The following is a 57,671-nucleotide window of genomic DNA, read 5'->3' as shown; positions in this document are numbered from 1 at the left end:
CGAGAGATTGAAGTGTGCTCGCAAGAGAACCGGAACACAGGTGCTGCATGGCTGTCGTCAGCTCGTGTCGTGAGATGTTGGGTTAAGTCCCGCAACGAGCGCAACCCTTGTCATTAGTTGCTACGAAAGGGCACTCTAATGAGACTGCCGGTGACAAACCGGAGGAAGGTGGGGATGACGTCAAGTCCTCATGGCCCTTATGGGTAGGGCTTCACACGTCATACAATGGTCGGGACAGAGGGTCGCCAACCCGCAAGGGGGAGCCAATCCCAGAAACCCGATCGTAGTCCGGATTGGAGTCTGCAACTCGACTCCATGAAGTCGGAATCGCTAGTAATCGCGGATCAGCATGTCGCGGTGAATACGTTCCCGGGTCTTGTACACACCGCCCGTCACACCATGGGAGTGGGTTTTACCAGAAGTAGTTAGCCTAACCGCAAGGAGGGCGATTACCACGGTAGGATTCATGACTGGGGTGAAGTCGTAACAAGGTAGCCGTATCGGAAGGTGCGGCTGGATCACCTCCTTTCAGAGCGACGCGCACGAAGCGAAAGCGTCCACACTTATTGGCTGTTGAATGTAGAAAGAGTAAGCCACGACAAGGTTACGCCGGTTGGCCCGTTACAGGGGCGGCCAGCGCATACTGGGTCAGTAGCTCAGTCGGTTAGAGCACCGTCTTGATAAGGCGGGGGTCGTTGGTTCGATTCCAACTTGACCCACCAGTACGATTTATCGGTGCGGGGGATTAGCTCAGCTGGGAGAGCACCTGCTTTGCAAGCAGGGGGTCGTCGGTTCGATCCCGTCATCCTCCACCACACACAAATAAAGCGTGTGGACGATCGTTGATATCGCGTGAGGGTGGTGGCGCAGGCTGGCAAGGCGAAGGGGTTAACGAAGAGGGTTTGGTTCTGTGGTATCGGGTCCAAGCACTGCTCGTTAAGTCTTTACAGGCTTGATGGTTTTACTCGTTCTTTAACAATCTGGAAGAAGCACAACGAAGTAATTATGGTGTGGATCATTGTCTGTATGGAAATGATCCCACGTAAGTACGGGTTGTGATTGCATTAAAACAATTTTGTTCAAATAGTTCTCAAAAATACTTGTTCGAAAGGGCAAGGCCTTTGAAAATGATGAACGGCACAAACACGCATACTCAAGTGTTTCTATAACCTGTAAAGTTATAGGATCAAGCGACTAAGTGCACATGGTGGATGCCTTGGCGATCACAGGCGATGAAGGACGTGGTAGCCTGCGAAAAGCTGCGGGGAGTCGGCAAACAGACTTTGATCCGCAGATGTCCGAATGGGGAAACCCACTGCAGCAATGCAGTATTCCTGGCTGAATACATAGGCCAGTGAAAGCGAACCGGGTGAACTGAAACATCTCAGTAACTCGAGGAAAAGAAATCAACCGAGATTCCGAAAGTAGCGGCGAGCGAAATCGGAGCAGCCTTGACGTTTTAGCATATTGAATAGTCGAACGGAATGGAAAGTCCGGCCGTAGCAGGTGATAGCCCTGTAGACGAAATTCAGTGTGTGGAACTAGGCGTCAGACAAGTAGGGCGGGACACGTGAAATCCTGTCTGAAGATGGGGGGACCATCCTCCAAGGCTAAATACTCGTGATCGACCGATAGTGAACCAGTACCGTGAGGGAAAGGCGAAAAGAACCCCGGAAGGGGAGTGAAATAGATCCTGAAACCGTGTGCATACAAACAGTAGGAGCCTCCTTGTGGGGTGACTGCGTACCTTTTGTATAATGGGTCAGCGACTTACATTCAGTGGCAAGCTTAACCGAATAGGGAAGGCGTAGCGAAAGCGAGTCCGAATAGGGCGATTTTAGTCGCTGGGTGTAGACCCGAAACCAGGCGATCTATCCATGGCCAGGTTGAAGGCACGGTAACACGTGCTGGAGGACCGAACCCACTAATGTTGAAAAATTAGGGGATGAGCTGTGGATAGGGGTGAAAGGCTAAACAAGCCTGGAAATAGCTGGTTCTCTCCGAAAACTATTTAGGTAGTGCCTCACGTATTACTGCCGGGGGTAGAGCACTGTTATAGCTAGGGGGTCATGGCGACTTACCAACCTATGGCAAACTCCGAATACCGGCAAGTAGCAGCGTGGGAGACAGAGCACCGGGTGCTAACGTCCGGACTCAAGAGGGAAACAACCCAGACCGCCAGCTAAGGTCCCTAACTATGGCTAAGTGGGAAACGAAGTGGGAAGGCATAGACAGTCAGGAGGTTGGCTTAGAAGCAGCCATCCTTTAAAGAAAGCGTAATAGCTCACTGATCGAGTCGTCCTGCGCGGAAGATGTAACGGGGCTAAGCCATAGACCGAAGCTGCGGGTGTATATCTTAGATATACGCGGTAGGAGAGCGTTCTGTAAGCCTGTGAAGGTGTCTGGTGACGGATGCTGGAGGTATCAGAAGTGCGAATGCTGACATGAGTAGCGATAAAGGGGGTGAAAAGCCCCCTCGCCGTAAGTCCAAGGTTTCCTGCGCAACGTTCATCGGCGCAGGGTGAGTCGGCCCCTAAGGCGAGGCAGAGATGCGTAGCTGATGGGAAGCTGGTTAATATTCCAGCACCGTCGTGAAATGCGATGGGGGGACGGATTGCTGTAAAGTCATCGGGGTGTTGGATGTCCCCGTTGCTGCACTATAGAAGGCGCTTCAGGCAAATCCGGGCGCGTAATTCAAGGGTGTGGCTGAATAGGACCTCGGTCCTAAACTGATTGGAAGCAGTTCCAAGAAAAGCCTCTAAGCTTCAGTTTCACGAGACCGTACCGCAAACCGACACAGGTGGACGGGATGAATATTCCAAGGCGCTTGAGAGAACTCAGGAGAAGGAACTCGGCAAATTGATACCGTAACTTCGGGAGAAGGTATACCCTGGTAGTGTGATGGGCCTGCGCCCAGAGCATGAAGGGGTCACAGAGAATCGGTGGCTGCGACTGTTTATTAAAAACACAGCACTCTGCTAAGACGAAAGTCGACGTATAGGGTGTGACGCCTGCCCGGTGCCGGAAGGTTAAGTGATGGGGTGCAAGCTCTTGATCGAAGCCCCGGTAAACGGCGGCCGTAACTATAACGGTCCTAAGGTAGCGAAATTCCTTGTCGGGTAAGTTCCGACCTGCACGAATGGCGTAACGATGGCCACACTGTCTCCTCCTGAGACTCAGCGAAGTTGAAGTGTTTGTGATGATGCAATCTACCCGCGGCTAGACGGAAAGACCCCATGAACCTTTACTGTAGCTTTGCATTGGACTGTGAACCGGCCTGTGTAGGATAGGTGGGAGGCGTTGAACTCGAGTCGCCAGATTCGAGGGAGCCATCCTTGAAATACCACCCTGGTTTGTTTGCGGTTCTAACCTTGGCCCGTTATCCGGGTTGGGGACAGTGCATGGTGGGCAGTTTGACTGGGGCGGTCTCCTCCTAAAGTGTAACGGAGGAGTTCGAAGGTACGCTAGGTACGGTCGGAAATCGTGCTGATAGTGCAATGGCATAAGCGTGCTTGACTGTGAGACTGACAAGTCGAACAGGTGCGAAAGCAGGACATAGTGATCCGGTGGTTCTGAATGGAAGGGCCATCGCTCAACGGATAAAAGGTACTCTGGGGATAACAGGCTGATACCACCCAAGAGTTCATATCGACGGTGGTGTTTGGCACCTCGATGTCGGCTCATCTCATCCTGGGGCTGTAGCCGGTCCCAAGGGTATGGCTGTTCGCCATTTAAAGAGGTACGTGAGCTGGGTTTAAAACGTCGTGAGACAGTTTGGTCCCTATCTGCCGTGGGCGTTGGATACTTGACGGAGCCTGCTCCTAGTACGAGAGGACCGGAGTGGACGTACCGCTGGTGTATCGGTTGTCATGCCAATGGCATTGCCGAGTAGCTATGTACGGAAGAGATAACCGCTGAAGGCATCTAAGCGGGAAACTCGTCTGAAGATTAGGTATCCCGGGGGCTAGACCCCCCTAAAGGGTCGTTCGAGACCAGGACGTTGATAGGCTGGGTGTGGAAGCGCAGTAATGCGTGCAGCTAACCAGTACTAATTGCCCGTGCGGCTTGATCCTATAACCTTGCAGGTTGTACGTGTTCAAGTGCCGTTCAAACAAAACGAAAAGCCGCACTGTGAGTTGGCCAGTGCGCACAACAAGGCCAGGCGCTGCTTATTCTGAATAGATAAGCGCGCCCGGTACCCATCGCGGCCCGTACGCCACGAGACCAACACCATGATTACACCCCTGCGCCGGTGACAAGGCCAGGCGCGGTGCTTCTTCCCAGATTGGCTGTGTGCAGTCCCGTTTATCTCGGGCCTGGGCGCGGCAACCGGTTACGCTTGACGACCATAGCAAGGTGGTCCCACTCCTTCCCATCCCGAACAGGACCGTGAAACGCCTTTGCGCCGATGATAGTGGACGTACGTCTGTGAAAGTAGGTCATCGTCAGGCTCTTATTCAGTAAGAAAACCCCCCATCCCCAAACAGGATGGGGGGTTTTTGTTTGGGCGCCGCATAACGTGCAGCAGCAACCCCGCGCGCCGCACAACGCTCAGCGCAGCAACGCCTGCGCCGCCTGCCTGTCTTGACCCGCAAGCCGCCTGCTTGCCTTGCGCGGCTCCGCCGGAGGTGCCGCGCAAGTTAATCAGTACGCAACGCGTCGCCTGACCACCGAACAAGGCGGATCATAAGTCGAGTAAAATAACGGACATAACGGCTTTTAATCCCCACGCACTTTTTACGATTGTTTTTCGGAGGCTATCAATGACCCAGGCATACCCGCCAGAAGACGGCAAGGGCTTGTCGATGCGTAACCTGACGCATCTTATCTATGGTCTTTTTGCATTGGGCTTGCTCAGCGCCGGCTTTTTCGGTGTTGCAACCATTGCGGCCATTATATTGGCGTATTTGAAGCGCGGAGACGCCGCGGGGACGGTATATGCCAATCATTTCGACTGGGTCATCAAGACGTTTTGGTGGGGTCTGCTGTGGATCGTGCTTAGCGCGCTGGCGACCTTTATTTTCATCGGCTGGCTGACCGGGTTGATCGCCCTGGTCTGGATCGTGTACCGGGTTATCAAGGGCTGGCTTGCCTTGTTTTCAGGCCAGGCGCCTGTCGCCGAATTTTGAACCAGGATTTACCCGGTCTTATTGCGATATATTGATAAAAAAGCGCTGCCCAGGTCATTCTGGGCAGCGCTTTTTATTGTCTGATTCACCTTGAGGTGTGCCTGGCAATGTCGGGATAAGCCCGAACGCCATGACTGTGGAGCAGGCCGATGCCCGCCCGTTTGAAGGCGAAGGGCTTATTTCAGGTGGCCGCTGACGAGTTTGGTGAGTTCAAACATCGAGACCTGGTCTTTGCCGAACAAGGGGCGCAGTTTGTCGTCGGCATTGATGTTACGGCGATTCTTGGGGTCTTGCAGGTCGTGCTTCTTGATGTAGTCCCAGATTTTCTTGGTAACTTCGGTGCGTGGGACTGCCTCGGGACCGATAACGGCAGCTAAGGTAGCGCTAGGGGTAAGTGGCTTCATGAACGCCGCATTAGGCTTACGGGCGGGTTTCTCGGTTGTTGCCATAGAATAGGGCTCCTAACTGATGGTTGAAAAAGTCGATTCTACTGCAGCATAACGTGAGACTCCGGGAAAGACCAAGCAATTTGTGCATGCCGCCCTGCTGCCAGGCCATTTCCAGCGCCATAAACACGGCTGTTGTCCTGCCTGGGCAGTATAAATAGGGCGTTTGCCCTGGGGCGCGGACCTCCACAATATCGTCGCCCGCCGCGGCGTCGTCACAGGGCGGATCGTTGTCCGCATTGCCCGCTGCGCGGCTTATGATAATGTGGCATATTGTGCTGCAGATTTTATTTATCGTCCCGCCAGGAGCGCTTGCCCGATGTACGCCAGGAATGTGTTCGAAGCCATCAGTCTCTTTCATGACGAGTTGACGGCCTTGCGGCGCGATATCCATGCCCATCCCGAACTGGGGTTCCAGGAACAGCGCACCTCGGATCTCGTGGCCAATGCGCTGACCGCGCTGGGGTACACGGTGCATCGCGATATTGGCCGGACGGGTGTGGTGGGCGTGCTGGACGGCCGGAGCAATGCCAGCGGGCATACGATCGGGCTGCGTGCCGATATGGATGCGCTGCCCATACTGGAGCAAGGCAAGGTAGCGCATGCGTCCACTCGTGCGGGCGTCATGCATGCCTGCGGCCATGACGGGCATACGGCCATATTGCTGGGCGCGGCGCGCTATCTTGCGGAAACCCGCCGCTTCGACGGCCGGGTCGTCCTGATTTTCCAGCCGGCCGAAGAGGGGCTGGGCGGCGCCAAGGCCATGCTCGACGATGGTTTGTTCGATCGTTTTCCCTGTGATGCCATTTACGGCCTGCACAACTGGCCGGGCCTGCCGCCCGGCGTGATCGGGGTGAATCCCGGCCCCATGATGGCTGCCGCGGATCATTTCGATATTCATATTCAGGGGCGCGGGGGCCACGGGGCCCATGCTTATCAGACCAACGATCCGGTGGTGATCGCTGCTCAACTGATTACCGCCTTGCAGACGATTGTGTCCAGGAATGTGCCCGCGCCCGAGGCCGCCGTGATCACGGTGGCCGCTGTCAATGCGGGCAGCCTGCAGGCCATGAATGTGATTCCCCGCGATGCCTATATGACGGGTACCGTTCGTACATTCAGTCCCGTCGTGCAGGCGCAGATTGTGCAGCGCATGGAAGAAGTCGTCGCCGGCATTGCCGCCGCCTTCAAGGCCCATATCGAACTCAAATACCATCGTTTGTTTCCGGCCACGGTCAATACGCCGGAGCACGCCCATTTTGTGGCAGAGGTCGCCACAGAATTGTTCGGCGCCGACATGGTCGTTCCCAATCTGGTGCCATCCATGGGCTCCGAAGACTTTTCCTTTATGCTACAGCAGCGGCCCGGCGCCTACTTCCGCCTGGGTCAGGGCGGCGCCGAGTCGGGCTGCGTGCTGCATAGCGCCATGTTCGACTTCAATGATGCGGTCATCCCGGCGGGCAGTGCCATGTTCTGCCGCCTGGTCGAGCGCAGCATGCCGCTGGATGCCGATCTTTAACCTGTTTATAAGAAGACTTTTCAACATGACTGCTTCAACCGAGAGCCTGACCCTTATCCGCCCCGACGACTGGCATTTGCACCTGCGCGACGGCGCCGTCCTGGATTCTGTGGTCGCGGATACGGCAAGGCAATTTGCGCGCGCCATCATCATGCCCAACCTGAAGCCGCCGGTGACCACGACATCGCTGGCGCTGGCCTATCGCGAGCGTATCGTTGCGGCCCTGGGCCGGGCGGGCGTCGCCCCAGACAGCTTCACGCCGCTCATGACGCTTTACCTGACCAACAATACCAGCGCCGATGAAGTCCTGCGGGCCAGCGAGTCGGGCGTGGTGCACGGCATCAAGCTTTACCCGGCTGGCGCAACGACCAATTCCGATGCGGGCGTGACCGACCTGCTGAAATGCTGTGCGCCGGCGCTCGAGGCGATGCAGCGCGCCGGCATGCCCTTGCTGGTGCATGGCGAAGTCACCGACCCCGAGGTGGATCTATTCGATCGCGAAGCGGTGTTCATCGAGCGCGTGATGCAGCCTTTGCGTCGTGCTTTTCCCGAGCTCAAGGTGGTGTTCGAGCACCTGACCACGCGCGATGGGGTCGAGTATGTGCGGCAGGCGGATGGCCCGGTGGCGGCCACGATCACCGCCCATCATCTGCTGTACAACCGCAATGCGCTGTTCCTGGGCGGGATACGCCCGCACTGGTATTGCCTGCCCGTGCTGAAGCGCGAAAAACACAGGCTGGCGCTGCTGGACGCCGCCACGAGCGGTTCGGGGCGTTTCTTTCTGGGCACCGACAGCGCGCCGCATCCCAAGGGGCTGAAAGAGCATGCCTGCGGATGTGCCGGGTGCTATACCGCCTTGCACGCAATGGAGCTGTATGCGACGGCCTTCGATTCCGTCGGCAAGCTTGACCAACTGGAGGCATTCGCCAGCCTGAATGGCCCCGCCTTTTATGGCTTGCCGGTCAACCAGGGCAAGCTGGTGCTGCAGCGCACCGATTACCTGATCCCAGAGGAACTGCCCATGGCCGATTCAACGGTGGTGCCGCTTGCCGCGGGCGAGGCGCTGGGCTGGAAAGCGTCGGCGGGCTGAGCCAGGCCGCCCGGCGCGCCGGTCCAGGCAGCGGAGCGCCGGGAATCAGCGCGGGACGGCGCCGCGGTCTGTACGCTTAGCTGGCGTTTTTCTTTTCTTCCAGCGTTTCCCATCGCGTAAACAGTTCGGCCAGCTTTTCTTCTATGCCATGCAGTTGCGCATTGACGGCATCGACCTCGTCCGGGGCGTCGCGGTACAGGCTGCCGTCGGCCAGCCTGGCAGCCAGCGCCGACTGCTCCGCTTCCAGTTCGGCAATCGCGTCGGGAATGCCTTCCAGTTCGGTCAGTTCCCACGCCGTAATACGGGTTTTCCTGGCGGGTTTCGGACGCTCGGGGGCCGGCGCTTCCTTTCTTTTGGGTTTGTTGTCGGGGGCATCGGGCTGTTCGGGCCGCTGCGCCAGCCATTCATCGTAGCCGCCCACGTATTCCTGCCAATGGCCGTCGCCTTCCGCCGCAATGGTCTGGGTGACCACATTGTTCAGGAACTCGCGGTCGTGGCTGACCAGCAAGACGGTGCCGGGATAGCTCTGCAGAAGTTCTTCCAGCAGCTCCAGGGTTTCGATATCCAGGTCATTGGTGGGTTCGTCCAGCACCAGCACATTGGTGGGGCGGGCGAACATCCGCGCCAGCACGAGGCGGGCGCGCTCGCCGCCCGACAGGCTGTGGACGGGCGAGTGCGCGCGGGCGGGCGGGAAGAGGAAGTCTTCCAGATAGCTCATGACGTGCTTGCGCTGGTCGCCGATCTCGACCCACTCGCTGCCGGGGTTGATGGTGTCGGCCAGCGTGGCCTGTTCGTCAAGTTGCGAGCGCATCTGGTCGAAGTAGCCAACGGTCAGGTTGACCCCCAGCCGTACGCTGCCGGCGCTGGGTTGCAGTTTGCCCAGAATGATCTTGAGCAATGTCGTTTTACCCGCGCCGTTGGGGCCGATCAGGCCGATGCGGTCTTTGCGCAGGATGATGGTGGATAGGTCGCGGATAATGGTTTTGTCGCTATAGCGGTGGGTCACTTGCTCGAGTTCGGCCACCAGCTTGCCCGAGCGCTGTCCTTCGGCCACCGCCAGGTTGACGTTGCCCTGGCGCTCGCGCCGGGATGCGCGCTCGCGGCGCAGCTGCTCCAAGCGCCGCACCCGCCCTTCGTTTCGGGTGCGGCGCGCTTCAACGCCCTTGCGTATCCAGACTTCTTCCTGGGCGAGCACCTTGTCGAACTTGGCATTTTGCTGCTTCTCGGCCTCGAGCCACTCTGCCTTGCGCTGTTGCCAGGTCGAGAAATTGCCGGGGAAGCTGAACAGCTTGCCGCGGTCCAGTTCCACAATGCGCGTTGCCACGGCATCCAGGAAACGGCGGTCGTGGGTAATGATCACCACGCTGCACGAAGCGTTCAGCAGCAGGCTTTCGAGCCATGCAATGCCAATGAAGTCCAGGTGGTTGGTCGGTTCGTCGAGCAGCAGCAGATCGGGCTCGTCGGCCAGCGCGCGCGCCAGGGCGACGCGCTTGCGCGTGCCGCCCGACAGGCCGGCGATACCATCGTCCGGATTTAGCCCCAGTTGTTCGATCAGGGCGCTGACCCGTGAAGGGCGCATCCAGTCTTCGCTTTCGGTGGTGTCCCCGCACACAGTATCGTAGATGGTCAGGCTGTCGTCCAGGTCGGGTTCCTGTTCGACGGTGGCGGTTTTCAGTCCGCCCAGGCGCATGATGTCTCCGTCGTCAAGTACGGTGCGGCCGTCCAGAACCTTGAGCAGGGACGACTTGCCCGCGCCGTTGCGGCCGATCAGGCCAATGCGTTCGCCAGGCTGGATGGCGAAGTCGGCGTGATCGAGCAGTGGGTGGTGTCCATAAGCAAGCTGGGCGTTGCTCAGGGTAATCAGCGTATTCGCGGCCATAACAGAAAAGCTCGTGTTTCAAGATCAGGAAAACCTCTATTGTCGCAGGTTACAATGCAGGGGTGAGGCAGGTTGGGCAATCGCGGTGCCGTCAGGCATCGAGGAAGGTCCGGACTCCATAGGGCAGGGTAGCGGCTAACGGCCGTCCGGCAAAGCCATGCACACGTGCATGGACAAGCCGAGGAACAGGGCCACAGAGACGAGTCTGCCACGCGGGCATGCCTTGGCATGCACTGACACGGCCATCTCCGTGTTGCGCAGCCGGTTCGCCGGCGGCGGCGTGGCAGGGTGAAACGCGGCAACCTCTACCCGGAGCAACATCAAATAGGCATGCGCAGGCTTCGTGCCCGAAGGGCGGCTCGTCCAAGCATGCGGGTAGATGGCTAGAGTGCGGCAGCAATGCCGCAACCAGAGGAATGATTGCCCGCCAGGCTTGCCTGGCGTACAAAATCCGGCCTACAGACCTGTCTCACCTCTTCTTCATGCCGCTTGCCTTGGCCGCCGGGGCAAGTTGTCAACAAATGCAAAGCTGCGCGCCCGATTTCTGCCCGTCTTCTTACAAAGGACATGCAGATGCTTCTCCAATTTCTTGATTTATCTACATATTTTTTTCTCCTTAGCTCTCTAAAACCTCGCTAAGTGCTTGTTGTAATTGAAAAAATTGCAACTTTGCGCTTGACCTGCCGCTTTCCATACCGTAGAGTGGGGAAAAGTAGGTTTTTGTGCAACAAAGTGGGGAAAAATAGTGTTCCAGGGCAGCAGCGCACTCACATTAGATGCTAAGGGGAGGATATCCATTCCGACCCGGCATCGTGACGCGCTCGTTTCGCAGGTCGAGGGGCGCTTGACCCTGACGCGGCACCCTGATGGCTGTCTGTTGGTCTATCCCCGTCCGGTCTGGGAAAAAAGGCGCGAGCAGATTGCCGCCTTCCCCATGCAGGCCCGTCCGCTGCAGCGCTTGTTGCTGGGCAGCGCACAAGATGTCGACATGGATGGCTCCGGCCGGATACTGGTTGCCCCCGAATTGCGTACGGCAGCCGGCTTGACGCGTGAAGTCATGCTGCTGGGCATGGCCAGTCATTTCGAGCTGTGGGATGCCGCCGAGTGGGCGCGCCGCGAAGCCGAGGACCTTGCCAAAGGCATGCCTGACGTTCTGAACAGTTTTTCTTTTTGAACCCGACTATGGAGTTTTCGCACCGATCCGTGCTTCTGGAGCCTACGGTCAACGCTCTCGTTGAACCTGATTTTGGCGCCAAGGGCAAACAGAAGCAGGCGCACAGCGATGCGCAGGGTCTGGCCGGCGGGGTGTTTGTAGACGGTACGTTTGGCCGCGGTGGGCACAGCCGCTTATTGCTGTCGCGGCTGTCGCGCGATGCCAGGCTGGTGGTGTTTGACAAGGACCCCGAAGCCATTGCCGTGGCGCATGCCCTGCAGCGCGAAGATGAACGGGTCGTGGTGGTGCATAGCGGTTTTGCAGAGATGCCGGACCAGTTGCGCAAGCTGGGTGTGGAAAAGGTCAATGGTGTGATGCTTGATCTGGGCATTTCATCGCCCCAGATCGATGATGCCAGCCGGGGGTTTTCCTTCATGCGCGAAGGCCCGCTGGATATGCGTATGGATACCAGCAGCGGATTGACCGCTGCGCAATGGCTGGCTCAGGTCAGTGTCGAAGAATTAAAGGAGGTCATAGCTAAATATGGCGAAGAACGGTTTGCTTTCCAGATTGCAAAGGCGGTTATTGCTCGCCGCGAATCCAGGCCGCTGCGCACAACGCTCGACCTCGCCGAGCTCGTCGCCAGTGTCGTCCGTACGCGCGAAAAGGGTCAACACCCGGCCACTCGCACCTTTCAGGCTATACGGATTTACCTCAATCAAGAACTCGAGGAGCTCGCGCTCGCCCTCGCGGCAATTCTAAGGGTCCTGGCGCCGGGAGGGCGTTTAGCGGTGATCAGTTTCCATTCTCTTGAAGACCGTATGGTCAAGCAGTGCATCGCAGCGGCGGCCCGGCCTGCCGCTGTGCACGCCCGCCTGCCCATTCTCGAGAAAGACATGCCCCAGCCCATACTGAAATCCCTGGGCCGCATCCTTCCGACGGAACAAGAGTCAAAAGAGAATGTGCGGGCCCGGTCCGCGGTGCTGCGGGTGGCCGAGCGCACCGCCACGCCCTTGCCGGCCGATCAGGGCGCGTCTTTTGTGACGGCAATGAGCCTGGTCGCCAGGCCGTCCGAGCGCCATGGCGGAAGGGGGCGCAAATAATGGGCCGCCTGATCATCTTTTTTGCGGTTCTGCTGATGGTCTCGGCGCTGTCTCTGGTGACGGCGCGTTTTCAATCGCGCCAATTGTTTGTCCAAGCCGACCGGCTTGAGGACAAAGCGCGCGAGCTCGATACCGATTGGCGCCGGCTGCAGCTCGAGCGTGCAGAGCTGGCCCGCAATGCGCGTATCGACGGCGTGGCCCGCAAGGATCTGAAAATGGCCTCGACCTCGCCCGACAGAACGATTTACATCAAGGGCGCCGCCAGCGGCACGCCGCAGCGCAGCGGGGAGGGCCGCCCATGAAACGCGTACGGTTCTTCGACAGTCCGGTCCTGAGCGTGCAAATGCCCTTGTGGCGCTCGCGCCTGGTGCTGATCCTGCTGATGCTCGGCTTCATCGCCTTGGGGGTCAAGGCCTTGTACTTGCAGGGTTTGTCGACGGAATTCCTGCAGCAGCAAGGTGAGCGCCGCTACGAGCGCAATTTGGTGCTGCCCGCCACGCGCGGCAAGATATTTGATCGCAGCGGGTCGGTGGTGCTGGCGTCCAGCGTTCCGGTGCGTGCGATCTGGGCGATTCCGGAAGACACCCGCAACGCGTCGGATGCGCAACTGGCCCAACTGGGCAAGCTGCTGAATATGTCCGTCAAGGATATCAAGGGCCGGCTGGTCGACGAAGAAAAGAACTTTGTCTACATCAAGCGCCAGGTGTCCATCGATATTGCCAATCAGATCAAGGACATGAAAGTGCCCGGCTTTCATCAGCAGGCCGAGATGCGCCGTTTTTATCCCGAAGGCGATATGGCGGCGCACGTGATCGGCTTCACCAATATCGAAGACAAGGGCATCGAGGGTGTCGAACTGGCCTTCAATGATGCCCTGTCGGGCCGGCCGGGCTCGCGCCGCGTGATCAAGGATCGCCTGGGGCGGGTGGTGGAAGACGTGCAGGCCATTGTGCCGCCCGTCAATGGCCAGGACTTGATGCTGTCCATAGACAGCGGCTTGCAGTTCGACGCCTACTCCGCGCTGAAGAAGGCGCTGGCCGAGCATAACGCCAAGGCGGGCGCGGGCGTGGTCATTGACGTGCGCACGGGCGAGATCCTGGCGATGGTGAATCTGCCTACCTACGATCCCAACGACCGCGACGACCGCAAGGGGCCGGTGCTGCGCAATCGGGCGCTGACCGATACGTTCGAGCCCGGCTCGATCATGAAGCCGTTCACCGCCGCTTTGGCGCTGGATATCAACCGCATCACGACGGCGACGATGTTCGACACAGGCAATGGCCAGTACCGCTACCAGGGCTCGACGATTTCCGATGTCAGCCGCAACGGCATGCTGGATGTGGCGGGCATATTAAGGCGTTCCAGCAACATCGGGATGACCATGATTTCCGAAAAGCTCACGTCGCAGGAAATGTGGACCAAGTTTACCGAGCTGGGTTTCGGCCGTCCTCCCCAGGCCAATTTCCCCGGTGTGGCATCGGGCAAGCTGCGGCCATGGGAACGCTGGCGTCCCATAGAGCGCGCTACGATGGCTTACGGCTACGGCCTGTCGGTGTCTTTGCTTCAGATCGCGCATGCCTACACGGCCTTTGCCCGCGATGGCGACATGGTGTCGCTGACTTTGCTCAAGCGTTCAGGCAAGCCGACCAGCGTGCAGGTCTATAGCCAGAAGGTGGCCGGCCAGGTGCGCGCCATGCTTGAAGCGGCGGCGGGTCCCGATGGCGCCAAGCTGGCGCAGGTGCAGGGCTACCGGGTCGCCGGCAAGAGCGGCACCGCCCGCAAGATTGTGAACGGCAAGTACAGCACATCGCTGTATCGCGGTTCTTTCGTGGGCTTTGCCCCCGTCTCGAATCCGCGCATTGTGGTTGCCGTCACGATAGACGAACCGCATTCCAATGGTTATTACGGCGGCCGCGTGGCCGCGCCGGTCTTTGCCGATATTGTGGCCAGCAGCCTGCGCCGCCTGGGTGTGCAGCCCGATGCGCCGATCGAGTCGCTGGTGGCCACCAACGTGAATGGGGAGAGGGTGCAATGAGCGCGCACGACATCCTTTCCTGGCTGCGCCAGCACGCCGCGCCGACAGCGCATCTGTGCCTGGACACCCGCCAGCTTGTTGCTGGCGATGTGTTTTTTGCTTGCGAAGGACGCGTCAGCGACGGGCGCGACTATATAGATCAGGCAATCGAGGCCGGCGCCGCGGCGATTGTCATGCATGGCGATCAGCAGGATGGCACATCGCCAGTCAAGGGCGTTCCCGTGATGGTGGTTCCGGGCTTGTCGCAGCAGCTAGGCTTGATCGCGCACCTGTGGTACGGCAAGCCGTCGGCCCAGATGTCGGTGATTGCGGTCACGGGCACCAATGGCAAGACCAGCTGCGTGCAATGGCTGGCTGCCGCCCTGAATGCGGAAGGAATTCCTTGCGGGACGATAGGCACGCTGGGCGTGTCCTTGCCTGACGGCGCCAATCTGGGCGGCGCGCTGACCACCCCCGACGTACTGACCATGCACCGCAGCCTGGCGGCGATGCATCAGGCCGGCGCGCAAGTGGTTGCGCTTGAAGCGTCCTCGATCGGCCTGGATCAAGGCCGGCTGGAGCAGGTATGCATAGACATTGCCGCCTTTACCAATCTGACGCACGATCATCTTGATTACCACCAGACGTTTGAGCACTATCGGCGGGCGAAGTTTGCCCTGTTCGATTGGCCGGGCTTGCGCAGCGCCGTCGTCAATGCCGACGATCCGGCCGGGGCGGAATTGATCGGGACGCTTGCGCCGGCCACGACGCTGGCCTATTCGACACGCGGCAAGGAAACCGCCGCCGTCCAGGCCCAGGATATTCATGCCGGCCGCTACGGCCTGGTGTTCAACCTGGTCACGCGCGACGGGGCGGCGCAACTGCTGACCCGCCTGGTGGGCGAACATAATATTGCCAACCTGCTGCTGGTGGCGGGTGTCCTGCAGCAACTGGGCTGGGACCTGTCTCGGATCGCCCGCGTCCTGGGTACATTGCGTTCGGTCGAGGGCCGTCTGCAAGTGGTCGAGCCGCTAGACGGCGCCGGCCAGGCCCAGCCGCTGGTGATTGTCGATTACGCCCATACGCCCGATGCGCTGGAGCGCGCGCTGCTGGCGCTGCGCGATGTCGCCCGGACACGCGGCGGCAGGCTGGTGTGCGTATTTGGCTGCGGCGGCAGCCGGGATCGCGGGAAACGGCCCATGATGGGCCGAATCGCCTCTGACCGGGCGGACGAAGCCGTGCTGACCAACGATAATCCCCGCCTCGAGGACCCGCTCGAGATCATCGGGCAGATTGCGGCGGGGATGCCGCGCGCGCCGCGTATCGAGCCCGACCGCGCCCAGGCGATCTTGTCGACGGTGTGGGCCGCTGAGCCCAATGACGTTGTATTGCTGGCCGGCAAAGGCCATGAAACGTATCAAGAGTCGCAGGGGCGGCGCACGCCCTTCGACGACCGCGAGTGGGCGCGTTTTGCGCTGTCCTGGCAGAAAGGCCTGAGCATCTCGACCGACACGCGCAGCATTGGTCCCGGGCAGTTGTTTGTTGCGTTGAAGGGCGATGCCTTCGACGGGCATGCCTATCTGGAAACGGCCAGGGCGGCCGGGGCCTGCGCCGCGGTGGTCGAACAGAAAGACAGCACGGTCGATATGCCCCAGTTCGCGCTGGGCGATACGCGCCAGGCCCTGATACGCATCGGCAGAATCTGGCGCCGGCAGCATGAGCTGCCGGTCATTGCCGTCACCGGCAGCAATGGCAAGACCACCACCAAGGAAATGATCGCCGCCATTCTCCGGCAGTGGCCGGGCGAAGACGCCAGCCTGGCGACGCGCGGCAACCTGAACAACGATATCGGCCTGCCGCTGACGGTGCTGCGCTTGAATCGCCAGCACCGCGCCGCCGTGCTCGAGCTAGGCATGAACCATCCCGGAGAAATCTCCCTGCTGGCGGGTGTGGCCCAGGCCACGATCGCGCTGGTGAACAACGCCCAGCGCGAACACCAGGAATTCATGCTGACAGTCGAAGCCGTGGCGCGTGAGAACGGCGCCGTCATCGAAGCCTTGCCGGACGACGGTATCGCGGTATTTCCCGGCGACGATGCCTATTCCGGCTTGTGGAGCACGCTGGCCGGCAAACGGCGCATCGTGCGTTTCGGTTTCGATTCGGATTTCGACGTCTACGCCGATCAGATTCATGCGCAGCCCACCCATACGGGTTGCCGCTTGCACACGCCCGCGGGCAGCGCCAGCCTGACGCTGGCGGCGCCCGGCGTCCACAATCTGCGCAATGCGCTGGCTGCGGCGGCCTGCGCTTGCAGTGCGGGCGTGCCGCTGGCGAGCATCGTGCAAGGCCTGGAATCATTCAATCCGGTGGCCGGCCGCATGCAGCCGCATGCGCTGGCGGACGGCTATCAATTGATTGACGATACCTATAACGCCAACCCGGATTCAGTCCGCGCGGCGATCGATGTGCTGGCCCGGCTAAGCGGCAAGCGCGTGCTGGTGCTGGGCGATATGGGCGAAGTGGGGGCGAACGGCAATGCCATGCACGCGGAAGTGGGCGCGTATGCGCACGAGTGCGGCATCGATGTGCTGCTGGCATTCGGCCCGGCCTGCGCCCATGCGGCCCAGGCTTTCGGCGCCGGTGCGCAAGCTTTCGACTCCATCGACGCGCTGAACAGCCAGTTGCTGGCGGAGTTGCCTGCGCACATTCTGGTCAAGGGGTCCCGCAGTACACGCATGGAACGGGTTGTCCACGCGCTTGAAAAACAATTAATAAACCACGAAGAAGGGGCTCGCCATGCTACTTGAACTGGCGCGTTGGCTATCGGATTCGCATATACGCGCATTTGGTGTCGTTGAATACATTACGTTCCGTGCCGTGCTGGCTTGCGGCACCGCGCTGTTGATCGGCCTGTGTGCCGGACCCTGGGTGATTCGCAAACTCACCGAGCTCAAGATCGGCCAGGCCGTGCGCGCCTATGGCCCCGAATCGCACTTGCAGAAAACCGGTACGCCGACCATGGGCGGGGCCTTGATCCTGATCTCCGTCGGCGTCAGCACCCTGATGTGGGCCGACTGGACCAACCGTTTCGTCTGGGTGGTGCTCATGGTCACTTTCGGTTTTGGCTGGATAGGCTGGGCCGATGACTACAAGAAAGTGGTCAATCGCGATCCGGAAGGCATGTCTTCGCGCCGCAAGTTTTTCTGGCAGGCGCTGATCGGGATCGTGGCGGCGGTCTATCTGAGCTTTGCGGTGTCGGCGCCCGCCAACGCGGACCTCTGGCCGCTGTTCCGCGACTGGGTCTTGAGCGGCTTCACCATGCCCTTGCCCACCCGCGCCGACTTGATCGTGCCTTTCTTCAAGAGCGTGAGCTATCCGCTGGGCGTCTTTGGTTTCGTCGCGCTGACCTGGCTGGTGATTGTCGGCTCGAGCAACGCTGTCAACCTGACTGACGGCCTGGACGGGCTGGCCATCATGCCGACGGTCATGGTGGGCAGCGCCCTGGGTATTTTTGCCTACGTGGTGGGGCGTGTCGATTACTCCAAGTATCTGCTCTTTCCCTATATACCGGGTGCCTCCGAGCTGATGGTGCTGTGCGCCGCGATTGCCGGGGCGGGGCTGGCCTTTTTGTGGTTCAACGCCTATCCGGCCCAGGTGTTCATGGGCGACGTCGGCGCGCTGGCCCTGGGCGGTGCATTGGGCACGATTGCGGTCATTGTGCGCCAGGAAATCGTCCTGTTCATCATGGGCGGCGTGTTCGTGGTGGAAACGCTGTCGGTGATGCTGCAGGTGGCCTGGTTCAAATACACCAAAAGACGCTATGGCGAAGGCAGGCGAATATTCCGCATGGCGCCGCTGCACCACCATTTCGAGGTGACCGGCTGGAAGGAAACACAGGTGGTGGTCAGGTTCTGGATCATCAGCATGATGCTGGTGCTTATTGGTTTGGCAAGTTTGAAACTGCGATGAAAAAAATGTCTTTTCCCTCGGTGCGTGTCGATGGCCTGACCCTGATTCTGGGTCTGGGCGAGACCGGCCTTGCTGCCGCGCGATGGTGCGCCCAGCAGGGCGCGCACTTGCGCGTGCTCGACACACGTGCCGAGCCGGGGGGATTGGCGGCATTGCGGGCGCTGGATGGGGCGCGCATCGATTGCCGCCTTGGGCCGGACGTCCTGGCCGAGGACGCCTTGCAAGACGTGCATACCCTTGTCCTGAGTCCGGGGCTGTCGCCCAACCAGGAGCCGGTCAGCGCATTCCTGGCCATGGCGGCCCAGCGCGGCATCGAAGTCATCGGCGAGATCGAACTCTTTGCCCGTGCGCTGGCCGATATGGCCGGGCAGGATTACAAGCCCCGGGTTCTGGCCATTACCGGCACCAACGGCAAGACCACCGTCACGGCGATGGCGCGCCAACTGGTGCAGGCCGGCGGCCTGGCGGCCAAGGTGGCGGGCAATATCAGCCCGGCCGCCCTGAACGCGCTGGGCGATGCGCTGGCCGCGGATGATTTGCCCGATGTCTGGGTGCTGGAACTGTCCAGTTTTCAGCTTGAAACAACCCATACGCTGGCGCCCGACGCCGCGGTGGTGTTGAATGTGACGCAAGACCATCTGGATTGGCACGGATCGATGCAGGCCTACGCCGCCGCCAAGGCGCGTTTGCTGGGCATGGCGCGCATCGCGATCGTGAATCGCGATGACGAGGCGGTCATGGGCATGGTCGGCAATGTCCGGGCGATGACGGTCCGCAGTTTTGGCCAAGGCGTGCCCGAGTATGAAGGCGACCTGGGGCTGGACGGCAACCCGGGCATGTTATGGCTGACGGCTGCGGAAGCGGTTGATTTCGATCTTCCCGCGGCGCCAAGCCGGCGCAAGAAGTCTCAGGAAGAACCGCTGCGCCCCGAAGGCCGGGCTACACACCTGATGCCTGTCGACGCCTTGCATGTGCGCGGCCGGCATAACGCCCTGAATGCGCTGGCGGCCCTGGCGCTGGCCCGCAGCCTGGGCCTGGGCTGGGCCAATATGCTGCATGCCCTGAGGGACTACATGGGCGAAGCGCATCGTACCGAGTTCGTCCGGACGATTGCAGGCGTCGATTTCATCAATGACAGCAAAGGCACGAACGTGGGCGCGACCGTCGCCGCGCTCGACGGCATGGGCGCCCCGGTGGTGCTGATTGCCGGCGGGCTGGGCAAAGGGCAGGATTTTGCGCCATTGGCCAGGGCGGTGCGTGAACACGCCCGGGCCGTGGTGCTGATCGGACAGGACGCGGAGTCGATCGAGCAGGCGCTCTCTGATACAGGCGTCCGCACAGAGCGCGCCGCCACGCTGGGCATGGCCGTCAACCGCGGTTTCGAGCTGGCGCAGCCCGGCGATACGGTATTGCTGTCGCCCGCGTGCGCCAGCATGGATATGTTCCGGAATTACGGTCATCGCGGCAGCAGCTTTGTCGATGAAGTGCAAGAACTGGCCTTGAGCCGTGGGGAGGTCGCATGAGCCTTTTTGCGGATCTCACTTCGGGCGTGAATGCGGTCAGGCCAGGGCGTACGACCATGCCCAGCATCGATATCTCGATGCTGGTGGCGGCATCCACCTTGGCGCTGTTCGGTTTGCTCATGGTGTATTCGGCATCCATCGCGCTGGCCGACGGCCCCCGGTATGAAAGCTACGGGCGCTACTATTTTGTCATACGCCATGGGCTGTTCATCGTGGTGGGACTGCTGTGCGCGCTGTTCGCGGCCAGCATTCCCCTGAAGGTATGGCAGAAGTTCGCCGTCCCGCTGTTCCTGCTGTGCCTGTTGCTGCTGGTGGTCGTGCTGATTCCGGGCGTGGGGCGCGAGGTCAACGGCGCGCGGCGCTGGCTGCCCGTGGGGCCGATCAACTTCCAGCCGTCCGAACTCATGAAGGTGGCCGTCTTGCTGTACGCGGCAGACTACACCGTGCGCAAGCAGGAACATATGCAGAACTTCCTGCGCGGCTTCCTGCCCATGGCGTGCGCCCTGGCCGTGGTGGGCATGGTGCTGCTGCTGGAACCCGACCTGGGGGCCTTCATGGTGATCGTGGCGATCGCCGTAGGCATTTTGTTCATCGGCGGCATCAACGGCAAGCTGTTTTCCTCTTTGTTGTGCATATTGGTGGGCAGCTTCCTGCTGCTCATCTGGCTTTCCCCCTGGCGCCGCGAGCGCTTGTTTGTGTACCTGGACCCCTGGAATCCCGACAATGCCTATGGCAGCGCGTACCAGCTTTCGCATTCGCTGATTGCACTGGGCCGGGGCGAGTGGTTTGGCGTGGGCCTGGGCGCCAGCATCGAAAAACTGCATTATCTGCCCGAGGCGCATACTGACTTCATCGTCGCCGTGATCGGAGAGGAACTCGGTTTCATTGGGCTGGCCTGCCTGATCAGTCTGTTTGTCTTCCTGGTGTGGCGCGGCTTCGAGATCGGCCGGCAGGCCATCGCCATGGAACGGATTTTCAATGGCCTGGTGGCGCAGGGCGTGGCCCTGTGGTTCGGCGTGCAGTCCTTTATCAACATTGGCGTGTGCCTGGGCTTGCTGCCGACCAAAGGCCTGACGCTGCCCATGGTGAGCTACGGCGGCAGCGGCATCGTCATGAACTTCGTGGCCATGGCCCTGCTGTTCCGCGTCGATTTCGAAAACCGCAACATGATGCGAGGTAAACGGACATGAGCACACCTACCTTGCTGATCATGGCGGGCGGTACCGGCGGGCATATCATGCCCGGGCTGGCCGTTGCGCATGAGATGAAGGCGCGCGGATGGCGCGTGCTGTGGCTCGGCCATCCAGGACGCATGGAAGGGCGCCTGGTGCCGCCCCAGGGTTTCGAACTGATGCCCATGCGCTTTTCGGGCGTGCGCGGCAAGGGCCCGCTGGCGCTGCTCAAGCTGCCATTCACCCTGAGCCGGGCCTGCTGGCGGGCCCACGTCCTGCTTGGGCAGGTCAAGCCGGACGTGGTGCTGGGCATGGGCGGCTATGTGGCTTTCCCGGGCGGCCTTGCGGCGGCCTTGCGGCGCATTCCTTTGGTGATTCACGAACAGAATGCCGTGGCGGGCACCGCCAATCGCTGGCTCGCCAGGCTGGCCAGCAAGGTGCTGGTCGGTTTCCCGGGCGCCTTGCCCGGCGCGGTGATGGTGGGCAACCCGGTCCGGACGGCGCTTGCGCAAGTCGTGCCGTCGGCCACCCGCTATGCGAGCCGGCAGGGTCCGCTGCGCGTGCTCGTGGTGGGCGGCAGCCAAGGCGCCGCGGCCCTGAATAATATCGTTCCGAAAGCCTTGGCCAAACTGGAGCCCGGCGAGCGTCCGCTGGTCACGCACCAGGCGGGCGAGAGGCATCTGGCCTCCCTGCGGGCCGAGTATGAAAAACATGGGGTGCACGCTGTGTGCCACGCATTTATCGATGATATGGCCCATGCCCTGTCCGATGCCGATCTGGTGATTGGCCGCGCGGGGGCGATGTCGGTGGCCGAGGTGGCCGCGGTGGGCGTGGCGGCCTTGTTTGTGCCTCTGCCGCATGCGATTGACGATCATCAGACGGCCAATGCCCGCTATCTAAGCGATTGCCAGGGCGCCTGGCTGCAGAAACAGTCCGGCCTGACCGTAGAATGGCTGGCCGAGTGGCTGCGCAAGGTCAGCCGGGCCGAGCTTGCCACTGTAGCCGAGCATGCTCATGAGCACGCCTGCCTGAACGCAACGAGCCAGATTGCCGACGCGTGCGAACAAGCTGTCAGGAGGCAGGCATGAAGCATCGGATTCAAAGCATTCATTTTGTCGGCATAGGCGGCTCGGGCATGAGCGGGATTGCCGAGGTCATGCTGAACCTGGGCTACTCGATCAGCGGATCCGATCTGCAGGAAACCCATGTCACCCGCCGGCTGGCCGGGCTGGGCGCGCGCATTACCATCGGGCATGATGCCGCCAACGTCAAAGGCGTGGGGGCGATCGTGACCTCGACGGCCGTATCGGGCGACAACCCCGAGGTCCTGGCCGCGCGGACTGCGCGCATACCTGTCGTGCCGCGCGCATTGATGCTGGCCGAACTCATGCGCTTGAAGCGCGGTATCGCGGTGGCCGGCACGCATGGAAAAACCACCACGACCAGTCTGGTCGCCAGCGTATTGGCCGCCGGCGATCTTGATCCCACCTTTGTGATCGGCGGCCGGCTCAACTCCGCCGGCGCCAACGCGCGGCTGGGGCAGGGCGAGTTCATCGTGGTCGAGGCCGACGAGTCGGACGCTTCGTTCCTGAATCTGTTGCCGGTGATGGGCATCATCACCAATATCGACGTCGATCATATGGACACCTATGGCCATGACGTCGCCCGGCTGAAAAGCGCCTTCATCGAATTTACGCAGCGCCTGCCCTTCTATGGCACGGCCGTGCTGTGCAGCGACGATGCCAATGTGCGTGAAATCATTCCCTTTGTGTCGCGTCCCGTGACGACGTACGGCATCGATACCGATGCGCAGGTCCGGGCGCTGAACATTCAGGCCGATGGCACGGTGATGCGCTTCGATGTCGAGCGCCAGGGCGCCACGGGTGCTTTGCCGGCGATGTCCGTTCGATTGAATCTGCCGGGCCGCCATAACGTGCTCAACGCCCTGGCCGCCATCGCGGTGGCCACCGAGCTGGGCGTGCCCGATATGGCCATCACGGATGCGCTGGCCGCCTTTCATGGCGTGGGGCGGCGTTTTACCCAGGTGGGCGATTTTGCCGTGGCGGCCCAGCATGGCGGCGGCACGTTTACCGTGATTGACGACTATGGACATCATCCCGTAGAGATGGCCGCCACGCTGGCCGCGGCGCGCGGCGCCTGGCCCGACCGCCGCATCGTGCTGGCCTTCCAGCCGCATCGCTACACCCGTACCCGCGACTGTTTCGAAGATTTTGTCCGCGTGCTCGGACAAGCCGACGCGGTGCTGTTGACCGATGTCTATCCGGCGGGCGAACAGCCGCTGGTCGCCGCCGACGGGCGCGCGCTGGCGCGCGCGCTCAGGGTCGCCGGCAAAGTGGAGCCGGTTTTTGTGGAAGAGGTGGCAGAGCTGCCGCAAGTCATCAAGGACTTTGCCCGCCATGGCGACGTCGTGGTGATCATGGGCGCGGGATCCATCAGCAGGGTGCCCGGCCAACTAGGAGAAGTAGCATGAGCGTAGCGTATGGCCGTGTAGGCGTATTGTATGGAGGCCGGTCCGCGGAGCGGGAAGTCTCGCTGATGTCCGGCCAGGGCGTATACGAGGCCTTGCGCAGCGTGGACATCGATGCGCATTTGTTCGATACCGGCCGCTACACGCTGGTCGACCTGATCAATGCGGGCTTTGACCGCGTGTTCATCGCACTGCACGGCCGGCACGGAGAAGACGGCACGCTGCAAGGGGCGCTCGAGCTGATGAAGCTTCCCTACACCGGCAGCGGTCCGCTGGCCTCTTCCCTGGCCATGGACAAGATCATGACCAAGCAGGTGTGGCTGCAGCAAAACCTGCCTACGCCCCGCTATGCCGTCCTGACCGCGGATTCCGACCTGCAGAGCGTGGCCAACGAGCTGGGCTTGCCGCTGATCATCAAGCCGCCGCATGAAGGCTCGACGCTGGGCGTCACCAAGGTCGAAGCCTTGAGCGAGCTGCAGCAGGCCTACCAGCTGGCCGCCAAATACGACGAGGAAGTGCTGGCCGAGCAGTTCATCGCCGGCCGTGAGCTGACGGTGCCTTTGCTGGGCAAGGGCAAGTCTGCGCGCGCCTTGCCCATCATTGAAATCGTGGCGCCTGACGGCAACTACGATTACGAGCACAAATACGTGTCGGACGAAACCCGCTATATATGTCCCGCCGAAGTGGACGACGCATTGACCGCATCCATCCTTGGCATTGCCGAGCAGGCCTATGTGGCCCTGGGCTGCGAAGGGTGGGGGCGGGCCGACTTCATGCTGGATGAGTCGGGCAAGCCATGGCTGCTCGAAATGAATACATCGCCGGGCATGACCAGCCATTCGCTGGTGCCCATGGGCGCCAAGGCCGCCGGCATGAGCTATGCCGAGTTGTGCATGGCGATTCTATCCACCGCGTCCTGCAAAGTGCAGGCGCCGCCGACTGTCTAAGGAGACGCTGGTGTTTTCCGACGCACGCCTGACCAACTTCATTGCGAACACGCTGGCTTTGCTGGCTGTGCTCGCCTTGATCGCGGGCGTCGTTGTCTGGGTGGCGCAGCGGCCATACTTTGCCATCGCGAAAATCCAGATCGAACCCTTGCAGGCCGACGCCTTCAACTATGTGTCGGCGGCCAGCGTTCAGGCCACCATTGCGGGCCGGGTGGCCGGCAACTTCTTTTCAGTCGACCTGGACGATACCCGGCATTTGCTCGAAACCGTGCCCTGGGTGCGGCACGCGCAAGTGCGCCGCGTCTGGCCCGATGCCTTGCGTATCCAGATTGAAGAGCAGCAGCCGCTGGCGCTCTGGAATGAAAACCAGATGATCAACACCTGGGGCGAGTCCTTTTCAGCCAATCAGGGCGAGCTGGCCGACGATGCCCGCCTGCCGCAGTTGAATGGGCCCGATAGTTCCGAGCGCCTGGTGGTGCAGCGCTACGCCGAGATTGCGCGCTGGTTCGCGCCGCTCAATCTGAGCGTGCATGAAGTGACGCTCAGCCCGCGCTATGCCTGGGAAGTCAAGCTTTCCGACGGCGTGCGACTGAGCCTTGGCCGCGATCCGGCCGCCGATGTGGCCGACCCGCACGGACGCTCCGGCGCCTTGCCCTTCGCCGCGCGCATCGAGCGTTTTGTGCAGGCCTGGCCCACCTTGACCGAAAGGCTGGACGGCCGTGCCATCAGCAGTGCAGATTTACGCTATTCCAACGGATTTGCCATCACGTTGGCCCCTGTTTCCAATATCTCTACGAAGTAAAAAGACTATGACCCGTGACATCAAAGACCTGATCGTTGCACTCGATATCGGCACCAGCAAAGTGGTGGCGGTAGTGGCCGAGATATTGCCCGAAGGACGTTTCGAAGTGCTGGGCCTCGGCCAGCATGAGTCCCAAGGGATGCGCAAGGGGGTGGTGGTCAATATTGAATCGACCGTCAACTCGATCCAGCGCGCCCTTGAGGAAGCCGAACTCATGGCCGACTGCAAGATCCGGGAGGTCTATACCGGCATCGCCGGCAGCCACATCACCAGCTTCAATTCCAGCGGCATGGTGGCGGTCAAGGACAAGGAAGTGACGGCGACCGATGTCGCCCGGGTCATCGAAACCGCCAAGGCGGTCAACATCCCCACCGATCAGCAGGTCTTGCATGTCCTGACGCAGGAATTCATCGTCGATTCGCAAGAAGATATCCGCGAGCCCATCGGCATGAGCGGTTTGCGGCTGGAGGTGCGCGTCCATATCGTGACGGGCGCGGTCAGCGCGGCGCAGAACATCGTCAAGTGCGTCAGGCGCTGCGGGCTCGAGGTGCAAGACCTGATTCTTCAGCCTCTGGCGTCCAGCCTGGCCTGCCTGACCTCGGACGAAAAGGAACTGGGCGTGGTGCTGGTGGATGTGGGCGGCGGCACGACGGACATCGCCATCTTTACCGGCGGCGCCATACGCCACACCGCGGTGGTGCCTATCGCCGGCGACCAGATCACCAGCGACATTGCCGCCATGCTGCGCACGCCCACGCCGGATGCGGAAGAAATCAAGCTGCGCTTCGGCATTGCCAAGCAGGTGCTGGCCAGTGCCGACGAGCACATCGAAGTGCCGGGCCTGGGCGACCGGCCCAACCGCCAGGTGAAGCGGCAGGCGCTGGGCGCCGTGATCGAGCCCCGCATCGAAGAGCTGTTCACGTTTGTGCAGCAGATCGTGCGCGAGTCGGGCTACGAAGACTTGCTGGCCTCCGGCGTTGTCCTGACCGGCGGCACATCGCTGATGCCGGGCATTGTCGAGCTGGCCGAAGACGTCTTTCTGAAACCTGTGCGCGTCGCCGTGCCCGCCTATGAAGGCAGCCTGGCCGATGTGATGCACAATCCGCGTTTTTCCACCGTCATGGGCTTGCTGTCGGAAGCCCGTTTGCAGCGTGCCAGGGGCCGCAAGGTCGCTCAACAGAAAGGCAGCTTCAAGACGTTGCTGGCGCGCATGAAGGAGTGGTTCATGAATTAGGGCCGGACGGCCCTGATGGGCAGGCGGTACAAGCCTGCTCTCGGAAATGTTTCAAATCAGGTGCGAGCGTTCGGCTGGCATTTCCTTTGAAACCATTCCGAACAATAAGCAGTACTGGGGAAATTTTTGTATTTATCGCTTTTTTTTGGAATATGTGAGGGAGTCAATCATGATGAATTTTGAGATGCTCGATACCAGCGCGAATGGTACCGTTATTAAAGTCGTGGGAGTCGGCGGCGCAGGCGGCAATGCCGTTGCCCACATGATCCGTTCCGGCGTCAATGGCGTGGATTTCATCTGCGCCAACACCGATGCGCAAGCCCTGGCTACCAGCGAGGCGCCGGTGCAGATTCGTCTGGGCCGTACCGGCCTGGGCGCGGGCGCGCGTCCCGAGCAGGGACGTGCCGCGGCGGAAACCGCACGCGAAGAAATCCGCGCGGCGCTGACGGGCGCCAATATGGTGTTCATCACGGCCGGCATGGGCGGCGGCACGGGTACCGGCGCCGGCCCGGTGGTGGCGGAAGTCGCCAAGGAACTGGGCATACTGACCGTAGGCGTTGTGACCAAGCCTTTCATTTTTGAAGGCGGCAAGCGCCTGAAAATGGCTGAAGACGGCATCGCCGAGCTGTCCAAGCACGTGCATTCCCTGATCGTCGTCCTGAACGAAAACCTGTACGACCTGATGGACGACGATGCGACGCAGGAAGACTGCTTCAAGGCGGCCGATGACGTGCTGCACAATGCGTGCGCCGGTATTGCGGAAATCATCAATGTCGAAGGCAATGTGAACGTCGACTTCGAAGACGTGAAGACCATCATGGGCGAGCAGGGCCAGGCCATGATGGGAACCTCGATCGCCGCGGGCGCCGACCGGGCGCGTGTGGCGGCCGAGCGTGCCATTGCATGCCCATTGCTCGAGGGCGTCGATTTACACGGCGCACGTGGCATGCTCGTGAACATCACGGCCAGCCGCACCCTGAAAATGCGTGAAACCCGTGAAATCATGGACACCATCCGCAGCTACGCCGCAGACGATGCAACCATCGTGTTCGGCACGGCATACGATGAGTCCATGGGCGAGAACCTGCGCGTTACCGTCGTGGCAACCGGTCTGGGCCGGGCCGCGGCACAGCGTCCGCAGTTGGTCCAGAATGCGGCCGAAGAGCTGCGCACCGGCACCGACAACATGCCCATGACGGGCTATGACTTCGGCAACTCGGAAGTGCCCGCCGTCATACGCAACCCGCGCAGCCAGGCTTCGGCCCAGGTGCGCGCCCTTGAAACCGCTGGCATGGATCACTTTGATATTCCGGCCTTCCTGCGCAAGCAGGCAGACTGATACCGGGTATCAAGGGTCACACTACTGTAAATCCTGCCTCTCACATGTCTGCCGGATAGGGCGATGTCCGGCCAGACCCGATAGATGCGCGGCCCCTCTCCCCGGGGGCCGTGCATTGCCGCGTTTTGCGCTAAGTTGCGGTTTTATCGTGCTTTTTGAAGCCGCTTGAAACACAAATATTTAGTGGTTAACCCTCAATTCGGTTACACTATCATGTCATGGAAGGCCATTGCGCATACGCAATGCGGCCTGAGCTTGCTTAAGAATAAATTATGCTACGTCAACGCACCATTCAGAAAGCCATCAGTACCAAAGGGGTGGGCCTGCATTCAGGCCGCCGGGTCGAGATCACCCTGCGCCCGGCCGCGCCCAATACGGGTATTGTGTTTCATCGCGTTGACTTGCCCCAAGTCGTCGACTTGCCCGCGCAGGCCGATCAGGTCGGTAACACCCGCATGGCGTCGGTATTGCAGCAAGGCGATGTCCGGGTGTCTACGGTCGAGCACCTGATGTCCGCGCTTGCGGGCCTGGGCATCGATAACCTGCATGTCGATCTGACCGCCGAAGAAGTCCCCATTATGGATGGCAGCGCGGGTACGTTCGTGTACCTGCTGCGTTCGGCCGGCCTTGCCGAGCAGGCCGCGCCCAAGAAGTTCCTGCGCGTCCTGAAGACAGTTGAAGTGCGCGAAGGCGAGGGCGATGACCTGAAGTGGGCCCGGCTCGAGCCCTACGACGGTTTTGCGCTGTCGTTCGCCATTGACTTCCACCATCCCGCCATCGACTCCACGGCCAACTTCGCCGAAGTCGATTTTGAAAAAGATTCCTACGTCAAGACCATCGCGCGTGCGCGCACTTTCGGTTTTGCCAGCGAGGTCGAAGCCTTGCGCGCAGCCGGGCTGGCCCGCGGCGGCAGTCTTGACAATGCCATCGTCATGGATGAATACCGCGTGCTGAATGCCGACGGCCTGCGTTACGATGACGAATTCGTGAAGCACAAGATACTGGACGCCATTGGCGACCTTTACCTGATAGGCAAGCCTCTGGTGGCGCGCTATGTGGCGTGCAAATCGGGGCACGGCCTGAACAATCAGCTGGCCCGGGCGCTGCTCGCCCAGCAGGAAAGCTGGGAACTCGTCACCTACGAGTCCACCGCCACGGCCCCCAAGGCCTTTGCGCAAGAGTGGAAGTTCGCTTAAAGGCAAGGCCTGCCCGGCGCATGTCTTGGCCGGAATGGAATTACTGCCGGTGATGCCTGATCAGACGCTGTATCGCATCGGCCAACGGCCCGGGCCGCAATCCGCTGCGTAGCGTTTCAAAGGCTTCCAGGGCCGCGTCATCCAGTGGAATGACTTCACGGGATGCTGTTTTTGTCTGGCTTTGCCACAGTCCGGCTTGAACCCTGACGCTGATTTCGTTAAGGTTCCAGCCACTGTCGTTCAGCAACTGGACTATCCGGGGCGCAAGTTGACGCAGTTTCGCTGCATACGCAGCGCTGGGAACTGCCAGCGTAACTTGCTGTCTTTCTATACGTGCCACTTTGCACACCTCTGCCAACGCGGGGGGCAGGGCTTGCTTTGCCGCCTGCTCCACAGCCATCAGATTGCGTGCTGCCGCCAGCACCTGCGCGCCCTGTTGGTCGCTGCCAAGCCAACTGAGCGCCAGTGTGGCGGGGGCGGCATCATGCGAGGGTTTTGAGGGACGTCGGGACATGCAGGATTTTTATGAAGGTATAGAGTGAGAAATCTGTTTATACGGAATCGTTCCGTCGATTCTAACGCCAATGGGTTCAAGGCCGTTGCCGCCGCCGTACTGCTTGCGGCCGCCATGGGCGCGTCGGCGCTGGCGGGCGCCTGGGTGCAGTCGCAGCGCAGCCCGCAGCCCGCGCTGTCGGCCGATCAGGAAAAGATCTTTTCAGAGCAAATGTCGCGCGATTCGGCGTATGTCCGCCAGAATATGAATCTGCTGGCATCCAAGGTGGGCGAACTGAAGGCCAGGCTGATTGCCATGGACGGGCTGAGCAAACGGGTGGCTGAAGTCGCCGGGGTATCGTATACCGATCCCGAAGTGCAGGCCAGCCTTGAACAGGCTGCCATGCCGGCCGTGATGGACGACATCACGGCGGAACCGGGCGCCTCGTGGTCGGCGGAAGGCCTGGGGCGCGAACTCGATACCATGGCCCAACAACTGGTCGAGCAAAAAGACTGGTTCGCCATGCTCGATCTGGTCCTGACCAAGCGCACAGGCGTCGAGGCCAGCCTGCCGACCTACATGCCGGTGAACTACCCCTACCTGAGCTCATCGTTCGGCTGGCGCCGCAATCCGGTGACGGGGCGCCATTCCATGCACGAAGGCCTGGATTTCGCCGCGCCCAAGGGGACGCCCATCCATGCGGCCTCCGGCGGGGTCGTGACGCAAGCGCGCTACGCGCCCGGTTATGGCAAGCTGGTCGAAATCAGCCACGGAAACGGGCTGGTCACGCGCTACGCCCATGCGTCGTCGATCGCCGTCAAGGTCGGCGATCTTGTCGAAAAAGGCCAGTTTATTGCGCGTGTCGGCTCGACCGGGCGTTCCACCGGATCGCACCTGCATTTCGAGGTGCGCATGGCGGGGCATCCCCTGGACCCGACCTTGTTCCTGGCCCGGCAGCAGGACCCCGAGCAGCTTGTGGCGGACGCCTCGGAAGCCACGGGAACGGTTGCGCCTCAGGTGCGTTAAACTGTATCGTTTTCCTGCGGGATTTTCCGCCAACCCATACAGACAGGCGTGTGAATTTGCGCCCAAGCGATGCAAGTTCACATTGACGAAACAAGAATGGTTTCTCTGCTAAAAAAGTTCATTGGTAGTCGTAACGACCGCATACTCAAACAGTATCGCAAGCAGGTGGCGCAAATCAATGCGCTCGAATCCGGTATGGTGTCGCTCACCGACCAGGAGCTGACCGCAAAAACCGCCGAATTTCGTCAACGCGTGGCCGATGGCGCGCAACTGGACGACCTGTTGCCCGAAGCTTTCGCCGTTGTCCGCGAGGCCAGCAAGCGCGTATTCGGCATGCGCCATTTCGATGTCCAGCTCGTGGGCGCCATTGCCCTGCACAACGGCAAGATCGCCGAAATGCGCACGGGTGAAGGTAAAACGCTGATGGCGACGCTGGCGGTTTACCTGAACGCGCTGGCCGGCAAGGGCGTGCACGTGGTGACCGTCAACGATTACCTGGCGCGGCGCGATGCCGAATGGATGGGCCGGCTTTACACCTTCCTGGGCATGAGCACGGGTGTCGTCGTGCCCCAGCAGGCCAACGAAGAAAAGAAAGCGGCCTACCAGGCCGATATCACCTACGGCACCAATAACGAATACGGCTTCGATTACCTGCGCGACAACATGGAATACCGCGCCGAAGACCGCCGCCAGCGTCCGCTGTACTATGCCATCGTCGACGAAGTCGACTCTATCCTGATCGACGAGGCCCGTACACCGCTGATCATTTCAGGGCAGGCCGAAGACAATACCGATCTGTATGTGCGCATGAATGTGGTGCCGCCCATGCTGACCCGCATGGCCAGCGAGCCCAAGCCGCAGGAACCCGAGCCCGAAGGGGATTTCTGGGTCGACGAAAAAGGCCAGCAGGTGCATTTGTCCGAGGCGGGGCAAGTCAAGGCCGAAGAGATCCTGGGCCAGATCGGCCTGTTGCCCGAAGGCGAGTCGCTTTACGATCCGCGCCATATTTCGCTGGTCCATCACCTGATGGTGGCGCTGCGCGCCCACAATCTGTTCTTTCTTGATCAGCAGTATGTGGTGCAGGACGGCGAGATCGTCATTGTGGACGAATTCACGGGCCGGCTGATGTCCGGCCGGCGCTGGTCCGATGGCTTGCACCAGGCGGTGGAAGCCAAGGAAGGCGTCAAGATCCAGAACGAAAACCAGACGCTCGCGTCCATTACGTTCCAGAACTATTTCCGCATGTACAACAAGCTGGCCGGCATGACCGGTACGGCTGACACCGAAGCCTACGAATTCCAGTCCATCTACTCGCTGGAAACCGTCATTGTCCCGACCAACCGGCCCATGGCGCGGCTGGACCAGAATGACCAGGTGTTCAAGACCGACGCCGAAAAGTACAACGCCATCCTTGCCGATATCAAGGACTGCCATGAGCGCGGCCAGCCCGTGCTGGTGGGCACGACCAGCATTGAAAATTCCGAGCTGTTGTCGGGCATGCTCGTCAAGGCCAAGCTTCCGCACGAAGTGCTCAACGCCAAGCAGCATGCCCGCGAAGCGGAAATCGTGGCCGAGGCCGGCAAGCCGGGGCACATCACCATCGCCACCAATATGGCGGGCCGGGGTACCGACATCGTCCTGGGCGGCAGCGTCGAGAAGCAGATCGACCTGGTGCGGGCCAACGATGCCTTGCCGGCCGATGAAAAAGAAGCGCGCATAGAAACCATCAAGTCCGAATGGGCGCCCGCCAACGAGGCCGTCAAGGCCGCCGGGGGTTTGCGCATCATCGGCACCGAACGCCACGAGTCGCGGCGCATCGACAATCAGTTGCGGGGGCGTGCCGGCCGCCAGGGCGATCCGGGCTCCTCGCGCTTTTACCTGTCGCTGGAAGATTCGCTGATGCGGATCTTTGCGGGCGACCGCGTGCGCGCCATCATGGACCGCCTGCGCTTGCCTGAAGGCGAACCGATCGAGGCGAAGATGGTCTCGCGCTCGATCGAGTCGGCGCAGCGCAAGGTCGAGGCGCGCAACTTCGATATCCGCAAGCAATTGCTCGAATACGACGATGTCTCCAACGACCAGCGCAAGGTGCTGTACTCGCAGCGCAACGAAGTGCTCGAGTCGGTCGATGTATCGGAAACCATTGCGAATCTGCGCGACGCGGCCCTGGCCGAGCAGTTCAGGTCCTATGTTCCCGAAGGCACCATGGAAGAGCAATGGGATGTCCCCAGCCTGCAGTCGGCGCTTGAAGCCGAATGGCAACTGTCCATGCCTTTGGTGGACATGCTGGAAAAAGAACCCAATCTGACTGACGACGATCTGCTGGACCGGGTGCTGGAAGAAGGGCGGCGCCTGTATCAGGCCAAGGTGGACCTGGTCGGCCGCGAGGGCTGGGCGCCTTTCGAGCGGTCCATGCTGCTGCAGTCCATCGACACGCACTGGCGCAATCACTTGTCGGCGCTTGATCATCTGCGCCAGGGTATACACCTGCGCGGCTACGCGCAAAAAGACCCCAAGCAGGAATACAAGCGCGAGGCGTTCGAGCTGTTCTCCGACATGCTCGACCGTGTCCGCAACGAAGTCGTTCGTGTGCTGATGACCGTGCGCATTCAATCGCCGGAACAGGTCGAGGTCGAAGAGTCCGAGCCCAAGCTCGACAACGTGACCTATCATCACTCGGATTACGATGCGGCGCTTAGCGGCGAGGACCCCGGGCTGGATCAGGCGCCGGCCGGGCAGGCCGCAGCGGGGCTGCCCAAGGTGGGCCGCAACGAACCCTGCCCCTGCGGCAGCGGGAAAAAATACAAGCATTGCCACGGCAAGCTGGCATAAGGCTGTTCGCGGGCAGCCTTGTTCCGCTTAAATCAGGAACAGGGTCGCCAGCCCCAGGAAAACGAAAAACCCCAGCGAGTCGGTCGCGAAGGTCAGCAGCACCGACGAGCCGATGGCGGGGTCCTTGCCGAAGCGGTCGCGCAGCATGGGGATCAATACCCCCAGCGCGGCGCCGATCAGCATATTGCATATCATTGCGGCCATCATGACGGCCGCAATGGCCAGCGAGCCCGAGATCGCCCACGCAAAGGCGGCCGCCACCACACTGCCGCATAGTCCGACCAGAAAGGTGACCGTCAGTTCGCGCTTGACCAGTTGCCAGGCGTTCGAACCGGTTACGCGGCCTACCGCCAGCGCACGTATGATCATGGTCATGGTCTGATTGCCCGAATTGCCGCCGATGCCGGCCACAATGGACATCAGGAAGGCCAGGATGACGATGTGGCTGACGGTGTCCTCGAAACGGGATGCCACCAGGGACGCAATCGCCGCCGTGCACAGGTTGATGAACAGCCAGGGAGCCCGGTTGCGCAAGGCATCCAGCACGGGCGCGAAAATATCTTCTTCCTGCAGGCCGGCCCGGGACAGGGCTTGCTCCTGGGAGTCTTCCTGGATGACGTCAACCACTTCGGCAATGGTGACGCGTCCGATCAGGCGTCCCTGGTCATCGGTGACGGGCGCCGACACAAGATCGTAGCGTTCGAAGGCGCCGGCGGCGTCGGCATCGGAATCCAGCGGATTCAGCGTCAGGTAGTCGGTCACCATGACCTGGGACACCAGGCTTTCGGGTTCGCGCACCAGCAGGGTGGACAAGTACAGCGTGCCTTGCAGCTTGTCGTCGCGATCCACCACGAATATCTGGTCGGTATGGTCGGGCAGTTCGTGCAGGCGGCGCAGGTAGCGCAGCACGACTTCCAGCGTCACGTCTTCCCGGACACGGACCATTTCGAAGTCCATGATGGCGCCCACGGTGTCTTCCGGGTAGCCCATGGCTTCCAGCAGTTGGGCCCGTTCTTCGTCGGTCAGCCCCTTCTGTACCTCGGCAATGACTTCGGCGGGCAGATCGGCAGCCAGGTCGGCGATTTCGTCGGCATCCATGTTGCCGGTGGCGGCGACCAGGTCCTGGTGGTCCATGGACTCGATCAGCGATTCGCGCGCCCAGTCGTCGACTTCCAGCAGCACGTCGGCGTCGTGCTCGGCGCTGACCAACTGCCAGACAGCCTGCCGCTCTTGCACGGGCAGCGATTCGAGAATGAAGGCGATGTCTGCCGGATGCAGGTGATTGACGATCGCCTTGATCTCGTTTTCGTGCTGCCGGTGCAGCAGCCCTTCCAGCAGGTTCGAGCGATTGTCGTCTTCGTACTGGCGGTGCGCCAGCGCTTCGACGACTTCTTGCCGCTTCAGGATGGACTGCAGTTGTTGCAAGGCAAGCTGTGCGTCTTCAGGGTCAAGGCGGCGCGGAATGGTGATCGGCACGCTTTCAGCCTGAACTGAGGATTCCGACATAGGCAAACCTTGGCATTAAACGGGTGGAAGTGGGCGGCGCTTGCGCTGGTCGTCGGTCGCTACATAGGTCAGTATGGCTTCAGTCACCTTGACGACTTCGAGCTCCAGGCGCTGCCGCTCGGCATAGACTTCGACCGACACGGTAACAGAAGTGGTGCCGACCTTGATGATCTCGGCATAAAAGCTGAGCAAGTCGCCGACAAACACGGGCTGCTTGAACGTGAAGGCGTTGACGGCGATCGTCGCCACGCGGCCCGCCGCGCGGCGCGTGGCGGGAATCGACCCCGCGATATCGACCTGCGCCATGATCCAGCCGCCGAAGACGTCGCCATGGATGTTGGCGTCGGAAGGCAGGGGCATGACACGCAAGACGGCGTGTCGTTCTGGAGGCGGCAAAACGGTGTTGATGCTGTTGGCGTTCAAGGGTACTGCTCCAGAAAGTAACTCGGCATTTTAGCGGGAAGCCCGCCGCAGGCCGTTAAATATTTGTTAAGCGAGCCGGCCGGCGCCCGTTGTTTACCGGGTAGGGCTGGCCAGCCATTGCCGGGCCAGCTCGACCCAGTAAGTGGCCCCAAGGGGAATCAGGTCGTCATTGAAGTCGTAGCTGCCGTTATGCAGCATGCAGGGGCCCGCGCCATGGCCCGCGGTGCGATGGTCGCCCTGGCCATTGCCGATCCAGACATAGCACCCGGGCAATTCCTTCAGCATGAAGGAAAAGTCCTCGGCGCCCATCGATGGCGCAATCGCCTGGTCGACGTTTTCTTCGCCCACGATCTCTTTGAGCACCTTGGCGCAAAAGGCGGCTTCCTGGTCATGATTGATGGTGGGCGGGTAGCGGCGCAGGAAGGTGAAGCGGGCCTGGCAATCAAGGGCGCGGCTGGTGTGCTCGGTGATCTCGCGCATGCGGTCTTCGACGAGATCCAGCGTCGCGTCGGAAAAGGTGCGCACGGTGCCGCGCAGCATGGCCTCGTTGGGGATGACGTTATCGGCCGACCCGGTGTGGATCTGGGTAATGCTGATGACGGCCGGGTCAAGCGGATTGCGGTTGCGGGTAACGATGGTTTGCAGGCTTTGCGCCAGTTGGACGGCCGCCATGACGGGGTCGACGCCCAGATGCGGCATGGCGCCGTGGGCGCCTTTGCCTTCGAGCTGGATATCGAAGGTATTGCTCGAGGCCATGATGGGCCCCGCGACGACGCCGAACGTGCCCACCGCCATGCCGGGCCAATTGTGCATGCCGAAGACGGCATCCATGGGAAACAGGGTGAACAGGCCGTCGTCGATCATGGCCTTGGCGCCGCCCAGGCCTTCTTCGGCAGGCTGGAAAATGACGTAGACGGTGCCGTCGAAATCGCGGTGCTCGGCCAAATAGCGTGCCGCCGCCAGCAGCATGGCGGTGTGGCCATCGTGGCCACAGGCATGCATTTTCCCGGGGTTCTGGCTGGCATGCTCGAAGGTATTGGCTTCTTGCATGGGCAAGGCGTCCATGTCGGCGCGCAGCCCGATGGCTTTGCCCTGTTGGGTTCGGCCGTGTATGGTGCCCACGACGCCGGTAACGCCTAAACCGCGATGTATCGGTATGCCCCAGGACTCAAGTTTTTCAGCAACCACATCGGCGGTGCGGACCTCTTCGTAGGCCAGTTCGGGATGGGCATGGATGTCGCGCCGTATCGCCGTGATTTCCGGCGTCCAGCCAACGATGGCTTCTGCGAGTTTCATGGTTGCGTCTCCTGTACTGTTGTTGTCTATTCAGTTTTTTTCAGGTGCGGCTGGATCATGGCGTCGAGGGCGGGCGCGGTATGCGTATTGCCGGCATACACATAGCCCTTGATGGGCCACGGCGTGCGATGGCGCATGTCTTCGCAGATGCCGCCCGCTTCCCGGACAATGACAGTGCCGGCGGCCACGTCCCAGGGGGCCAGCCCCATTTCCCAGTAGCCGTCGTAGCGGCCGCAGGCCACCCAGGCCAGGTCGAGCGCCGCGGCGCCCAGGCGGCGCACGCCGCGCGTGGTATTGATGGCCTCGTGCAGCGTGGGCATGTATTGGTCCGCGAACGAGAAATCGCGGAATGGAAAGCCGGAGGCAAGCACGGATTCGGCCAGGACTTCGGTTCTTGAGCAACTGATGCGGTGTTCGTTGAGCCAGGCCCCGACGCCGTGCATGGCCGTGAAGAGTTCTTCGCGGTTAGGGTCGTACACCACGCCGATGACGGGGGTGTCTTCGGCCAGGGGCGTGTCGCCGTCGACCAGCGTGCCCGCATGCGCGATCAGCCCGATGGATACGGCGTACTGCGGAATGCCGTGCAGAAAGTTGGTGGTGCCGTCCAGCGGGTCTATGTACCAGGAGGCTGCGCCGGAGGTGTGCCCGCCGCTTTCCTCGGCCACGATGCCCAGGTCGGGCGTGCGTTCGCGCAGGATCTCGATGACGGCCTGCTCGGCCTCGCGATCGGCTTGCGAAACCAGGTCGTTGCGGGTTTTCTTGTCAATGACCAGTTCGGCCCGATTATTGGAATATGACTGCAGGATGGCGGCGGCGGCGTGTGCTGCGGTCACGGCCGCGTCCAGGCAGTCGCTAAGAGGAAGTCGGGTGGATGACATACTGTAAGGCCCTGGTCAACACGAGCGGGATCGCTCAATCACGTATCATTGTACGTGATGGTATCTTGTTTTCTTAACAGGAATGTATGTCCAGCAACTATGAGCCGCTGATTCCGGCGGCATTGGCGTTCAACGAGCTCGGCGTCCCGGTCAGCACGGATTTCGGCGATGTCTATCACCCCGCCTGGGGGGCGCTGGAGCAGGCCAGGCGGGTGTTCCTGGCGGGCAACCGCTTGCCCGCGCGGTGGCGGGGCAAAGATTCCTTCACCGTCTGTGAAACCGGATTCGGCCTGGGGCATAACTTTCTGGCGCTATGGCAAGCCTGGCGCGACGATCCCGCGCGGCCGGCGCGCTTGCACGTTATCTCGTTCGAGCTGCATCCGTTTACCGCCGGGGACTTGGGCGCCATGCTCAAAAGCCGGCTGCCCGAGCCCGAGCGTGCGCTGGGCGCGCAATTGGCGGCTGCCTGGCCGCCTTTGCTGCCTGGCTTGCACCGGCTTGAGTTCGAGGGCGGCGCGCTGACGCTGACACTGGTGTTCGGTTCGGTGGAGCGGCTGGCCAGGCAGGTTTCCGCCTACGTCGATGCCTATTTTCTGGACGGTTTTGCGCCTCGGGTCAATCCCGGCATGTGGTCGCGCCATGTATTCGGCCAACTGGCGCGCATGGCCAGGCCCGGCGCGACGGTGGCCACCTGGTGCTGTGCGGGCGAGATGCGCCGCGCTTTGCGCGATGCCGGATTCCTGGTGTCCAAAGTCCCGGGGTTCGGCGGCAAGCGTGAAATCACGGTGGCCGCCCTGCGACCGGGCATGGGCCGGGCGGACGCCGTATCGCCGCCGGGCAAGGTGCTGGTCGTGGGCGGCGGGCTGGCCGGCGCGGGCGTGGCCCAGGCGCTGTCGCTGCGCGGTCACGAAGTCACCGTCTTCGATCCTGCATTTGCCCAGGGGCCCGGCGCCAGCCACAAAGGGCATTTGGCGGCCGCGTTGTCACCGGTCGTCAGCCGGGACGACGACTTGCGCGCGCGGCTCAGCCGGGCGGGTGTCCTGCGTGCCCTGCAACGCTGGCAAGGCCTGCCGGAACCGGCACGGCCCCTGCGTTGCGGGACGCTGGAGCTAGCGCTGGATGCGCAGCACGCTGCTGACCGCAAACAGGCCCTGGACAGCCTGGGCTTCCCGGCTGAGTGGGTGCGCTGGATGGACGGGCCGGAAGCGTCGGCCACGGCGGGGATGGCGCTTGCCGCCGGCGGACTCTGGTTTCGCGACGGGCAGCGGGTACGGCCCGAGGCATTGCTGCATGCCTTGTACAGCCTGCCCGGGGTATACTGTACCGATCAGCCGGTAGGCGGTTTACGCGCCGACGGCGCCGGGGGATGGGCGGTATTCGATGCTTTTGGGCAAGAACTGGCCAGCGCGCCTCAGGTGGTGCTTGCCAACGCATGGCACGCTGCGGCATTATTGGCCACAGTAGCCAGCCTGCAGCATTTGCCCAAGCTCGCTTCCATGTACCGGCTGGGCGGCCAGGTCAGCTATTTTGCCGGCAGCACGTTGTCCAGGCTGCGTACCATTATCGCGGGCGAGGGCTATTGTCTGCCCGCGGTCGGCCATCAGTGCGTAGGCGGCAGTACTTATACGGCTGATACGGCCACCAGCGAAGTAACGGCACAAGGGCACCAGGAAGTGACGAACAAGCTCACCGCGCTGTTGAATCTAGAAGCGTCCCGGTTGGGTCCGGCGCCGGGGCTCGCGGACGGCTGGGCGGGCTGGCGTGCCGCAGTCAGTGACCGCTTGCCCGTTGTCGGCCCGGTTGCCGGCGCGCCCGGCCTGTGGCTGGCATGTGCTTATGGGTCGCGCGGCCTGAGCTGGGCGTCTTTGGCCGGTGACCTGATCGCCGCCTGGCTGGGCAAGGAACCCTTGCCGCTGGAGCGCGAGTTGCTGCGCAAAATTGCCCCTCGATGAGGTTCTTGACCACTTTGGAAAGGTGCATAAACCCGTGCGATTTTATTTTATAGCTCAAATCCGTCAAAATAATGGCTTTTGAATGCTTTTTGGGCGTAAGCCCCGAGGATTGCGCTGTGCCGCCCAAGTCTGACCTTGCTCACGTGACGCAACTTGTTGCCCTGGATTTTCTGACATCGAAATCGACGCGAGCCGATTTTTCGGTAGCCGGTACCGAGCTGCAGCTTCAAATTGAAGCGCATGCGCCGGGCGTCTACCGTTTGCGGTGTGCGCAAGCCAGTGCTTTGCATAACGAGAAACCCAGCGCGCGGGCGCGGGCGCACGCCGAAATGCTCCTGGCGCGCCAGGAACCGGTGGGCGAACTCGCCGTCAGTTCCATGACCGAGCCGCCTGAGTCCGGCTGGAGGCTCGCGCAGGGCGATATCGCCCTCGAGCTGACCCGCTCTCCTGCGCAACTGTCCGTGTACCGGGGCGACGAATGCATCCTGCGTACGCAGGATGATGTGGCGCCGACCCATGATGCCAGCTCCGAATCGCCGCTGTGGCGCTTGAGCTTCGAGCTCGATGGCGATGACGCCTTGCATGGCGCCGGTGAAACCGATGCCGAGCTTGACCAGCGTGGCACGTCCCGAGTGTCCGATGAGCCGGCCGCGCGTGCGCTGCCTTTGGTATGGAGCACCAAGGGTTGGGGCCTGTATTTCAATACACTGGCCCGCATCCAGCACGATCTTGGGCGCAGCGATCCTGATCTGTACCAGGTTGCGGTGCACGATGCGGTGCTCGATATATTTCTGTTCATCGGCGAGCCCGCCGAGATCCTGAATCAATATACGGCCCTGACCGGCCGGGCGGGGCAGCCGGGCCTTTGGCCCATGGGCGTCTGGCTCGATCAGATGCCGGGCCAGTCGTTGGACGAGACCCTGTCCATCGTGAAAACCTTCCGCGACCAGCAGTGGGGCCTGGACGCCGTGCAGATGGCGCCGCCCGCGGCTTACGGGTTCCAGGCCGACAAGCCGGTTTTCGAATGGGATGCCGCGCGGGTGCCCGACACGCGTGATCTCTTTGCCCGCACCCAGGAATTGAACATTCAACTGGCCGCTGCGTCTTTTCCGGGCGTGCTTGCCGGCACCGACCTATTCGCCGAATGGGAAGACCGGGGCTGGCTGCTGATCGACGATGACGGCAACGCCCATGCCTTTCCCGGCAACGACGTCACGGGCGGGCGGGCCTTCGGCTTGCTCGACCTGACCCATAAAGATGTGTACAAGCTTTGGTCCGAGCGTCAGCGCCAGGTGTTTGACGAGGGCCTGGGCGCGCCGGTCTGTGACGCGCAATTCGATATTCCCGACGGGATTACGGCGCGTGGGGGCGAAACCGGTGCTGTGTTGCGCACGGTTTACCCTTTGCTGGCCCGGCGAGCCCTGTTCGATGCCGTGGCGGGCCACAAGACGCCGCAGGAAGGCGTGATCATCAGCAGCGATCTTTTTCCTTCCGCACAGCGCTTTGCCTGGCAGCGCGGGCCGCGCACAGGCAATGACTGGGCCGCGCTCGAGCACAGCCTGCGTACCGCGCTTTCCCTGGGGGATAGCGGCATTCCGGTGCAAACGCATGCATTGGGTTCAGCGGTGCATCCGGTTGGCGACATGACGCCCGAGCTCTACATTCGCTGGCTGGCCGCGAATGTGTTGTCGGCCAATTTCAGCTTCCAGGGCTTGCCGGCCCTGCTGCCCACGGCTTTCGATGCCAAGACCCGGGAACTGGTCAAGCATTGGCTGCAATGGCGTTACCGCTTGCTGCCGTATGTACTGGGCATTATCGAAGATGCCGTGCGCACCGGCTTGCCGGTGCAGCGGTCCATGGCGCTTGCTTTCCCGGCCGATCCGCTTGCCCAGGTGTGGGATACGCAGTATCTGCTTGGCCCCGCCTTGCTGGTGGCGCCGGCGGTCCAGCCCGGCAATCAGATTCAGGTGTATTTGCCCGAAGGCGATGCATGGTGGGACCTGAACACCGGCTGGCGCTACGAAGGCGGCACAACCTGGACGGTCGAGGCGGGGCTTGATACCTTGCCCTTGTTCGGCCGCGAAGGGCATATGCTTTGCCTGGGCCCCACCGGCCAGCATACGGGCGATTTCAATTCCGCCCGGATACTGGATGAGGTCTGGATGTTTGGCATGCCCGAGCATAGCCCCGTCGTCATGCGCAACAAGATCCGTGTGATGCAGATGCAGGGGTCAAGCTATATCAAGGGCCTGGAAGGGCTGCGCATCCTGCCGTCCGAAGGGCTGGAGGTCAAGCGGCGCGGCGCCGAGGTGCGTATCTCGCGCGCACGTTGAGTCCGGCTGGCCGCTACGCCGGCCGCCTTACGCTCAGTTCGGCGACAAGATTGGGGTCGAAGCGGGGGTTCTCGTTCACCCCATCCCGGGCGTAGCCCCGGGGGTTGCAGATGACGCGCGTGCCCTGGACCTGATAATCGAAGCTGTCATGTGTATGGCCGTGTATCCATAGCGCAGCCCGGTCCGCATGCATCAGGTACTCGCTATCAGAGACAAAACAGGTATTGATCAGCGAGCCCTCGAAGCGCGGATGAATGCTTTTGATTGACGGCGCATGGTGCGTGATGACGACGGTAGGCCCGTCAAACGGGGCCTCCAGCTTGCTTTGCAGCCACTTGCGGTTGGCGCTGAACATCGTTTCAAGCTCGGCGGGCGACAGGGGAGCGCCCGGTACGGCGTCGGACTTTATCGCAGCGAAGTCGCGTATGAGCGCAAGGGCCTCGTTGATGGCCTGGCCGCGCACCGCGCCCTGGCCGTACAGGTTGAAATCCGTCCATAGCGTGCTGCCCAGGAAACGAATCCCTTCCAGCACGATTTCTTCGTTGTCCAGTACGCGCACCGAGGTGCCTTCGGCGTAGTGTTTGAGCTCGGCGATGGTGCCGCCAAGGCTGTTGCCGTAGAACTCGTGGTTGCCCGGCACATAGAGCACCGGCTGGGTAAAGCGGCTGGCCCAGGCCAAGGCTTCTTTGGGCCGGCTGATATCGCCGGCCAGGATGACGATGTCGGCCTGGGCATCGGGCAGCGGCAGGCCGGCGCGGCTAAGGTGCAGATCGGAAAGAATATTCAGGCGTATCGAGCGTGTTTCAGGCATGGAATTCTGCGCGTTTTATGATTTGACAGCTTTTTTAAAAGAAGTCATAATCTCGTTCTTCGGTTGGGTCGTTAGCTCAGTTGGTAGAGCACCGGACTTTTAATCCGTTGGTCGCGCGTTCGAGCCGCGCACGACCCACCAACCTTGCTTTTTTTGAAAGAAACCAGCCCATCGCATTCGCCGGGCTGGTTTTTTTTATGGGCATTTCGGTATGATTGTGGGCACGCCGCACGCATACCGAGCGCCTTCGGCCCAATATAATCGATCGGCAAAGCCGGTGCCAACACATTGATAAGCCCGTATTGTGATCCGCCTAGAGAACATCCGTAAAACCTACGAGTCGCCGGGCCGCGTTTCGCATGCGCTGGCGGGGGTGGACCTGCACATCAGGCAGGGCGAGGTATTTGGCATTATTGGCCGTTCGGGGGCCGGAAAAAGCACCTTGATACGCATGCTCAATTTGCTTGAGCGGCCGACGCAGGGGCAGGTATGGGTGCACGGGCAGAACATTACGCAACTGGGCGAAGCGCAGCTGCGCCAGTTTCGGCATCGCGTGGGCATGGTGTTCCAGCATTTCAATCTGCTGCGTTCGCGCACCGTGATCGACAATGTCTGCTTTCCGCTCAGGCTGGCGGGCATGAGCCGGGCGGCGCGGATTCAACGCGCGCACGAAGTGCTTGCCCTGGTGGGGCTGACCGAGCATGCCGCCAAGTATCCCCGGCAGCTATCGGGCGGACAGCAGCAAAGGGTGGGCATCGCCAGGGCGCTGGCCAATCGCCCCGAGCTGCTGCTGTGCGACGAGGCCACCTCGGCCCTTGACCCTGAAACCACCCAGTCGATTTTGCGGCTGCTGCTGGACATCAACAAGCGCCTGGGCCTGACGATTGTCCTGATCACGCATGGCATGGACGTGATCCGGTCGGTATGCGACCGGGTGGCTGTGATCGATGCCGGCGTGATCGTCGAATGCGGCGAAGTGCTCGACGTATTCCTGCACCCGCAGCATGCGGTCACCCAATCGCTGCTGTCTGAAAGCGGCATCGACGCCGAGGGCTGGCGCGACATGGCGCAAGGTATCTCGGGCCGGCTGATCCGGCTTAGCTTCCGCGGCCAAGCCACGGTCCAGCCCATGCTCAGCCGGGCCAGCCGCGAGCTGAATCTGGACCTGAGCATTTTGCAGGGGGCGGTGAGCCGCATCAAAGATACGCCCTATGGGCAACTGGTCCTGTCTGTGCAGGGCGATCAGCAAGCGCAAGAAAAACTGACCCAGCTTTTTGCCGCCGAAGGCGTGCAGTGCGAGGTGTTGCGATCATGATATTTACGGATATGGACTGGGCGCTGATTGGCGAAGCGACCATCGACACCTTGCTCATGACAGGCTTTTCGCTGGTGTTTACGGTCTTGATCGGCTTGCCGCTGGGCATTGTCCTTTTCCTAACCAGCCAGCAGCAAATGCTGGAAAACGGCCCGGTTTACCATATGTTGTCCTTCGTGGTGAATGTGCTGCGCTCTGTTCCCTTCCTGATCTTGCTGATCGTCATGATCCCGCTGACCCGTGTCCTGGCGGGCACGTCGCTGGGCGTGCAGGGGGCCGTGCCGCCGCTGGTGGCCAGCGCGGCGCCGTTTTTTGCGCGGCTGGTGGAAAACGTGCTGCGTGAACTGGACCCCGGCGTTTCAGAAGCCTGCCGCGCCATGGGGGCCAATTCCCGGCAAACCGTGCTGTGGGCGCTGGTGCCGGAAGCCACCACGGGCATCGTGGCGGCCATCATCGTCACGGCCATTGCGCTGGTGGGGTATTCAGCCATGTCCGGCGTGATCGGCGGAGGGGGCCTGGGCGACCTGGCTTTGCGTTTCGGGTACCAGCGTTATCAGACCGATGTCATGGTGGTCACGGTGGTGATTCTAGTCGTGATGGTTCAGGTATTGCAGGTTTTTGGCGACCGCCTGGTCGCCAGATTGAACCGGAAATAATGTCTTATAGGAGTCTGTTCGTTATGTTATTGAAAAAAATCGCATCGGCCGTCGCTGTTGTCGCGGCCCTGGGAAGCACGGCTGTGCAGGCGGAAAAGCTCAGCGTTGCCGCAACGCCGGTTCCGCACGCCGAGCTGCTGGAGCGGGTCAAGCCTGTGCTGGCCAAAGAAGGCATCGAACTGGACATCAAGGTGTTTACCGATTATGTGCAGCCCAACCAGCAAGTGGCGGACGGCAACATCGACGTCAACTTCTTTCAGCACCAGCCTTATCTGGATTCGTTCAACAAAGAACACAAGACCCAGCTGGTGACGGTCGGCCAAGTGCATGTAGAGCCTTTTGGCGCCTACTCGGACAAGGTCAAGGACATCAAGGACCTGAAGGAAGGCGCGCAAGTGGCGCTGCCCAACGATCCGTCCAACGGCGCCCGCGCCTTGCTGCTGCTGCAGAAACAAGGCCTGATTCAGCTGAAAGATCCGTCCAACATCCTGGCTACCTCGCGCGACGTGGCCGAGAACCCCAAGAAACTGAAGTTCCGCGAGCTGGAAGCGGCGACGCTTCCACGTGTCCTGCCCGATGTGGATCTGGCGCTGATCAATACCAATTATGCGCTGGAAGCAGGGCTGAACCCGCTCAAGGACGCTCTGTTCATCGAGGGCTCGGATTCCCCCTACGCTAACATTGTGGTCACGACGCAAGCCAGGAAAGACGACCCCGCCGTGCAGAAACTGGTGCAGGCGCTCAATAGCGATGACACCCGCAAGTTCATCGAAGAACAATACAAAGGGGCTATCGTCCCGGCCTTTTAAACGATTCCGGCAACAAGCGGTATCACAGAAAAGCGGCTTACAGCCGCTTTTTTTCGGTTACCATTGTGTTTCTCATGCCTGCCGCCATAAGCGGCGGGCAGCGGAATTATTCATCGCCAAAGGAGTCATTACATGTTCAAGAATAAAATTTCGTCCGCCCTGGCCGGGCTGGCCATTGCGCTGGCGATACCCGCCGGCAACGCAGCCGCGCAAGACAAAGAACTGCTGGTCGCCACCGACACGGCATTCGTCCCCTTTGAATTCAAGCAAGATGGCAAATACACGGGCTTCGACATCGAACTGTGGGAAGCCATCGCTAAACAGGCCGGCTTCAAGTACAGCCTGCGGCCCATGGATTTCAATGGCATCATCCCCGGCTTGCAGACCCGCAATATCGATGTGGCGCTGGCCGGCATCACCATTCGCGACGATCGCAAGCAAGTCATTGATTTTTCGGACCCTTACTACGAAAGCGGCCTGGCCATCCTGGTCAACAACGACAACAACAACATCAAGACCGCCCAAGATCTTGACGGCAAACTGGTCGCCGTCAAGATCGGTACGGCAACGGTTGACTACCTCAAGGCGAACGTGCCTGGCGCCAAGCTCAAGTTGTTTCCCAATATCGACAATGCCTTTCTGGAACTGGCAACGGCCCGTGTAGATGCCGTTGTGCACGATACGCCCAATCTGCAGTATTTTGCCAAGACGGGCGGCCAAGGGCGGGTCAAAGTAGTCGGCTCGCTGAAAAGCGGCGATTTCTACGGGATTGCCTTCCCCAAAGGCAGCGAACTGGTTCCCGCGGTGAACAAGGCGCTGAAGGCCTTGCAGGACAATGGCCAGTACGACGCCATTTACACAAAATGGTTCGGCCAGAAGGTTCAGTAAGCTGAACCGGCTCTGCACGGCGATCAGGTGTTCATCACAGGGTCGCCGTTTTTTGTTTTGGACAGCGCAGGCCCCGGCCTTGATGCTGTTTATTTTTTAAGGCAATCAACGTGACATTCGAATGGTCAGTCATTTGGGACGCAATGCCCAGCCTGCTTGAAGGCACGAAAATGACGATAAAAATCACATTGCTTGGTTTGATCGGCGGCACGCTGCTCGGTTTCCTGACGGGGGTCACGACCACTTACGTCAAGGTACTGGTCACATGGAAAACCACGGCCATCGCCGTGGCCAGCGCCATCGCTCTTTACATACTGCTGCAACTGGCCTCGTGGCTGGGCAATACCCTGCTTGCCGGTGTGCCGGACTGGGCCTGGCTGACCTTGCAGGTGCTGGTGGTGGCCGCCTTGCTGTTCCGCTTCGCCGCCTACATTCCGGTGGCGCTTTCCTTTCTGGCGCAAGTGTATGTCCTGGTCATACGCGGCACACCCATCGTCGTGCAGGTGATGTTCATTTACTTTGCCCTGCCGCTGATATTCGGCTGGCGCATCGACGCCGTGCTGGCCGCCATCTTTACCCTGGTCATCAACTCGGGCGCGTATATTTCAGAGATCGTGCGCGGCGCCTTGTTGTCCGTGCCCAAGGGGCTTAAAGAGGCCGGCCAGGCCATGGGCTTGCCGTTCTACAAGATCCTGTCTTACATCATCGGTCCCGTGGCCTTGCGCCGCATGATCCCCGCCATGGGCAACCAGTGCATCATCAGCCTGAAAGACTCTTCCCTGTTCATTGTGATCGGTGTGGCCGAGCTGACGCGGCAGGGGCAGGAAATCATCGCCGGTAATTTCCGTTCGGTTGAAATCTGGGGGGCTGTGGCGGTGATCTATCTGATCCTGACCGGTTTCATTGCGCTCGCATTGAAGTTCGTTGAACACAGGACGCAAATCGTATGAGCATTGTTGAATTCAAGAACGTCGTCAAACGCTTTGGCGACAGCACCGTGCTGAACGGCATAGACATGACCATCGAGCAAGGCGAAGTGGTGGTCGTGGTGGGGCCGTCCGGCTCGGGCAAATCCACCTTCCTGCGCTGCATCAATGTGCTGGAAACCATCGAGGATGGCGACATCATTGTGAACGGGCTGAGCGTGCGCGGCAGCGGCGCCCAAGTGCGTGAGCTGCGGCGCGAAGCCGGCATGGTGTTCCAGCAGTTCAATCTTTTTCCGCAGCTCACGGCGCTGGAAAACGTCATGTTCGGGCCTGTCCATACGCGCGGCGCGAGCCGGGTGCAGGCGCGCGAAGAGGCCAAGGCCTTGCTGGACAAAGTGGGGCTGGCCGAAAAGGTCGGTCATTACCCGGGACAGCTTTCGGGGGGGCAGCAGCAGCGCGTGGCCATTGCCCGGGCGCTGGCCATCCGCCCCAAGCTCATGCTGTTCGACGAGCCCACTTCGGCGCTCGACCCGGAGCTGCGCCACGAAGTGCTGAAGGTCATGCAGGATGTGGCGGAAGCGGGCATGACCATGGTGGTGGTGACGCACGAAATGGAGTTCGCGCGCAAGGTGGGAACCCGCCTGATTTTCATCGATCAAGGCAAGATCTCTGAAGACGGCCCGCCCGCTGAACTGCTCAGCAACCCGCCCAGCCAGCGCTTAAGGGATTTTCTGCAGCACGTCGCCTGAAAGACGGGCCGGGGCCGCGCCTATCGGGCGACCCGTATCGTGCGCGTGGCCACCACGCGCTCGGCGCCTTCGCGCTTGATCTTGATGGTGACCTCGCGTGGCGAGAAGCCGGGCGGCAGCGGCTCCGAGCCGGCCGCATGGGTGTAGCGCTCCAATTCCAGGTCGAATGCGGGCAGGTCGATATGGCCCGACTTGCCGTTGTTGTAGCGGCCCGCAACCGTGAGTTCCGCGCTTCCTTTGAACGGGGCTGTTTTACCTTGGTCCTGCATGACCAGAATCTGGTAGTTGAGCTCTTCGCCTTCCCGGGTGAAGGACGCGGCGCGTATGCCGGGCGACGTCCCGCGCGGATCGGCCGGCATGGCGTCGGCAAACAGCTGAATATCCTGGTTGGTTTTTTCGACCTGGGCCAAGGCCGCCTTCAGTTCGGCCGTCTGGGCGTCCAACTGCGCGCGCACATCGGCCAGGCTGCGGGTTTCGCGGCTGAGTTCGGATTGCAAGCGCTGTTTGTCCATGTTGGCGCTGTTCAGGTCGTAATGCAATTGCTCGGACTGTTCAACCGTCAAGCGTGTGGGGCCATAGCTTTTTTGCAGGAACAGCAGCCCTCCGGCACCCAACACCACCCCGGTCAGCAGCAGCACAAGCCATCTGGGAATGCGGCGTGGGCGACGCGTAGTACCGTATGCCGTGGGCTTGAATACGTGACGTTTGGGGGAACCGAACATGGGCAATTATTTCCTGTATTGCAGGGCAGCAGACCTATTAATACGGCCTGTTGCTGAAAAACTTTAAAGAATAGACCGGTTTCATTGGGTAAGACAATGATTGCGGATCTTGGTTTCGTCTTGCTGGTTTTTGAAACATGCGCACGCATTGCGGAATGAATCGTCCGCAGTGCATGCATTGCACGGCTTCATCCGCCCGACAAGCGGCGATCGAGCGCTGCCAGGCGCTGCGGGGTTCCTACATCGACCCAAGCCCCGTGGTGGTGACTGCCGATCACTTGCCGGCTTGACATGGCGTGGCGGAGCAACGGAGCCAAGGGCGCGGGCTGACCGAGGCGCACATCCTGGAACAGCACAGGATGGTAAATGCCGATGCCAGCGAAAGTCAGGCTTGCGCCTTCGCCGGTTGAGTCTTTGTCGTGGACCCGGCCGGCGGCATCCAACTGGAAATCACCCCCGGGGTGTTGCTCGGGATTGTCCACCATAAGCAGCCACGCCATTTTATGCTGATCCAGCAGGTTTGTGACAGCCGATTTTGATTCAGCGGGATTCCAGTCGCACCAGATGTCCCCATTGACCACCAGAAAGGGTTCGTTCCGGAAGAAGGGCAGGGCCTGGGCAATGCCGCCCGCCGTTTCCAGCGCATGCGCTTCAGCCGAATACGTAATGCGCGCGCCATACTGCCGTCCGTCGGCCAGGGCCTGTTCTATCTGCGCGCCCAGCCAGGCGTGGTTGATGATCAGTTCGGTGATGCCCGCGGCAACCAGGCGTTCTATATGCCAAACGATGAGCGGTTTGCCGCCCACTTTCAGCAGCGGCTTGGGTGTGGTGTCGGTCAGGGGGCGCATGCGCTCGCCCCTGCCCGCGGCAAGAATCATGGCCCGCATCAAAACGTGTACCCGGTGATGACTTGGCGATTTTCCAGTTTGTCGAGCAGGCGCAGCAGCGGGCGGAAGGCATTGTAGCGGCCGGCCACTTGCCGGACGTAGGTGTTGACGCGGGGGATGTGGTCCAGGTAATGGTGTTTGTTGTCGCGGTGCGAAAGCCGGGCGAATACGCCCAGGATGCGCAGGTTGCGCTGCAGGCCCATCCATTCGTAGGCGCGGTGAAAGTCGGCGAAGTCGCCGGGCACGGGCAGGCCGGCGGCCTTGGCGGCTTCCCAGTAGCGTATGGCCCAGTCAAGCTGCTGGGGTTCTTCCCAGGTGATGCGGGCATCCATGACCAGCGAGGCGATGTCGTAGCTGATGGGGCCGGACAGGGCGTCTTGATAGTCGATCACGCCCGGCAGGCCGTCTTCGCACACCATGAGATTGGGCGAGTGGAAGTCGCGGTGCACCAGCACGCCGGCCTGTTTGACATTGTCATCGATCAGCAAGGCAAAGGCATGTTGCAGGGTCTGCCTTTCAGTGTCGTCCAGCGCGGCCTGGCAGTGGCGCTGGGCATACCATTCGGGAAAGACGGTCAGTTCCTGGGACAGCCGGGGGGCGTCGAAGGCCGGCAGGCTGGCCGCGGGCGCCTGCTGCAGGCGAACGAGCGCCTTGATGGCGTTGCGATACAGCGTTTGCAGGCGGACATCGTCCGTGCCGGCCTGGATGGCTTGATAATAGGTCTGCTGGCCCAAGTCGGACAGCAGCAGAAAGCCGTCGTCCAGATTCTGCGCCAGGATAGCCGGCACATTTAGGCCGACCGACTGCAGCAGGCCGGTGACATGCACGAAAGGCCGGCAATCTTCGGTGGCGGGCGGCGCATCCATGGCAATGGCCGTGCCGGATGCCGTTTGAAGGCGATAATAGCGGCGAAAGCTGGCGTCGCTGGAGGCCGGCTGCAGCGAAGCGATGTCCAGTTGCTGCGCGTCGGCGATGCCGAGCAGCCAGTTTTTCAGTGCCGCGTAGCGGGGATCGTCGCGGGTGGTCAAGTTTGATTCCATGATAGAAGGTCGCAGGTTGCGTAAGTGGGTGGGCATGCATTTACCATGCTTGCGCCAGCTTCTCTATAATACCGGGTCGCCAATCGTTGCGGTTTGGCAGCTGTGCCAAAATATAGTCTGTTTTCAGGAGACACAATCCTCGTGCGTTTGGTTTGGTGGGCATTCATCATCGCTTTCAGCGGCGTCTCGGCGGCGCAGGCGCAGCAGCCTGCGCCAGGCGCAAACGCGCCCACCGCCTCGGTAACCGGGCTGAAGGTGGCCCCGAATTTGCGGATTCATCGCAATGTGGAAGACGACGATATGTCGTCTTTTCTGATTGCCGACAAGATGGAAACCGACGAGGACGGCAAGATCATTCTGACCGGTTCGGCCGAAGTCCGCCGCATCGACTCCGTCGTCAAGGGCGACTACATCGATTACCAGCGGTCGACGGGCCAGGTCCAGGTGCGCGGCAATGGCCTGATCATGCGCGATGCCAGCATCATTACCGGTCCCGAACTGAACTACAACGTCAATGAAGAAACCGGCGAGGTCAACGATCCCAATTTCTGGCTCGGCGCCTCGGGCGGCGCCGGGACGGCAAGCCGTGCCCAGATCTTCAGCAAGAGCACGATGCGGCTGTCGGACGTGAACTATTCCGGCTGCCCTTGTCCCGATCCCGCCTGGTACATCAAGTCGCCCAGCGTTGACCTGGACTTCGACGAGAATGAGGGCATCGCACGCCATGGCGTGCTGTATTTCAAGGACGTGCCCATCCTGTATTCGCCCTGGCTGAGCTTTCCGGTCAAGAAAGAGCGGAAATCCGGTTTTCTCGTGCCCACTTACGGCATGTCCAGCAATAGCGGTCTTGAGCTTTCCGCCCCTTACTACTTTAATATCGCGCCCAATTACGATGCCACCCTGACCCCGCGATATCTGGGCAAGCGCGGGCTGCAGCTGGGCGGTGAATTCCGCTACCTGGGGCGGGGTTATGCCGGCACGGTAGAGGGCACTTACTTGCCCAACGATGCCAAAACAGACGAAAAGCGCTGGCTGTTCATGACCCAGCACATGCACAGGCTGGGGGGCGGTTTCACGGCATCGTACGACATCCGGCGGGTGTCCGACGATGATTACTTCCGCGACTTTTCCACGTTCGGCCTGAACGAGTCCACCAATAATTACCTGCCCAGCACGGCCCGCCTGGGCTGGGCGGGCTCGCCTTATTTCAGGGCATCGGTCGCCGCCTATAAATATCAAACGCTGCAGGACCGCACCACGAATTACCGGCGGCCCCAGTATGACAAGCTGCCCGAACTGTACGTACGCGGGGCGCGCTACAACTGGGGCGGCTTCGACCTGCAGTCCGATAACTACGCCACCCGCTTCGTCATGCCGTTCTATTCGGGCCGGCTGAGCGAATTCGACCAATACCGGGACCAGCGGCTCGCGCCGAACGGGACGCGCTATTCTTCGTATTCGACGGTTTCGTTTCCCGTGGTGCGTGCGGGCTGGTACGTGACGCCCAAGGTGGGGATACACCTGAGCCAATACAACACCGACTGGTATGTCGATGAGATGCCTCGCTACGCGGGCTATCCCAAGACGCAGTCGCGCGCGGTGCCCATCATGTCGCTCGATTCGGGCATGACATTCGAGCGCAACACCACCTTGTTCGGCAACGACTCCATCCAGACGCTGGAGCCGCGCGTTTATTATCTGTATGTGCCGTATCGCGACCAGTCGCAACTGCCGACTTTCGATACCGGCATCGCCACGTTCAATTTTTCTCAGGCCTTCAGCGAAAACCTGTTCTCGGGCGGCTGGGACCGTATCGCCAATGCCAACCAGGTCACGCTGGGCCTGACCACGCGCTGGCTGGATGAAGACACGGGCTTCGAGCGGCTGTCGCTGTCAGCCGCGCAGCGGCTGTATTTCGATGATCAGTATGTCGCCCTGACGGGTGAGCGCGGGCTCAGGACCGACACCAAGTCCGATTATCTGTTCGGGGCCAAGGCGGCCTTGACCGACAAGTTCAGCGTGCGCTTCGACGCGCAGTACAATCCCGACTCGAAAGACCGCAACCGGATGTCGGCCGGTTTCCGCTGGACGCCCAAGCGCCTGGCATCGTTGTCGGCCGCTTACCGCTACGAGCGGGACCCGAATATGCTGTTGCCCATAGGCAGCAACCCGAACTACGAAGACCGGACGCGCGAGCAGGTCAGCATGGCGGGGCAGTGGCCGCTGACGAACAAGCTTTACGCCATGGGACGATACGATTATTCGTTGCAGGAAAAGCGCGGCACACAGTCCATTCTGGGGCTGGAGTACAAGGGCGATTGCTGCTGGACGGCGCGCGTCGTGCTGCAGCGCTACGCCGTGTCGAAAGAAGATGCCAATACGGCGGTGTTCTTCCAGCTCGAGCTGTCCGGTCTGGGCTCGCTGGGCACCGACCCCATGAAACTATTGCGTGAACGGATTATTGGATACGAATCAGTGACGCCTCCAATACCGGAAACAACCACCTTCGAGAGGTATGAATAATGCGTAGTCTGCACGTCAAGCGCTGGCTTGCGGCCATGTCGATGTCCGTGTTGGGCGCCCTGTCGGCGCAGGCGGCTTTGGCTGCCGAGCCCGCCAAGCCACCACAGCCATCGCAGCAGTTCGTCGATGGCATTGCCGCCATCGTCAACAAGCAGGTCATTACCCTGCAGCAGGTCAATACCGAGGCGCGCACGGCCCAGGAGCAATTGCGGCGCCAGAACATTCCCGTTCCCGACCACGCCGTCCTGCAAAAACAGGTCTTGCAGCGCATGATTGCAGAGGAACTGGAACGGCAGGAAGCCGAAAGGCTGGGCATACGCGTGACGGACGCCCAGATCGACCAGGCCGTGCAGACTATTGCCCAGCGCAACCGCTTGAGCCCCGAGCAATTGCGGGCCGAAATCGAGAAAAGCGGGGTCAGTTGGGACGACTATCTGAAGAACCTGCGGCAAGAGGTGCGCACCGATCTCCTGCGCCAGCGGGCGGTCGACAGCACAATCGTGATTTCCGATGCCGAGATCGACGCCTTCCTGAAGACCCAGGGGCAGCAGATCGCAGCGCCGCAACAGCCGGCGCCGCAGCAGGCCGCGCCTCAAAGCGGGCCTCGCATTCTGGGGCTGGCCCAGATCCTGGTGGCGGTTCCCGAGGGCGCGAGTTCCAGCCAAGTCCAGGCGTTGCGCCAGAAGGCCGAAGAGTTGCTGGCCCGGGTGCGCGGCGGGGCCGACTTTGCCGGCGTGGCGGCGTCTTCGTCCGATGGGCCGCAGGCGCTCAGCGGAGGCGAGCTGGGGGTGCGGCCGGTGGATGGCTGGCCAGACCTGTTCATTAACGCCACCGAAAACCTGCAGGCGGGCGAGGTCAGCAATATTGTTCAAAGCGGCAACGGCTTTCATATCCTGAAGGTGCTGACGCGCGGCCAGCCGCAGGCAGCGCCTTCCGATGCCGCCGCGCCGCCCGCATTGGGCCAGGCCGCTCCTGCGCAGCCGCAGCAGCAGGGGCCGATGATGGTCACCCAGACGCATGCGCGTCATATCCTGATCAAGACGACCCAGGTCATGTCCGACCAGAAAGCCGAGATACGGCTGAATCAATTGCGCCAGCGCCTGGTCAATGGCGAAAGCTTTGAAGACCTGGCCAAACGCTATTCAGAAGATGCCTCCGCGCCGCAGGGCGGCGATCTGGGCTGGCTGACGCCAGGCGAAACCGTTCCGCCTTTCGAGCAGGCCATGAATGCGCTGGAACCCAATCAGATCAGTCAGCCTGTCCAATCCCAGTTCGGCTGGCATCTGATTCAGGTGCTGGATCGCCGGACCAAGAACATGGAGAACGAATTCCGGCGCATGCAGGCCCGCCAACTGCTGTTCCAGCGCCGTGTCGAACCCGCTTTCGAAGACTGGCTGAGCCAATTGCGAGGGCAGGCGTATATCGACAATCGCCTGGACCCGGCGTCGAACCGAGGTCGCCGCTGAGCGTTTATGGCACATCAGGCCCGCAAGCGTTTTGGCCAGCATTTTCTGACCGATGAAGCCGTCATAGACGCCATTGTGCGCAGCATAGCGCCCCGGCCCGACGATACGCTCGTCGAGATCGGCCCCGGGCTGTCCGCCCTGACCGGGCCGCTGATGAAAGTGCTGGATCATCTGACGGTGGTCGAGATCGACCGCGATCTGGCCGCCCGACTGCGTCATCAGCATGCGCCCGAACGCCTGACCGTCGTGGAAGGGGATGCGCTGGAAGTGGATTTTGCGGCGCTGGGCAGCGGGTTGCGCATAGTCGGCAACCTGCCGTACAACATTTCCAGTCCTTTGCTGTTCCACCTGATGGCGTATGCCGGGCAGGTGACAGACCAGCACTTCATGCTGCAGCGCGAAGTCATCGATCGCATGGTCGCGCAGCCTTCGTCGGGCGACTACGGCCGGCTATCGGTCATGCTGCAGTCGCGCTACCGCATGCACAAGCTGTTCGACGTCGCGCCCGAGGCGTTCGATCCGCCGCCGCGCGTGGTGTCGGCCGTTGTGCGCATGGTGCCCCTGCCCGCATCGCGCCAGCAGCCGAAAAGCGGCAAGGCCTTCGAGCAGCTGGTTGCGCGCGCGTTTGCGCAGCGGCGCAAAATGCTGCGCCGCGGCCTGGCGGATTGGGCCCCGCTGATAGATTGGGACGGGCTGGGCATTCCCGCCACGGCGCGCGCCGAGGAACTGTCGGTCGCCCAGTTCATGGCGCTGGCCGATCACCTGCTGGAGCAGGGCGCCTTGGCCGCGTAGGCGGGATGGCGCCGCGGTTCAGCCAAAAAACCAGTAGCAGACGCCGATAGCGGCCAGGACGCCGGCCAGGTCGGCGATCAGGGCGCAGCCGACGGCGTGGCGGGCACGCTGAATCCCGACGGCGCCGAAATACACCGCCAGTACATAGAACGTCGTTTCGGTGCTTCCTTGCACCGTGGCGGCCAGCAGGGCGGGGAAGCTGTCCACGCCAAAATGCTGCATGGTCTCGATCAGCATGGCGCGCGCGGCGCTGCCCGAAAAGGGCTTGACCAGCGCCGTAGGCAGCGCATCGACAAAACGGCCGTCCAGGCCCGCGGCATGCACCAGCCAGCGGATGCCGTCTAGGGCCACATCCAGCGCGCCCGACGCCCGCAGCACGCCGATGGCGCAGAGCATGGCAACCAGATAAGGGAGCAGGTTCTTGGAAATATCGAACCCTTCTTTGGCGCCCTCCACAAAGCATTCGTATACGGCTATTTTTTTCCAGGCGCCCGCCACCAGAAAGATCATGATGATGCCAAACAGAGTCAGGTTGCCCATGACCGAGGACATGGCGCTGATGGCTGCGCTGCTCAAGGTAGCCAGCAGGGCCATGAAACTGCCCAGGATCAGCACCAGGCCGCCCAGCCAGGCAAGCACCACAGGGTCATGCAGCTTGAGCCGCTGCATGAAGGCGACCGACAGCAGCCCCGCCATGGTCGACGCGGTCGTCGCCAGCAGGATAGGCAGGAATACCAGGGTTGGATCGGCGGCCCCCTGCTGCGCGCGGTACATGAAGATGGTGACCGGCAGCAAGGTGAGCGAAGACGCGTTCAGGACCAGAAACAGGATTTGCGCATTGCTGGCCGACTCGGGACTGGTGTTGAGCGTTTGCAGGGATTTCATGGCGCGCAGGCCTATGGGGGTTGCGGCGTTGTCCAGGCCCAGCCCGTTGGCGGCAAAGTTCAGCGTGATCAGCCCCAGCGCCGGGTGTCCGGGGGGCACCTCGGGCATCAGCCGCCTGAACAGCGGGGTCAGCCAGCGCCCCAGCAGGTCCACCAGTCCGGCCGCTTCGGCAATGCGCAGGAATCCCATCCATAGCGTCAGGGTGCCGAACAGCAGGATCATCAGCTGCACGGAAAGCTCGGCCATGTCGAACAGGCTGAGCACAATACGCGAGAACACCTCGGCGTCGTGCAAGACGACCCATTGATACAGGCCCGATAACGAGGCCACAACGAAAAAGGCAAGCCAGAGCGTATTGAGCATGGAGCGTCGCGATAGCGTTCTATTGTCGGTACATGATTGTCGCAGACTCTGCCGCGGCAGTCGCGCATAGGCCGCCCGCTATCCCGTTTTTGTTTTTTTCAGGGGATAATGTCTTGAAATGGACACCATTGTGAAGGGAGCATCATGAACTGGAGAGCCTGGCGTCGTCAGTGGTTGACCGAGCCTTTATACCGCATGGCCCGCGAGGCCATGCCCAGCCTGTCGCTGACAGAGCAGCAAGCCATTGAAGCGGGCGATGTCTGGTGGGACGCCCAGCTTTTTTCGGGCAAGCCCGATTGGCGCGGCATGCTCGAGGTCGCGCCGGCGGCGCTGACGGCCGACGAGCAAGCGTTCATCGACGGCCCGGTGGCCCAGTTGTGCCACATGCTGAACGACTGGGAGATTACCTGGCAGCATGCCGACCTGCCTGAAGAGGTCTGGCGCTTCATGAAGCAGCAGGGCTTCTTCGGCATGATTATTCCCAAGGAATACGGCGGGTTGGGGTTTTCGGCCTACGCGCATTCCGAGGTCGTGCGGCAGATTTCCATCCGCTCCGTGACGGCGGGCGTGACGGCCATGGTGCCCAACTCGCTGGGGCCCGGCGAATTGCTGATGCAATTCGGCACGCAGGCGCAGCGCGATTATTGGCTGCCGCGTTTGGCCCGGGGCGAAGAGATCCCCTGCTTTGGGCTGACCAGCCCCGAAGCAGGGTCCGATGCCGCTTCCATGACCGACACGGGCGTGGTGTGCCGGCAGGAGGTCGACGGGGTCGAGACCCTGGGCATAAGGCTGAACTGGCGCAAGCGCTACATTACCCTGGCTCCGGTCGCCACAGTGCTGGGGCTGGCGTTCAAGCTGTTCGACCCCGATGGCCTGATCGGCGCTGAAGAAGATCTGGGTATTTCGGTTGCCCTGGTTCCGGTGGATTTGCCCGGCGTGGTAACGGGCCGGCGCCATCTGCCCGCCATGCAGGCTTTCCAGAATGGCCCGACGGAAGGCCATGACGTTTTCGTACCGCTGGATGCCTTGATAGGCGGGCTGGAAAAGGCCGGGCAGGGCTGGCAGATGCTGATGAGCGCGCTGGCGGCGGGCCGGGG

44 protein-coding genes, 3 tRNA genes, 3 rRNA genes and 1 other RNA gene (2 of these 51 only partly in view) are annotated in these 57,671 nt (G+C 61.4%); 39 read left to right on the top strand and 12 right to left on the bottom strand.

The genetic code is table 11. The features are described from left to right. From RE432_RS19425 to RE432_RS19400, 6 genes are all read left to right on the top strand, one after another. Positions 1-529 (top strand): 16S ribosomal RNA (locus tag RE432_RS19425); it begins 1,010 nt to the left of the window's first position. Positions 530-645: 116 nt separating this feature from the next. Then, positions 646-722: transfer RNA gene (locus tag RE432_RS19420), tRNA-Ile, on the top strand. Positions 723-739: 17 nt separating this feature from the next. Then, positions 740-815, top strand: a tRNA-Ala gene (locus RE432_RS19415). A gap of 369 nt (positions 816-1,184) precedes the next feature. After that, positions 1,185-4,073 (top strand): 23S ribosomal RNA (locus RE432_RS19410). A 265-nt stretch (positions 4,074-4,338) separates the two neighbouring features. Next, positions 4,339-4,451 (top strand): 5S ribosomal RNA (gene rrf, locus RE432_RS19405). The 16S, 23S and 5S rRNA genes sit together here with 2 tRNA genes alongside, the layout of an rRNA operon. Before the next feature lie 312 nt (positions 4,452-4,763). After that, on the top strand, positions 4,764-5,129 hold the full coding sequence (locus RE432_RS19400; protein ID WP_310935161.1) for a hypothetical protein: 366 nt from the start codon (positions 4,764-4,766) through the stop codon (positions 5,127-5,129). A 176-nt stretch (positions 5,130-5,305) separates the two neighbouring features. On the opposite strand, the gene RE432_RS19395 is transcribed toward RE432_RS19400, so the two are convergent. Further along, positions 5,306-5,578, bottom strand: coding sequence for an SWIB/MDM2 domain-containing protein (locus RE432_RS19395; protein WP_165029625.1), 273 nt, complete (start codon positions 5,576-5,578; stop codon positions 5,306-5,308). A 316-nt stretch (positions 5,579-5,894) separates the two neighbouring features. Here RE432_RS19395 and RE432_RS19390 point away from each other — a divergent pair, with 316 nt between their 5' ends. Further along, on the top strand, positions 5,895-7,094 hold the full coding sequence (locus RE432_RS19390; RefSeq protein ID WP_310935160.1) for a M20 aminoacylase family protein: 1,200 nt from the start codon (positions 5,895-5,897) through the stop codon (positions 7,092-7,094). Between the two features lie 25 nt (positions 7,095-7,119). Further along, positions 7,120-8,184 (top strand): dihydroorotase, encoded by a 1,065-nt coding sequence (pyrC, locus tag RE432_RS19385; RefSeq protein WP_310935159.1) that lies wholly within the window; start codon positions 7,120-7,122, stop codon positions 8,182-8,184. Positions 8,185-8,260: 76 nt separating this feature from the next. On the opposite strand, the gene RE432_RS19380 is transcribed toward pyrC, so the two are convergent. Continuing rightward, positions 8,261-10,063: an ATP-binding cassette domain-containing protein gene (locus tag RE432_RS19380; protein WP_310935158.1), complete on the bottom strand. Its 1,803-nt coding sequence runs from the start codon at positions 10,061-10,063 to the stop codon at positions 8,261-8,263. Positions 10,064-10,127: 64 nt separating this feature from the next. Between RE432_RS19380 and rnpB the strand changes: the two genes are divergently transcribed. The 16 genes from rnpB to lpxC all read left to right on the top strand — a co-directional run bounded on the left by rnpB (position 10,128) and on the right by lpxC (position 29,003). Next, positions 10,128-10,538: RNase P RNA component class A (rnpB, locus tag RE432_RS19375), an RNA gene on the top strand. A 270-nt stretch (positions 10,539-10,808) separates the two neighbouring features. Next, entirely contained in the window at positions 10,809-11,237 is a 429-nt protein-coding gene (gene mraZ, locus RE432_RS19370) for a division/cell wall cluster transcriptional repressor MraZ (protein WP_310935157.1), read from the top strand. An 8-nt stretch (positions 11,238-11,245) separates the two neighbouring features. Further along, positions 11,246-12,319, top strand: coding sequence for a 16S rRNA (cytosine(1402)-N(4))-methyltransferase RsmH (gene rsmH, locus RE432_RS19365; protein ID WP_310935156.1), 1,074 nt, complete (start codon positions 11,246-11,248; stop codon positions 12,317-12,319). Continuing rightward, positions 12,319-12,621, top strand: a complete 303-nt coding sequence (gene ftsL / locus RE432_RS19360) for a cell division protein FtsL (protein ID WP_310935155.1) — start codon at positions 12,319-12,321, stop codon at positions 12,619-12,621. Before rsmH ends, ftsL begins: the two co-directional genes overlap by 1 nt. Then, the gene (locus tag RE432_RS19355; RefSeq protein ID WP_310935154.1) at positions 12,618-14,354 is read left to right on the top strand and encodes a penicillin-binding protein 2; all 1,737 of its coding nucleotides are present in this window, start codon (positions 12,618-12,620) and stop codon (positions 14,352-14,354) included. Before ftsL ends, RE432_RS19355 begins: the two co-directional genes overlap by 4 nt. Beyond that, positions 14,351-17,140 (top strand): bifunctional UDP-N-acetylmuramoyl-L-alanyl-D-glutamate--2,6-diaminopimelate ligase MurE/UDP-N-acetylmuramoyl-tripeptide--D-alanyl-D-alanine ligase MurF, encoded by a 2,790-nt coding sequence (gene murF, locus RE432_RS19350; RefSeq protein WP_310935153.1) that lies wholly within the window; start codon positions 14,351-14,353, stop codon positions 17,138-17,140. The genes RE432_RS19355 and murF overlap by 4 nt, the downstream gene beginning before the upstream one ends. After that, positions 17,130-18,302 (top strand): phospho-N-acetylmuramoyl-pentapeptide-transferase, encoded by a 1,173-nt coding sequence (mraY, locus tag RE432_RS19345; RefSeq protein WP_310935152.1) that lies wholly within the window; start codon positions 17,130-17,132, stop codon positions 18,300-18,302. The genes murF and mraY overlap by 11 nt, the downstream gene beginning before the upstream one ends. Then, a complete protein-coding gene (murD, locus tag RE432_RS19340; RefSeq protein WP_310935151.1) occupies positions 18,299-19,825 on the top strand; it encodes a UDP-N-acetylmuramoyl-L-alanine--D-glutamate ligase in 1,527 nt (508 codons plus the stop codon). Before mraY ends, murD begins: the two co-directional genes overlap by 4 nt. Further along, entirely contained in the window at positions 19,822-21,015 is a 1,194-nt protein-coding gene (gene ftsW, locus RE432_RS19335) for a putative lipid II flippase FtsW (RefSeq protein WP_310935150.1), read from the top strand. Before murD ends, ftsW begins: the two co-directional genes overlap by 4 nt. Next, positions 21,012-22,085 carry an undecaprenyldiphospho-muramoylpentapeptide beta-N-acetylglucosaminyltransferase gene (gene murG, locus RE432_RS19330; protein ID WP_310935149.1) on the top strand — a complete coding sequence of 358 codons (1,074 nt, stop codon included), beginning with the start codon at positions 21,012-21,014 and terminating at the stop codon, positions 22,083-22,085. Before ftsW ends, murG begins: the two co-directional genes overlap by 4 nt. Then, a complete protein-coding gene (gene murC, locus RE432_RS19325; protein WP_310935148.1) occupies positions 22,082-23,488 on the top strand; it encodes a UDP-N-acetylmuramate--L-alanine ligase in 1,407 nt (468 codons plus the stop codon). Before murG ends, murC begins: the two co-directional genes overlap by 4 nt. Next, entirely contained in the window at positions 23,485-24,432 is a 948-nt protein-coding gene (locus tag RE432_RS19320; RefSeq protein ID WP_310935147.1) for a D-alanine--D-alanine ligase, read from the top strand. The genes murC and RE432_RS19320 overlap by 4 nt, the downstream gene beginning before the upstream one ends. Positions 24,433-24,442: 10 nt before the next feature. After that, positions 24,443-25,234, top strand: a complete 792-nt coding sequence (locus tag RE432_RS19315) for a cell division protein FtsQ/DivIB (protein WP_310935146.1) — start codon at positions 24,443-24,445, stop codon at positions 25,232-25,234. A 7-nt stretch (positions 25,235-25,241) separates the two neighbouring features. Continuing rightward, a complete protein-coding gene (ftsA, locus tag RE432_RS19310; protein ID WP_310935145.1) occupies positions 25,242-26,468 on the top strand; it encodes a cell division protein FtsA in 1,227 nt (408 codons plus the stop codon). A 169-nt stretch (positions 26,469-26,637) separates the two neighbouring features. Next, positions 26,638-27,807: a cell division protein FtsZ gene (gene ftsZ / locus RE432_RS19305; RefSeq protein ID WP_310935144.1), complete on the top strand. Its 1,170-nt coding sequence runs from the start codon at positions 26,638-26,640 to the stop codon at positions 27,805-27,807. 272 nt (positions 27,808-28,079) lie between these two features. Next, the gene (gene lpxC, locus RE432_RS19300; protein ID WP_310935143.1) at positions 28,080-29,003 is read left to right on the top strand and encodes a UDP-3-O-acyl-N-acetylglucosamine deacetylase; all 924 of its coding nucleotides are present in this window, start codon (positions 28,080-28,082) and stop codon (positions 29,001-29,003) included. A 40-nt stretch (positions 29,004-29,043) separates the two neighbouring features. Here lpxC and RE432_RS19295 read toward each other — a convergent pair whose 3' ends face one another. Then, positions 29,044-29,517, bottom strand: coding sequence for a DciA family protein (locus RE432_RS19295; RefSeq protein WP_310935142.1), 474 nt, complete (start codon positions 29,515-29,517; stop codon positions 29,044-29,046). A 114-nt stretch (positions 29,518-29,631) separates the two neighbouring features. On the opposite strand from RE432_RS19295, the gene RE432_RS19290 reads away from it, so the two are divergent. Together RE432_RS19290 and secA are read left to right on the top strand one after the other, a co-directional pair. Continuing rightward, complete coding sequence (locus RE432_RS19290) at positions 29,632-30,522, top strand: M23 family metallopeptidase (protein ID WP_310935223.1); 891 nt, start codon at positions 29,632-29,634, stop codon at positions 30,520-30,522. A 96-nt stretch (positions 30,523-30,618) separates the two neighbouring features. Continuing rightward, positions 30,619-33,354, top strand: a complete 2,736-nt coding sequence (gene secA / locus RE432_RS19285; RefSeq protein ID WP_310935141.1) for a preprotein translocase subunit SecA — start codon at positions 30,619-30,621, stop codon at positions 33,352-33,354. A 27-nt stretch (positions 33,355-33,381) separates the two neighbouring features. On the opposite strand, the gene mgtE is transcribed toward secA, so the two are convergent. The 4 genes from mgtE to RE432_RS19265 all read right to left on the bottom strand — a co-directional run bounded on the left by mgtE (position 33,382) and on the right by RE432_RS19265 (position 37,457). After that, the gene (mgtE, locus tag RE432_RS19280) at positions 33,382-34,860 is read right to left on the bottom strand and encodes a magnesium transporter (RefSeq protein ID WP_310935140.1); all 1,479 of its coding nucleotides are present in this window, start codon (positions 34,858-34,860) and stop codon (positions 33,382-33,384) included. Positions 34,861-34,875: 15 nt separating this feature from the next. Further along, positions 34,876-35,220, bottom strand: coding sequence for an acyl-CoA thioesterase (locus RE432_RS19275; RefSeq protein ID WP_310935222.1), 345 nt, complete (start codon positions 35,218-35,220; stop codon positions 34,876-34,878). Positions 35,221-35,376: 156 nt separating this feature from the next. Then, positions 35,377-36,579, bottom strand: coding sequence for a M20 aminoacylase family protein (locus RE432_RS19270; RefSeq protein ID WP_310935139.1), 1,203 nt, complete (start codon positions 36,577-36,579; stop codon positions 35,377-35,379). Positions 36,580-36,605: 26 nt separating this feature from the next. After that, positions 36,606-37,457 (bottom strand): inositol monophosphatase family protein, encoded by an 852-nt coding sequence (locus RE432_RS19265; protein ID WP_310935138.1) that lies wholly within the window; start codon positions 37,455-37,457, stop codon positions 36,606-36,608. An 86-nt stretch (positions 37,458-37,543) separates the two neighbouring features. Between RE432_RS19265 and mnmC the strand changes: the two genes are divergently transcribed. Beyond that, the gene (gene mnmC, locus RE432_RS19260; protein ID WP_310935137.1) at positions 37,544-39,409 is read left to right on the top strand and encodes an FAD-dependent 5-carboxymethylaminomethyl-2-thiouridine(34) oxidoreductase MnmC; all 1,866 of its coding nucleotides are present in this window, start codon (positions 37,544-37,546) and stop codon (positions 39,407-39,409) included. Positions 39,410-39,525: 116 nt separating this feature from the next. Then, on the top strand, positions 39,526-41,742 hold the full coding sequence (locus RE432_RS19255) for a glycoside hydrolase family 31 protein (RefSeq protein ID WP_310935136.1): 2,217 nt from the start codon (positions 39,526-39,528) through the stop codon (positions 41,740-41,742). Between the two features lie 13 nt (positions 41,743-41,755). Here the strand turns inward: RE432_RS19255 and RE432_RS19250 are convergent, their stop codons facing one another. Beyond that, positions 41,756-42,553, bottom strand: coding sequence for a metallophosphoesterase (locus tag RE432_RS19250; protein ID WP_310935135.1), 798 nt, complete (start codon positions 42,551-42,553; stop codon positions 41,756-41,758). A gap of 65 nt (positions 42,554-42,618) precedes the next feature. On the opposite strand from RE432_RS19250, the gene RE432_RS19245 reads away from it, so the two are divergent. From RE432_RS19245 to glnQ, 7 genes are all read left to right on the top strand, one after another. Next, positions 42,619-42,694 (top strand) — tRNA-Lys (locus RE432_RS19245). A gap of 163 nt (positions 42,695-42,857) precedes the next feature. Further along, positions 42,858-43,868 carry a methionine ABC transporter ATP-binding protein gene (locus RE432_RS19240; protein WP_310935134.1) on the top strand — a complete coding sequence of 337 codons (1,011 nt, stop codon included), beginning with the start codon at positions 42,858-42,860 and terminating at the stop codon, positions 43,866-43,868. Beyond that, positions 43,865-44,524 carry a methionine ABC transporter permease gene (locus tag RE432_RS19235; protein WP_310935133.1) on the top strand — a complete coding sequence of 220 codons (660 nt, stop codon included), beginning with the start codon at positions 43,865-43,867 and terminating at the stop codon, positions 44,522-44,524. The genes RE432_RS19240 and RE432_RS19235 overlap by 4 nt, the downstream gene beginning before the upstream one ends. Before the next feature lie 23 nt (positions 44,525-44,547). After that, positions 44,548-45,333 carry a MetQ/NlpA family ABC transporter substrate-binding protein gene (locus RE432_RS19230; RefSeq protein ID WP_310935132.1) on the top strand — a complete coding sequence of 262 codons (786 nt, stop codon included), beginning with the start codon at positions 44,548-44,550 and terminating at the stop codon, positions 45,331-45,333. A 132-nt stretch (positions 45,334-45,465) separates the two neighbouring features. After that, a complete protein-coding gene (gene glnH, locus RE432_RS19225) occupies positions 45,466-46,221 on the top strand; it encodes a glutamine ABC transporter substrate-binding protein GlnH (RefSeq protein WP_310935131.1) in 756 nt (251 codons plus the stop codon). Positions 46,222-46,391: 170 nt separating this feature from the next. Further along, the gene (locus RE432_RS19220) at positions 46,392-47,171 is read left to right on the top strand and encodes an ABC transporter permease subunit (RefSeq protein WP_310935130.1); all 780 of its coding nucleotides are present in this window, start codon (positions 46,392-46,394) and stop codon (positions 47,169-47,171) included. Next, positions 47,168-47,896: a glutamine ABC transporter ATP-binding protein GlnQ gene (gene glnQ / locus RE432_RS19215; protein ID WP_310935129.1), complete on the top strand. Its 729-nt coding sequence runs from the start codon at positions 47,168-47,170 to the stop codon at positions 47,894-47,896. Before RE432_RS19220 ends, glnQ begins: the two co-directional genes overlap by 4 nt. Positions 47,897-47,916: 20 nt before the next feature. Here the strand turns inward: glnQ and RE432_RS19210 are convergent, their stop codons facing one another. The 3 genes from RE432_RS19210 to RE432_RS19200 form a co-directional block, all read right to left on the bottom strand. Continuing rightward, positions 47,917-48,618: a hypothetical protein gene (locus tag RE432_RS19210; RefSeq protein ID WP_310935128.1), complete on the bottom strand. Its 702-nt coding sequence runs from the start codon at positions 48,616-48,618 to the stop codon at positions 47,917-47,919. A gap of 188 nt (positions 48,619-48,806) precedes the next feature. Then, a complete protein-coding gene (gene murU / locus RE432_RS19205) occupies positions 48,807-49,505 on the bottom strand; it encodes an N-acetylmuramate alpha-1-phosphate uridylyltransferase MurU (protein WP_310935127.1) in 699 nt (232 codons plus the stop codon). Then, on the bottom strand, positions 49,505-50,545 hold the full coding sequence (locus tag RE432_RS19200) for a phosphotransferase (protein WP_310935126.1): 1,041 nt from the start codon (positions 50,543-50,545) through the stop codon (positions 49,505-49,507). Before RE432_RS19200 ends, murU begins: the two co-directional genes overlap by 1 nt. 141 nt (positions 50,546-50,686) lie before the next feature. Here RE432_RS19200 and RE432_RS19195 point away from each other — a divergent pair, with 141 nt between their 5' ends. The 3 genes from RE432_RS19195 to rsmA are packed head-to-tail and all read left to right on the top strand — an operon-like array spanning position 50,687 to position 55,326. Continuing rightward, positions 50,687-53,068 carry an LPS-assembly protein LptD gene (locus RE432_RS19195; RefSeq protein ID WP_310935125.1) on the top strand — a complete coding sequence of 794 codons (2,382 nt, stop codon included), beginning with the start codon at positions 50,687-50,689 and terminating at the stop codon, positions 53,066-53,068. Then, complete coding sequence (locus RE432_RS19190) at positions 53,065-54,534, top strand: peptidylprolyl isomerase (RefSeq protein ID WP_310935221.1); 1,470 nt, start codon at positions 53,065-53,067, stop codon at positions 54,532-54,534. Before RE432_RS19195 ends, RE432_RS19190 begins: the two co-directional genes overlap by 4 nt. 6 nt (positions 54,535-54,540) lie before the next feature. Further along, entirely contained in the window at positions 54,541-55,326 is a 786-nt protein-coding gene (gene rsmA, locus RE432_RS19185) for a 16S rRNA (adenine(1518)-N(6)/adenine(1519)-N(6))-dimethyltransferase RsmA (RefSeq protein ID WP_310935124.1), read from the top strand. Between the two features lie 18 nt (positions 55,327-55,344). On the opposite strand, the gene RE432_RS19180 is transcribed toward rsmA, so the two are convergent. Beyond that, positions 55,345-56,574, bottom strand: a complete 1,230-nt coding sequence (locus tag RE432_RS19180; protein ID WP_310935123.1) for a nucleoside recognition domain-containing protein — start codon at positions 56,572-56,574, stop codon at positions 55,345-55,347. Between the two features lie 144 nt (positions 56,575-56,718). Between RE432_RS19180 and RE432_RS19175 the strand changes: the two genes are divergently transcribed. Further along, positions 56,719-57,671: the 5' portion of an acyl-CoA dehydrogenase gene (locus tag RE432_RS19175; protein WP_310935122.1), read on the top strand. The gene runs 1,285 nt beyond the window's last position; only the first 953 of its 2,238 coding nucleotides appear in the window; it begins with the start codon at positions 56,719-56,721; its stop codon lies beyond the right edge, outside the window.

It is taken from the genome of Pusillimonas sp. SM2304, assembly GCF_031628915.1.
Lineage (GTDB): Bacteria > Pseudomonadota > Gammaproteobacteria > Burkholderiales > Burkholderiaceae_B > Pusillimonas_C.
This window is presented reverse-complemented; position numbering and strand designations above follow the sequence as displayed.

What these genes read in the sequence shown, in the direction of transcription:
- murU (WP_310935127.1), bottom strand. Translation starts at nt 49,505, where the DNA reads ATGCGGGCCATGATTCTTGCCGCGGGCAGGGGCGAGCGCATGCGCCCC.
- RE432_RS19320 (WP_310935147.1), top strand. Translation starts at nt 23,485, where the DNA reads ATGAGCGTAGCGTATGGCCGTGTAGGCGTATTGTATGGAGGCCGGTCC.
- RE432_RS19235 (WP_310935133.1), top strand. Translation starts at nt 43,865, where the DNA reads ATGATATTTACGGATATGGACTGGGCGCTGATTGGCGAAGCGACCATC.
- RE432_RS19380 (WP_310935158.1), bottom strand. Translation starts at nt 10,063, where the DNA reads ATGGCCGCGAATACGCTGATTACCCTGAGCAACGCCCAGCTTGCTTAT.
- RE432_RS19265 (WP_310935138.1), bottom strand. Translation starts at nt 37,457, where the DNA reads ATGTCATCCACCCGACTTCCTCTTAGCGACTGCCTGGACGCGGCCGTG.
- murD (WP_310935151.1), top strand. Translation starts at nt 18,299, where the DNA reads ATGAAAAAAATGTCTTTTCCCTCGGTGCGTGTCGATGGCCTGACCCTG.
- glnQ (WP_310935129.1), top strand. Translation starts at nt 47,168, where the DNA reads ATGAGCATTGTTGAATTCAAGAACGTCGTCAAACGCTTTGGCGACAGC.
- RE432_RS19200 (WP_310935126.1), bottom strand. Translation starts at nt 50,545, where the DNA reads ATGGAATCAAACTTGACCACCCGCGACGATCCCCGCTACGCGGCACTG.
- mraY (WP_310935152.1), top strand. Translation starts at nt 17,130, where the DNA reads ATGCTACTTGAACTGGCGCGTTGGCTATCGGATTCGCATATACGCGCA.
- RE432_RS19250 (WP_310935135.1), bottom strand. Translation starts at nt 42,553, where the DNA reads ATGCCTGAAACACGCTCGATACGCCTGAATATTCTTTCCGATCTGCAC.
- RE432_RS19295 (WP_310935142.1), bottom strand. Translation starts at nt 29,517, where the DNA reads ATGTCCCGACGTCCCTCAAAACCCTCGCATGATGCCGCCCCCGCCACA.
- ftsZ (WP_310935144.1), top strand. Translation starts at nt 26,638, where the DNA reads ATGATGAATTTTGAGATGCTCGATACCAGCGCGAATGGTACCGTTATT.
- RE432_RS19395 (WP_165029625.1), bottom strand. Translation starts at nt 5,578, where the DNA reads ATGGCAACAACCGAGAAACCCGCCCGTAAGCCTAATGCGGCGTTCATG.
- RE432_RS19390 (WP_310935160.1), top strand. Translation starts at nt 5,895, where the DNA reads ATGTACGCCAGGAATGTGTTCGAAGCCATCAGTCTCTTTCATGACGAG.
- rsmA (WP_310935124.1), top strand. Translation starts at nt 54,541, where the DNA reads ATGGCACATCAGGCCCGCAAGCGTTTTGGCCAGCATTTTCTGACCGAT.
- murG (WP_310935149.1), top strand. Translation starts at nt 21,012, where the DNA reads ATGAGCACACCTACCTTGCTGATCATGGCGGGCGGTACCGGCGGGCAT.
- RE432_RS19210 (WP_310935128.1), bottom strand. Translation starts at nt 48,618, where the DNA reads ATGTTCGGTTCCCCCAAACGTCACGTATTCAAGCCCACGGCATACGGT.
- murC (WP_310935148.1), top strand. Translation starts at nt 22,082, where the DNA reads ATGAAGCATCGGATTCAAAGCATTCATTTTGTCGGCATAGGCGGCTCG.
- ftsW (WP_310935150.1), top strand. Translation starts at nt 19,822, where the DNA reads ATGAGCCTTTTTGCGGATCTCACTTCGGGCGTGAATGCGGTCAGGCCA.
- ftsA (WP_310935145.1), top strand. Translation starts at nt 25,242, where the DNA reads ATGACCCGTGACATCAAAGACCTGATCGTTGCACTCGATATCGGCACC.
- mnmC (WP_310935137.1), top strand. Translation starts at nt 37,544, where the DNA reads ATGTCCAGCAACTATGAGCCGCTGATTCCGGCGGCATTGGCGTTCAAC.
- secA (WP_310935141.1), top strand. Translation starts at nt 30,619, where the DNA reads ATGGTTTCTCTGCTAAAAAAGTTCATTGGTAGTCGTAACGACCGCATA.
- RE432_RS19355 (WP_310935154.1), top strand. Translation starts at nt 12,618, where the DNA reads ATGAAACGCGTACGGTTCTTCGACAGTCCGGTCCTGAGCGTGCAAATG.
- lpxC (WP_310935143.1), top strand. Translation starts at nt 28,080, where the DNA reads ATGCTACGTCAACGCACCATTCAGAAAGCCATCAGTACCAAAGGGGTG.
- murF (WP_310935153.1), top strand. Translation starts at nt 14,351, where the DNA reads ATGAGCGCGCACGACATCCTTTCCTGGCTGCGCCAGCACGCCGCGCCG.
- ftsL (WP_310935155.1), top strand. Translation starts at nt 12,319, where the DNA reads ATGGGCCGCCTGATCATCTTTTTTGCGGTTCTGCTGATGGTCTCGGCG.
- RE432_RS19290 (WP_310935223.1), top strand. Translation starts at nt 29,632, where the DNA reads ATGGGCGCGTCGGCGCTGGCGGGCGCCTGGGTGCAGTCGCAGCGCAGC.
- pyrC (WP_310935159.1), top strand. Translation starts at nt 7,120, where the DNA reads ATGACTGCTTCAACCGAGAGCCTGACCCTTATCCGCCCCGACGACTGG.
- rsmH (WP_310935156.1), top strand. Translation starts at nt 11,246, where the DNA reads ATGGAGTTTTCGCACCGATCCGTGCTTCTGGAGCCTACGGTCAACGCT.
- RE432_RS19275 (WP_310935222.1), bottom strand. Translation starts at nt 35,220, where the DNA reads ATGCCCCTGCCTTCCGACGCCAACATCCATGGCGACGTCTTCGGCGGC.
- RE432_RS19230 (WP_310935132.1), top strand. Translation starts at nt 44,548, where the DNA reads ATGTTATTGAAAAAAATCGCATCGGCCGTCGCTGTTGTCGCGGCCCTG.
- mgtE (WP_310935140.1), bottom strand. Translation starts at nt 34,860, where the DNA reads ATGTCGGAATCCTCAGTTCAGGCTGAAAGCGTGCCGATCACCATTCCG.
- RE432_RS19270 (WP_310935139.1), bottom strand. Translation starts at nt 36,579, where the DNA reads ATGAAACTCGCAGAAGCCATCGTTGGCTGGACGCCGGAAATCACGGCG.
- RE432_RS19220 (WP_310935130.1), top strand. Translation starts at nt 46,392, where the DNA reads ATGACGATAAAAATCACATTGCTTGGTTTGATCGGCGGCACGCTGCTC.
- RE432_RS19400 (WP_310935161.1), top strand. Translation starts at nt 4,764, where the DNA reads ATGACCCAGGCATACCCGCCAGAAGACGGCAAGGGCTTGTCGATGCGT.
- glnH (WP_310935131.1), top strand. Translation starts at nt 45,466, where the DNA reads ATGTTCAAGAATAAAATTTCGTCCGCCCTGGCCGGGCTGGCCATTGCG.
- RE432_RS19180 (WP_310935123.1), bottom strand. Translation starts at nt 56,574, where the DNA reads ATGCTCAATACGCTCTGGCTTGCCTTTTTCGTTGTGGCCTCGTTATCG.